At 38.7% G+C, this 57,671-nt stretch carries 56 protein-coding genes (2 of these 56 cut by a window edge); 20 read left to right on the forward strand and 36 right to left on the reverse strand.

The genetic code is table 11. The features are described from left to right. The 3 genes from NQT69_RS01490 to acuR form a co-directional block, all read right to left on the reverse strand. Nucleotides 1-24 carry the start of a VF530 family protein gene (locus NQT69_RS01490; RefSeq protein WP_256825942.1) on the reverse strand. Its footprint begins 393 nt before the window's first position, so the window shows 24 of its 417 coding nt (coding positions 1-24); it begins with the start codon at nucleotides 22-24; the stop codon falls past the left edge of the window. Between the two features lie 146 nt (nucleotides 25-170). Then, nucleotides 171-1,166, reverse strand: a complete 996-nt coding sequence (acuI, locus tag NQT69_RS01495; protein WP_256825943.1) for an acrylyl-CoA reductase (NADPH) — start codon at nucleotides 1,164-1,166, stop codon at nucleotides 171-173. Nucleotides 1,167-1,213: 47 nt separating this feature from the next. Then, nucleotides 1,214-1,849 carry an acrylate utilization transcriptional regulator AcuR gene (gene acuR, locus NQT69_RS01500; protein WP_256825944.1) on the reverse strand — a complete coding sequence of 212 codons (636 nt, stop codon included), beginning with the start codon at nucleotides 1,847-1,849 and terminating at the stop codon, nucleotides 1,214-1,216. A gap of 420 nt (nucleotides 1,850-2,269) precedes the next feature. Here acuR and rmf point away from each other — a divergent pair, with 420 nt between their 5' ends. Next, nucleotides 2,270-2,440 carry a ribosome modulation factor gene (gene rmf, locus NQT69_RS01505; protein WP_058558798.1) on the forward strand — a complete coding sequence of 57 codons (171 nt, stop codon included), beginning with the start codon at nucleotides 2,270-2,272 and terminating at the stop codon, nucleotides 2,438-2,440. A 64-nt stretch (nucleotides 2,441-2,504) separates the two neighbouring features. Here rmf and fabA read toward each other — a convergent pair whose 3' ends face one another. Next, nucleotides 2,505-3,020 (reverse strand): bifunctional 3-hydroxydecanoyl-ACP dehydratase/trans-2-decenoyl-ACP isomerase, encoded by a 516-nt coding sequence (fabA, locus tag NQT69_RS01510; protein WP_010389976.1) that lies wholly within the window; start codon nucleotides 3,018-3,020, stop codon nucleotides 2,505-2,507. A gap of 215 nt (nucleotides 3,021-3,235) precedes the next feature. Between fabA and NQT69_RS01515 the strand changes: the two genes are divergently transcribed. The 3 genes from NQT69_RS01515 to NQT69_RS01525 are packed head-to-tail and all read left to right on the forward strand — an operon-like array spanning nucleotide 3,236 to nucleotide 5,338. Then, nucleotides 3,236-4,093, forward strand: a complete 858-nt coding sequence (locus tag NQT69_RS01515; RefSeq protein ID WP_256825945.1) for a 6-carboxytetrahydropterin synthase — start codon at nucleotides 3,236-3,238, stop codon at nucleotides 4,091-4,093. Continuing rightward, entirely contained in the window at nucleotides 4,086-4,901 is an 816-nt protein-coding gene (locus NQT69_RS01520; RefSeq protein WP_256825946.1) for a M23 family metallopeptidase, read from the forward strand. The genes NQT69_RS01515 and NQT69_RS01520 overlap by 8 nt, the downstream gene beginning before the upstream one ends. Before the next feature lie 5 nt (nucleotides 4,902-4,906). After that, a complete protein-coding gene (locus NQT69_RS01525; RefSeq protein WP_256825947.1) occupies nucleotides 4,907-5,338 on the forward strand; it encodes an acyl-CoA thioesterase in 432 nt (143 codons plus the stop codon). Nucleotides 5,339-5,524: 186 nt separating this feature from the next. Here NQT69_RS01525 and NQT69_RS01530 read toward each other — a convergent pair whose 3' ends face one another. The 5 genes from NQT69_RS01530 to NQT69_RS01550 are packed head-to-tail and all read right to left on the reverse strand — an operon-like array spanning nucleotide 5,525 to nucleotide 11,135. Then, nucleotides 5,525-6,844 carry a Na+/H+ antiporter family protein gene (locus tag NQT69_RS01530; RefSeq protein ID WP_256825948.1) on the reverse strand — a complete coding sequence of 440 codons (1,320 nt, stop codon included), beginning with the start codon at nucleotides 6,842-6,844 and terminating at the stop codon, nucleotides 5,525-5,527. Beyond that, nucleotides 6,841-8,832: a transglutaminase TgpA family protein gene (locus NQT69_RS01535; RefSeq protein ID WP_256826714.1), complete on the reverse strand. Its 1,992-nt coding sequence runs from the start codon at nucleotides 8,830-8,832 to the stop codon at nucleotides 6,841-6,843. The genes NQT69_RS01530 and NQT69_RS01535 overlap by 4 nt, the downstream gene beginning before the upstream one ends. Continuing rightward, a complete protein-coding gene (locus NQT69_RS01540; RefSeq protein WP_256825949.1) occupies nucleotides 8,816-9,829 on the reverse strand; it encodes a DUF58 domain-containing protein in 1,014 nt (337 codons plus the stop codon). Before NQT69_RS01540 ends, NQT69_RS01535 begins: the two co-directional genes overlap by 17 nt. A gap of 3 nt (nucleotides 9,830-9,832) precedes the next feature. Further along, a complete protein-coding gene (locus NQT69_RS01545; RefSeq protein WP_256825950.1) occupies nucleotides 9,833-10,738 on the reverse strand; it encodes an AAA family ATPase in 906 nt (301 codons plus the stop codon). 7 nt (nucleotides 10,739-10,745) lie between these two features. Further along, the gene (locus tag NQT69_RS01550) at nucleotides 10,746-11,135 is read right to left on the reverse strand and encodes a response regulator (protein ID WP_256825951.1); all 390 of its coding nucleotides are present in this window, start codon (nucleotides 11,133-11,135) and stop codon (nucleotides 10,746-10,748) included. A 574-nt stretch (nucleotides 11,136-11,709) separates the two neighbouring features. On the opposite strand from NQT69_RS01550, the gene NQT69_RS01555 reads away from it, so the two are divergent. Continuing rightward, nucleotides 11,710-12,084, forward strand: a complete 375-nt coding sequence (locus NQT69_RS01555) for a metallophosphoesterase (RefSeq protein ID WP_256825952.1) — start codon at nucleotides 11,710-11,712, stop codon at nucleotides 12,082-12,084. 396 nt (nucleotides 12,085-12,480) lie between these two features. On the opposite strand, the gene NQT69_RS01560 is transcribed toward NQT69_RS01555, so the two are convergent. The 5 genes from NQT69_RS01560 to NQT69_RS01580 form a co-directional block, all read right to left on the reverse strand. Beyond that, complete coding sequence (locus NQT69_RS01560; protein ID WP_256825953.1) at nucleotides 12,481-12,855, reverse strand: hypothetical protein; 375 nt, start codon at nucleotides 12,853-12,855, stop codon at nucleotides 12,481-12,483. A 247-nt stretch (nucleotides 12,856-13,102) separates the two neighbouring features. Continuing rightward, nucleotides 13,103-13,675, reverse strand: coding sequence for a tRNA-(ms[2]io[6]A)-hydroxylase (locus tag NQT69_RS01565; protein WP_256825954.1), 573 nt, complete (start codon nucleotides 13,673-13,675; stop codon nucleotides 13,103-13,105). Between the two features lie 73 nt (nucleotides 13,676-13,748). Then, nucleotides 13,749-14,378 carry a sulfotransferase gene (locus NQT69_RS01570; RefSeq protein ID WP_256825955.1) on the reverse strand — a complete coding sequence of 210 codons (630 nt, stop codon included), beginning with the start codon at nucleotides 14,376-14,378 and terminating at the stop codon, nucleotides 13,749-13,751. Between the two features lie 20 nt (nucleotides 14,379-14,398). After that, a complete protein-coding gene (locus NQT69_RS01575) occupies nucleotides 14,399-15,262 on the reverse strand; it encodes a transporter substrate-binding domain-containing protein (protein ID WP_256825956.1) in 864 nt (287 codons plus the stop codon). 13 nt (nucleotides 15,263-15,275) lie between these two features. Continuing rightward, nucleotides 15,276-15,650, reverse strand: coding sequence for an MAPEG family protein (locus tag NQT69_RS01580; RefSeq protein ID WP_256825957.1), 375 nt, complete (start codon nucleotides 15,648-15,650; stop codon nucleotides 15,276-15,278). 113 nt (nucleotides 15,651-15,763) lie between these two features. Between NQT69_RS01580 and NQT69_RS01585 the strand changes: the two genes are divergently transcribed. Beyond that, complete coding sequence (locus NQT69_RS01585; protein ID WP_256825958.1) at nucleotides 15,764-17,116, forward strand: DUF2254 domain-containing protein; 1,353 nt, start codon at nucleotides 15,764-15,766, stop codon at nucleotides 17,114-17,116. Between the two features lie 27 nt (nucleotides 17,117-17,143). On the opposite strand, the gene NQT69_RS01590 is transcribed toward NQT69_RS01585, so the two are convergent. The 3 genes from NQT69_RS01590 to ggt form a co-directional block, all read right to left on the reverse strand. Beyond that, the gene (locus tag NQT69_RS01590) at nucleotides 17,144-17,857 is read right to left on the reverse strand and encodes an SIMPL domain-containing protein (protein WP_256825959.1); all 714 of its coding nucleotides are present in this window, start codon (nucleotides 17,855-17,857) and stop codon (nucleotides 17,144-17,146) included. A gap of 108 nt (nucleotides 17,858-17,965) precedes the next feature. Beyond that, the gene (locus tag NQT69_RS01595) at nucleotides 17,966-19,660 is read right to left on the reverse strand and encodes an NAD-dependent malic enzyme (protein WP_256825960.1); all 1,695 of its coding nucleotides are present in this window, start codon (nucleotides 19,658-19,660) and stop codon (nucleotides 17,966-17,968) included. 160 nt (nucleotides 19,661-19,820) lie between these two features. After that, a complete protein-coding gene (ggt, locus tag NQT69_RS01600; protein WP_372822853.1) occupies nucleotides 19,821-21,617 on the reverse strand; it encodes a gamma-glutamyltransferase in 1,797 nt (598 codons plus the stop codon). Between the two features lie 87 nt (nucleotides 21,618-21,704). Between ggt and rrtA the strand changes: the two genes are divergently transcribed. Further along, on the forward strand, nucleotides 21,705-22,292 hold the full coding sequence (gene rrtA / locus NQT69_RS01605) for a rhombosortase (protein ID WP_256825961.1): 588 nt from the start codon (nucleotides 21,705-21,707) through the stop codon (nucleotides 22,290-22,292). Between the two features lie 27 nt (nucleotides 22,293-22,319). On the opposite strand, the gene NQT69_RS01610 is transcribed toward rrtA, so the two are convergent. The 6 genes from NQT69_RS01610 to NQT69_RS01635 all read right to left on the reverse strand — a co-directional run bounded on the left by NQT69_RS01610 (nucleotide 22,320) and on the right by NQT69_RS01635 (nucleotide 30,518). Then, entirely contained in the window at nucleotides 22,320-24,812 is a 2,493-nt protein-coding gene (locus NQT69_RS01610) for a prolyl oligopeptidase family serine peptidase (protein ID WP_256825962.1), read from the reverse strand. Between the two features lie 104 nt (nucleotides 24,813-24,916). After that, nucleotides 24,917-26,089 carry an endonuclease/exonuclease/phosphatase family protein gene (locus NQT69_RS01615; RefSeq protein ID WP_256825963.1) on the reverse strand — a complete coding sequence of 391 codons (1,173 nt, stop codon included), beginning with the start codon at nucleotides 26,087-26,089 and terminating at the stop codon, nucleotides 24,917-24,919. Continuing rightward, nucleotides 26,090-27,022, reverse strand: a complete 933-nt coding sequence (locus tag NQT69_RS01620; RefSeq protein ID WP_256825964.1) for a YeiH family protein — start codon at nucleotides 27,020-27,022, stop codon at nucleotides 26,090-26,092. A gap of 123 nt (nucleotides 27,023-27,145) precedes the next feature. Next, complete coding sequence (locus NQT69_RS01625; protein WP_256825965.1) at nucleotides 27,146-28,294, reverse strand: 5-(carboxyamino)imidazole ribonucleotide synthase; 1,149 nt, start codon at nucleotides 28,292-28,294, stop codon at nucleotides 27,146-27,148. Nucleotide 28,295: 1 nt separating this feature from the next. Further along, nucleotides 28,296-28,778, reverse strand: coding sequence for a 5-(carboxyamino)imidazole ribonucleotide mutase (gene purE, locus NQT69_RS01630; RefSeq protein WP_256825966.1), 483 nt, complete (start codon nucleotides 28,776-28,778; stop codon nucleotides 28,296-28,298). A gap of 153 nt (nucleotides 28,779-28,931) precedes the next feature. Next, on the reverse strand, nucleotides 28,932-30,518 hold the full coding sequence (locus NQT69_RS01635; RefSeq protein ID WP_256826716.1) for an ABC-F family ATPase: 1,587 nt from the start codon (nucleotides 30,516-30,518) through the stop codon (nucleotides 28,932-28,934). A gap of 279 nt (nucleotides 30,519-30,797) precedes the next feature. Between NQT69_RS01635 and NQT69_RS01640 the strand changes: the two genes are divergently transcribed. Continuing rightward, nucleotides 30,798-32,009: a porin gene (locus NQT69_RS01640; protein WP_256825967.1), complete on the forward strand. Its 1,212-nt coding sequence runs from the start codon at nucleotides 30,798-30,800 to the stop codon at nucleotides 32,007-32,009. A 246-nt stretch (nucleotides 32,010-32,255) separates the two neighbouring features. Here NQT69_RS01640 and NQT69_RS01645 read toward each other — a convergent pair whose 3' ends face one another. Then, entirely contained in the window at nucleotides 32,256-32,756 is a 501-nt protein-coding gene (locus NQT69_RS01645; RefSeq protein WP_256825968.1) for a GNAT family N-acetyltransferase, read from the reverse strand. Between the two features lie 77 nt (nucleotides 32,757-32,833). On the opposite strand from NQT69_RS01645, the gene NQT69_RS01650 reads away from it, so the two are divergent. After that, nucleotides 32,834-33,034: a hypothetical protein gene (locus tag NQT69_RS01650; protein ID WP_256825969.1), complete on the forward strand. Its 201-nt coding sequence runs from the start codon at nucleotides 32,834-32,836 to the stop codon at nucleotides 33,032-33,034. A 174-nt stretch (nucleotides 33,035-33,208) separates the two neighbouring features. Further along, nucleotides 33,209-34,483 carry a hypothetical protein gene (locus NQT69_RS01655; RefSeq protein WP_256825970.1) on the forward strand — a complete coding sequence of 425 codons (1,275 nt, stop codon included), beginning with the start codon at nucleotides 33,209-33,211 and terminating at the stop codon, nucleotides 34,481-34,483. A 264-nt stretch (nucleotides 34,484-34,747) separates the two neighbouring features. On the opposite strand, the gene NQT69_RS01660 is transcribed toward NQT69_RS01655, so the two are convergent. After that, the gene (locus NQT69_RS01660) at nucleotides 34,748-35,041 is read right to left on the reverse strand and encodes a hypothetical protein (RefSeq protein ID WP_256825971.1); all 294 of its coding nucleotides are present in this window, start codon (nucleotides 35,039-35,041) and stop codon (nucleotides 34,748-34,750) included. A gap of 269 nt (nucleotides 35,042-35,310) precedes the next feature. Here NQT69_RS01660 and gloA point away from each other — a divergent pair, with 269 nt between their 5' ends. Then, complete coding sequence (gene gloA, locus NQT69_RS01665) at nucleotides 35,311-35,838, forward strand: lactoylglutathione lyase (RefSeq protein WP_256825972.1); 528 nt, start codon at nucleotides 35,311-35,313, stop codon at nucleotides 35,836-35,838. Nucleotides 35,839-35,889: 51 nt separating this feature from the next. Here gloA and htpX read toward each other — a convergent pair whose 3' ends face one another. Further along, nucleotides 35,890-36,753: a protease HtpX gene (gene htpX / locus NQT69_RS01670; RefSeq protein WP_256825973.1), complete on the reverse strand. Its 864-nt coding sequence runs from the start codon at nucleotides 36,751-36,753 to the stop codon at nucleotides 35,890-35,892. Between the two features lie 356 nt (nucleotides 36,754-37,109). Here htpX and NQT69_RS01675 point away from each other — a divergent pair, with 356 nt between their 5' ends. Further along, complete coding sequence (locus NQT69_RS01675) at nucleotides 37,110-38,633, forward strand: Calx-beta domain-containing protein (protein WP_256825974.1); 1,524 nt, start codon at nucleotides 37,110-37,112, stop codon at nucleotides 38,631-38,633. 55 nt (nucleotides 38,634-38,688) lie between these two features. Here NQT69_RS01675 and bioD read toward each other — a convergent pair whose 3' ends face one another. From bioD to bioB, 4 genes are read right to left on the reverse strand one after another with little or no spacing between them, the layout of a single operon-like run. Beyond that, nucleotides 38,689-39,372: a dethiobiotin synthase gene (gene bioD / locus NQT69_RS01680; RefSeq protein WP_256825975.1), complete on the reverse strand. Its 684-nt coding sequence runs from the start codon at nucleotides 39,370-39,372 to the stop codon at nucleotides 38,689-38,691. Beyond that, nucleotides 39,369-40,184 carry a methyltransferase domain-containing protein gene (locus NQT69_RS01685; RefSeq protein ID WP_256825976.1) on the reverse strand — a complete coding sequence of 272 codons (816 nt, stop codon included), beginning with the start codon at nucleotides 40,182-40,184 and terminating at the stop codon, nucleotides 39,369-39,371. Before NQT69_RS01685 ends, bioD begins: the two co-directional genes overlap by 4 nt. Beyond that, nucleotides 40,181-41,323, reverse strand: coding sequence for an 8-amino-7-oxononanoate synthase (locus NQT69_RS01690; protein WP_256825977.1), 1,143 nt, complete (start codon nucleotides 41,321-41,323; stop codon nucleotides 40,181-40,183). The genes NQT69_RS01685 and NQT69_RS01690 overlap by 4 nt, the downstream gene beginning before the upstream one ends. Further along, the gene (gene bioB, locus NQT69_RS01695; RefSeq protein WP_256825978.1) at nucleotides 41,323-42,363 is read right to left on the reverse strand and encodes a biotin synthase BioB; all 1,041 of its coding nucleotides are present in this window, start codon (nucleotides 42,361-42,363) and stop codon (nucleotides 41,323-41,325) included. Before bioB ends, NQT69_RS01690 begins: the two co-directional genes overlap by 1 nt. A 96-nt stretch (nucleotides 42,364-42,459) precedes the next feature. Here bioB and bioA point away from each other — a divergent pair, with 96 nt between their 5' ends. Beyond that, on the forward strand, nucleotides 42,460-43,749 hold the full coding sequence (bioA, locus tag NQT69_RS01700) for an adenosylmethionine--8-amino-7-oxononanoate transaminase (protein ID WP_256825979.1): 1,290 nt from the start codon (nucleotides 42,460-42,462) through the stop codon (nucleotides 43,747-43,749). A 30-nt stretch (nucleotides 43,750-43,779) separates the two neighbouring features. Here bioA and NQT69_RS01705 read toward each other — a convergent pair whose 3' ends face one another. After that, complete coding sequence (locus NQT69_RS01705) at nucleotides 43,780-44,214, reverse strand: AAA family ATPase (protein WP_256825980.1); 435 nt, start codon at nucleotides 44,212-44,214, stop codon at nucleotides 43,780-43,782. 275 nt (nucleotides 44,215-44,489) lie between these two features. Here NQT69_RS01705 and asnS point away from each other — a divergent pair, with 275 nt between their 5' ends. Continuing rightward, nucleotides 44,490-45,887 (forward strand): asparagine--tRNA ligase, encoded by a 1,398-nt coding sequence (asnS, locus tag NQT69_RS01710; RefSeq protein WP_087532262.1) that lies wholly within the window; start codon nucleotides 44,490-44,492, stop codon nucleotides 45,885-45,887. Nucleotides 45,888-45,993: 106 nt separating this feature from the next. Here asnS and NQT69_RS01715 read toward each other — a convergent pair whose 3' ends face one another. The 3 genes from NQT69_RS01715 to NQT69_RS01725 form a co-directional block, all read right to left on the reverse strand. Beyond that, nucleotides 45,994-46,380: a hypothetical protein gene (locus tag NQT69_RS01715; RefSeq protein WP_256825981.1), complete on the reverse strand. Its 387-nt coding sequence runs from the start codon at nucleotides 46,378-46,380 to the stop codon at nucleotides 45,994-45,996. Nucleotides 46,381-46,572: 192 nt separating this feature from the next. Further along, nucleotides 46,573-47,499 carry an electron transfer flavoprotein subunit alpha/FixB family protein gene (locus tag NQT69_RS01720; RefSeq protein WP_256825982.1) on the reverse strand — a complete coding sequence of 309 codons (927 nt, stop codon included), beginning with the start codon at nucleotides 47,497-47,499 and terminating at the stop codon, nucleotides 46,573-46,575. 1 nt (nucleotide 47,500) lies between these two features. Beyond that, nucleotides 47,501-48,250, reverse strand: coding sequence for an electron transfer flavoprotein subunit beta/FixA family protein (locus NQT69_RS01725; protein WP_256825983.1), 750 nt, complete (start codon nucleotides 48,248-48,250; stop codon nucleotides 47,501-47,503). Nucleotides 48,251-48,446: 196 nt separating this feature from the next. Between NQT69_RS01725 and NQT69_RS01730 the strand changes: the two genes are divergently transcribed. From NQT69_RS01730 to NQT69_RS01750, 5 genes are all read left to right on the forward strand, one after another. After that, nucleotides 48,447-50,093 (forward strand): electron transfer flavoprotein-ubiquinone oxidoreductase, encoded by a 1,647-nt coding sequence (locus tag NQT69_RS01730; RefSeq protein ID WP_256825984.1) that lies wholly within the window; start codon nucleotides 48,447-48,449, stop codon nucleotides 50,091-50,093. 98 nt (nucleotides 50,094-50,191) lie between these two features. Then, complete coding sequence (locus NQT69_RS01735) at nucleotides 50,192-50,665, forward strand: acyl-CoA thioesterase (protein WP_256825985.1); 474 nt, start codon at nucleotides 50,192-50,194, stop codon at nucleotides 50,663-50,665. Nucleotides 50,666-50,865: 200 nt separating this feature from the next. Further along, the gene (locus NQT69_RS01740; protein ID WP_256825986.1) at nucleotides 50,866-51,438 is read left to right on the forward strand and encodes an outer membrane beta-barrel protein; all 573 of its coding nucleotides are present in this window, start codon (nucleotides 50,866-50,868) and stop codon (nucleotides 51,436-51,438) included. Between the two features lie 96 nt (nucleotides 51,439-51,534). Continuing rightward, a complete protein-coding gene (tsaA, locus tag NQT69_RS01745; RefSeq protein ID WP_256825987.1) occupies nucleotides 51,535-52,239 on the forward strand; it encodes a tRNA (N6-threonylcarbamoyladenosine(37)-N6)-methyltransferase TrmO in 705 nt (234 codons plus the stop codon). 90 nt (nucleotides 52,240-52,329) lie between these two features. Further along, entirely contained in the window at nucleotides 52,330-54,054 is a 1,725-nt protein-coding gene (locus tag NQT69_RS01750) for a proline--tRNA ligase (protein WP_256825988.1), read from the forward strand. A gap of 58 nt (nucleotides 54,055-54,112) precedes the next feature. On the opposite strand, the gene NQT69_RS01755 is transcribed toward NQT69_RS01750, so the two are convergent. Next, nucleotides 54,113-54,508, reverse strand: a complete 396-nt coding sequence (locus NQT69_RS01755; protein ID WP_256825989.1) for a hypothetical protein — start codon at nucleotides 54,506-54,508, stop codon at nucleotides 54,113-54,115. 98 nt (nucleotides 54,509-54,606) lie between these two features. On the opposite strand from NQT69_RS01755, the gene NQT69_RS01760 reads away from it, so the two are divergent. Continuing rightward, on the forward strand, nucleotides 54,607-55,437 hold the full coding sequence (locus NQT69_RS01760; RefSeq protein WP_256825990.1) for a UDP-2,3-diacylglucosamine diphosphatase: 831 nt from the start codon (nucleotides 54,607-54,609) through the stop codon (nucleotides 55,435-55,437). Nucleotides 55,438-55,450: 13 nt separating this feature from the next. Here the strand turns inward: NQT69_RS01760 and NQT69_RS01765 are convergent, their stop codons facing one another. Continuing rightward, nucleotides 55,451-57,671: the 3' portion of an ATP-binding protein gene (locus NQT69_RS01765; RefSeq protein ID WP_256825991.1), read on the reverse strand. It continues 836 nt past the right edge of the window; the window shows 2,221 of its 3,057 coding nt (coding positions 837-3,057); its start codon lies off the right edge, out of view — the gene reads right to left on this strand; it ends in the stop codon at nucleotides 55,451-55,453.

The following is a 57,671-nucleotide window of genomic DNA, read 5'->3' on the forward strand; positions in this document are numbered from 1 at the left end:
GCTGAATAGTTCTTCGTTACTCATGGATACACTCATTTAAATTTCTAATAAAGCAATTATAATTTTTTAACTAAACTTTTGATAGTAGATTCTGCCATGCGTTTAAAATTAATCTCTGTGGTCATTATGCGTTGAGCCGTGATAGATATATCACGGCGTACAAGTTTGTTTTAGCTTTGACAGTTTACGACAACGCGACCTCGTATGTTTCCTGCCATTAATTCGTCTGCTGAACTAAGTACCTCAGTAAGGTTAATTTCATTGCTAATGGTATCTAAATAATCAACGCTAACTAGCTTGCTGAGTCTGTCCCATGCTTCTATACGATCAGCTTTCGGGCGCATTACGCTATCAATGCCAATTAATGAAACTCCGCGAAGGATAAAAGGGGCAACCGATGCTGGTAAGTCCATGCCTTGTGCAAGTCCACATGCTGTGACGACCCCACCGTATTTTAAAGATGCGCAGATATTTGCAAGCGTATGGCTACCAACAGAATCAATAGCAGCAGCAAAACGTTCTTTTGCTAATGGTTTACCAGGGTTTGAAAATTCATCGCGATGCAGAATTTGCTTCGCACCGAGCTTAGTTAGGTAGTCTGATTGCTCTGGGCGACCAGTAACAGCGACCACATTAAAACCAAGTTTATTGAGGAGATAAATGGCAAAACTTCCTACACCGCCATTTGCCCCTGTTACTAAGATATCGCCCGACTCAGGTGTGATGCCTTGTTTTTCAAGGGCGATTACACTAAGCATTGCTGTATAGCCTGCAGTGCCAATTTGCATTGTTTGCTTAGCAGTTAACTCGTTTGGCATTGGGATCAGCCAATCAGCACTTAAACTGGCTTGTTCAGCAAGTCCACCCCAATGTTTTTCACCAACCCCAAAACCATTTAGTACTACAGTATCACCTGCTTTAAACTCAGCATTAGCACTGCTAGTTACTTCACCAACTAAGTCAATGCCTGGCACCATAGGAAAGCTTCTAACCACCGGGCCTTTACCGGTAATTGCAAGGCCATCCTTATAATTGAGAGTACTATAGAGGACTTTAATTTTGACGTCGTTATCTGGCAGTGAATTTAAACTTACAGTGTCAAGTTTTGCACAGTAGGGGGTGTTGTCGGACTTATTGATTACAATAGCCTTGAATGAATTTTCCATTATGTATCCTATTAGACCGATCGTCTTTTAATTGCTAAAAAAAAGCGTTATCTAAATAACGCGCGTAAAAACATTTCTGTATAGAGCATCAATGGTTGTGAGCTTTTATTAAGCTTGGCACGCATTACTGCACCTTCCCAACCAATCCAAAAAAACTCGCTCATTTGAGCTGCGTCAATCTCTTGGCTTACTAAATTTTGCTGCTGAGCACCTTCAATGCATTGTTGCACATGAAATTCCCATTGTTGATAGCTTTGTACTAACCTTAGTTTAAAATCGTCAGGTAAATGATTCAGCTCTTGATTTAAATTTCCTACCAAGCAACCACGATTAAAATCATATTTTTGCATGCCCTGTGCTGCACTTTGGGTAAAGTTGATTAATCGTTCTAAATGAGGCACATCTGGCTGACTTAAATAGCGAGTTAACTTAGCGATAAAGTAGTCGTTATAAGCGTCAACAACAGCTAAGCCAAAGTCATCTTTACTTTTAAAGTAATGATAAAAAGACCCTTTTGGTACACCAACCTTTTTTAAGATCGTATCAATGCCTGTGGCACTAAAACCAAATTCTGTTAATGTTTCTAGACCCGTTGAAATAAGTAATGCGCGCGTATCTGCATTACTGCGAACAACTTTTGGTGGCCGACCACGCCTTGGTGGATTTTGCTGATTTGTTTGCATGACCCATATTAGACCGATCGTATTTTAATATGCAAGTTAAATTGTCTGTTATTTACACTTTTTTTGTTTGTTAGTTGGCCTATTAAATAAAAATCTTAATTTTTAACCGCTTGCAATAAATTTGTCATGATTACATTTTTTGCTGAACTTTATGCAAATTTGGCTAGTCATATTTAAAGCAGGTTACTGCAAGTTAGCGATTAGTTAGTCGTAGTTTTTTATATAAATATTGAATCTAAATTAGTGGTAAGACCACTAAGCTTTTTTAAATGTTAAATCATTTTCGCATCAGCAGCTTAGTTAATGTCAATTTATTTAATTGCTTTTGTGATTTGAATTTAACAGTTTTATTAACTATTCATTAAATGTAGATGTCATAAACACTACAAATTTATAAATATAAAAGGTGAGGATTTACCTATGAAGAGACAGAAAAGAGATCGGTTAGAAAGAGCTCATTCTCAAGGTTTTAAAGCAGGCTTAGCAGGACGTTCTAAAGACATTTGCCCTTATCAACAAGTAGACCCTAAATCAGAGTGGTTAGGTGGTTGGCGTGAGGCGATTGAAAATCGTAACATGTATAAAACGTAATTTTTAAACGAATTTTAAGCAAAAACGCCCTCATTTGAGGGCGTTTTTGTTAAGGCTTAATCCGTTAGAATGCGCTTGTATCTTGGAATAAGCCTACTTTTAAATCTTTAGCTTCATAGATAACGCGGCCATCAACTTCAACAGTACCATCAGCCATACCCATAAATAATTTACGCTTGATCACACGTTTCATATCTAAACGATACGTGACTTTTTTCGCCGTTGGTAGTATTTGGCCAGTAAATTTAACTTCACCAACACCCAGTGCACGGCCAAGACCTGGTCCACCAGACCAACCAAGGAAGAAGCCAACAAGCTGCCACATTGCATCAAGGCCAAGACAGCCTGGCATAACCGGATCACCTTTAAAGTGACAGTCAAAAAACCAAAGGCTAGGGTCGATATCTAGCTCAGCAACAATTTGACCTTTACCATGCTCACCACCGTCGTCAGTAATTGAGATGATACGGTCCATCATTAACATGTTATCACTAGGTAAACGGCAATTGCCTTCACCGAACATTTCACCTTGACCACAAAGGATCAAATCTTCTTTTGTATAGCTATTTTTAGGTTCCATAACACTTTTTCGTCGCTTAGAAATTCAGAGTACTTTAGCGTACACTTGTACGCTAAACAACTCTGAGCAGTTAAAAAATAAATATATTTGCATGAAATATCACCGTCTAAGTGAAGAACATGCTAATTGTGCGATAAGGACGCGCAATTTAAAGCAAAAATCATTATAATTAACGGCACTATGATTTTGTCTTTAAACCAGTATAAAGGAAGTTTATGATCCTTTTTGTTAACGCACTTACAGTTATTGATTTTTCTTACCTGTGTAATAAACGAGGCGCAGTTGGCGAGAGCTGGATTGTTGATTTAACCTTGCATGGCAAGTTAAATGAAGAGTCTATGGTGCTTGATTTTGGCCTAGTTAAAAAGCAAATTAAAGGCATTATAGATGAATGTATAGACCACAAGTTGGCTATTCCTTCACAAATAAATGGCGATATTGAATCTCACGATGAGTATAAAACGCTCGATTGTACCTTTGGGGATAATTATCACTTAGCTATGAGCGCCCCTCATCAAGCATACTGTTTAATTGATGCACCCGTTATTAATGAGCAATCGGTTATAGACTTTTTGATTACTACTATTATGCCGCAATTACCGAGCAACATTGATAAAATAGAGATTGAATTAAAGCCTGAGCACAGTAAAAGTTTTTACTATCATTATAGTCATGGCCTTAAAAAGCATGACGGTAACTGCCAGCGTATTATTCATGGCCATCGTTCTCAATTAGGTGTTGCACTCGATGGTATGGCAATGCCACGTATTCAAAAGCAGTGGGCTGATAAATGGCAAGATATTTATTTAGCGACAGCTGAAGATCAAATTAACCCTGAGCAATTACAACATATCACAGCCAAAACTGGTGATTTATGTTTTGCTTATAGTGCGGCACAAGGTTATTTTGAGATGGCTATAAGCCAAGAGCGATGTGATATTTTACCAGTAGATACCACGGTAGAATGTATTGCAGGATATTTAGCTGAACAAATCAAAGCTCAAAATCCTAATTCAGATATTAAAGTAACAGCCTATGAAGGTGTGGCAAAAGGATCGATTTGTTATGCGTAAATTAATAGTCGCGTCGTTACTTACGTCGTTAAGTGTTTTTGCTCAGGCTGTTGAACTCAAGGGAAACTTAACCCAAGGTGGCTTAGTGACAGGGCAACTTAAAGGTGCTCAAGCTGTCAATTTTAATGGTACTAAGTTAAAAACCACAGCCGATGGTACATTTGTTTTTGGTTTTGGCCGTGATGCCAAATTAAGCCACGAATTAACTTGGGTAGATAGTTCAGGAAAAAGCCATAAGCAGCCTTTGCTGATCACTAAACGTGATTACGATATAGATAAAATTACCGGCGTTGCTAAAAAATACGTGTCTCCACCAAAGGAAGTGAGTGAGCGAATTAGCCGTGAAGCTGTTGCTGTTAAAAATGCCCGCAAAGTTGATTCAGATCTAACTTACTTTTTAGACCCAGTGTATAAACCTGCACAGGGGCGCATTTCTGGTGTTTATGGTAGCCAACGTTACTTTAATGGCGAACCTCGACGCCCGCACTTTGGTTTAGACATTGCGAATAAAACCGGTAGTCCTGTTTACGCACCTGTTTCTGGCACTGTGGTATTTGCTGATAAAGATTTATATTACTCTGGTGGTACACTCATTTTAGATCACGGTCATAGTGTTACATCGACATATATTCATTTAAGCAAATTAGATGTCAAAGTTGGCGATGAGATAAAACGGGGCGATAAAATTGCTGAAATCGGTGCTACAGGGCGCGTAACAGGTCCTCACTTAGATTGGCGCTTTAATTGGAAAGGTGAGCGTTTAGATCCCGCTCTTATGATGTTAGACACATTAGCGAATAAAAAGTAGAGAACATGACAACTGAAGTTAACCGCGATGAAATCATTGCACAGCGTATAAAAGATTCAACCACATCAGTGACTAAAACGGTTTTTCCTGGTAGAACTAACCATCATAATACTTTGTTCGGTGGTGATGCACTCGCGTGGATGGACGAGGTGGCTTTTATTGCTGCAACTCGTTTTTGCCGTAAGCCATTAGTGACGATATCTTCTGATAGAGTTGATTTTAAAGAAGCGATACCTGCAGGTACCTTCGCTGAACTGATTTCAAAAGTTGTTCATGTTGGCAATACGAGTTTACGTGTTGACGTAGAAATCTTTTTAGAGACCATGCACAAGGATGATAAACATTCTGCAATTACAGGGAGTTTTACCTTTGTAGCTGTTGATGATAACCACAGGCCAACACCTGTGGTGTGCGATAAAATGATTTATGGATTTTAAGTTAAAATAAAGCATCTTAATTAGGTGCTTTATTTACATATACAAAAGAACACATCATACTATTCATTGATGTAATAAATCTTAGCGATGCTTGTTAATATACATACTAAAATTTTTGGTCAGGTAAGTGGGGCGTTCAGCTCTCCTCGTTGTTTTACTAGGGGAGAGCTAAGAGTCGCAAATAAATTAAAGTACCATGGCTGAAATCCAGCCAAATACTAATAATGGTAGGTTAAAGTGAATAAAAGTAGGCACAACTGAGTCCCATATATGATCATGCTGCCCATCAGCATTTAATCCTGAAGTGGGCCCTAAAGTTGAATCTGAAGCAGGGGAGCCAGCATCACCCAGAGCACCCGCAGTGCCAACAAGTGCAGCAGTAGCCATAACTGAAAAGTTTAATTCCAAACACAAAGGCACAAACAAAGTGGCGATTATTGGCACTGTTGAGAATGAGCTTCCGATCCCCATGGTAATCATTAATCCTACAAGCAATATTAACACTGCCGCCAAAGGCTTATTGCCTGCAATAATTCCCGCGGCACTTTGCACTAAGCTGGCAACATCACCGGTTGCTTTCATAACAGATGCGAAACCTTGGGCTGAGATCATAATAAAGCCAATCATGGCCATCATCGCGACGCCTTTACTAAATACATCGCTGTTTTGCTCCCATTTTACAACACCAAACAAACTAAAAATCATTACACCGACCAAACCACCTAGAATCATCGAGCCGCTGACATTTTGTGCAATTAATGAGGTCAGTACGGCGGTGATGCCAACCATTAATACTTTTTTTGGCTGCTCTACGGCTACATTAACAGTCTGCTCTTCATGTGCGTCACCTTGGTAGTCACGTCGCTTTCTGTATGAGATAAAAACCGCAATCAACAAGCCGAAAAACATGCCAATTGCCGGAATTATCATGGCCAAAGGTACTTGAGTATTCACAATTTCAAGTCCGTTATCGACTAAGTTTTTGTGTAAAATTGAATATAAATAAATGCCGCCAAAACCATAGGGGAGGACCATATAAGACGTTGCGAGACCAAAAGTTAAAATGCAGGCAATGGCACGACGGTCTAAACGAAGTTTATTAAATACCACTAATAATGGTGGGATCAAAATAGGTATAAAAGCAATGTGCACTGGCACTAAATTTTGTGATGAAATTGCACAAACTAAAATGATTGCTAATATAAAATAACTCAGTGCGGTTTCACCTTTATTGGACGTATTTACCTGCGAAAGTAACTTAGCCGCCAGTATTCGGGTTAAGCCCGACTTTGAGATTGCTACGGCAAATGCCCCTAACATAGCGTAACTAAGTGCTATTTCAGCGCCGCCAGAGAGTCCTTGATTAAATGCGTTTAACGTATCAGTTAACCCTAAACCTGCAGACAATCCTGCAACCAATGCACTAAGTGTCATTGCAACAATTACATTTACTCGTGCCAATGTAAGCCCAAGCATTAATAAAACACCAATTACCACTGCATTCATAAAATTCTCTTCGTTTTTGCTTTAATTAATTTTACCAGATCATGGCTGTGTTTTTTACGCTGCTCGGTAAATTCATCACCTTTATAACGCACATCGCTGTACAATTGAGCAAATTGAAGTAAATACGATTTTTTTTCTGGAAAGTGCTCACTTGCTTGCCTTAAATATTGCTGCGGCGTTAAGTTATCAGCGTGGTTTAAGCCATTTTTATCACACCAGTTAGCAATGTTCATAAAATCCTGCGCAAGTCGGTGTTCAGACTCAGCTGATTTTTTCGGCCAGTTAAGGTAAATGAAATAAACGATAAAAATGCCAATTACGGTTAAAATGACAAAAAGTGATATTTTCCATAATTGGTTATTACCAAACAAAGCTTTCAACAAAGAGCTTTGTTTTTGCTGGTCAAAGCCAAGAACCCAGTTGGTCCATTTATAGTCTAAGTTTTCTAGGTTGAGCCTTAGCCAATTAAACCCTGGAATTTGGTTGAATCTTAATAAACTAAACTCAAGGTTATTGGTAAATTCATTATTAAGTGACTGCATTTGAGAGAGGGAGCCGTTCAACCGCTCAGGTGAGACAACTGCAGTTGCATCAAAAATTTGCCAACCTTCATCTGCTATATGTACTTCAACCCAGGCATGGGCATCATATTGATACACACTTAAATAGTCATCTTTTTCATTTAGCTCACCGCCCAAATACCCTGACACAACTCGAGCAGGTATGCCTACAGCTCTAAACATAAATGCTGCAGCGCTGGCATAATGTCCGCAAAACCCACGTTTATTGCTAAACATAAACTCATCAATGGTGTCTTGGCTTGTCATAGGTTCTGGAGTTAAAGTGTAGCTAAATCCTTGATTAGCAAAATACTCAGTTAGTGCTGAAAAGAAGGCTCGATCAGTATCATTTTTTTTAAATAAATCAAAGGCGAGTTGTTGTGAACGTAAATTATTCTGCTGTGCATCAGTTAGCTTGGTATTTTGGTAGCGCTGTAGTTTTGTCAGTTGGCTATTATCCAATGCAGTACTTTTAACCTGATAGTTTATATTGTTACTTAAATAACGTTTGCGAATGAGCAATCCTTGCTCAGTGGTTTTAACATTGCGGTTTGTAGAATACGCTTTGTTTAAACCAAATAACCACGGCTTAGCAGAAGGCTCAGCAATAATACTGTATTGCGTGTCAGATGCTGTGTTGGTAGTGCTTGTACTTTGTTTTCGTTGTTGGCTTTTCAATAAGTCCGATACTAACCATGTGCTACCATCAAATTCATCATGAATAATTGCACGCCAATAATAGGGTGCTGAAGGAGGATTCGCTGTAGCTAACTTTGCTCGAAACACTAATTCATCTGAGTTAGAAAGCTTTGCGATGTCAAAAGGGTTCACACTTTCAGATAACCCGGTTTTTGCAAGTTTAGGACCGGGTAGCTGCCAAAATGCAGGTAATTTTGGTAGAAAAAGCAATAAAAAAACAGCCACTGGTAAAGCAATAAACAGCATCTTTAAGCTTTGTTTAGAGGCTATTTTTAAATTATGCTTTGCTTCAATGAGTGCAAGTGCGGCAAAGTTTAATACATAGAGTGCGCTTACAGATAAGGTAGCTATGATCGACTGGGAAAAAAGGTAAACTGTTGATAGGCTAAAAAAGCTTAATAAAACAATTGTTTGATAATGCTTTTTAGATTTAGCTTGCAGTAGTTTAAATAAGCTAGACAATATAAGCATTGCTACAAATAAGGTGACGGAATCACTAAAACCAATATCGTATAGAAGCAATACCAAACAAAGCCCAGCAAGAATATTTGCCAATAATGCACCAGGTTTACTTTTATTCATCAAAGTGAGAATAAAATTCCATAAACATAAAGCTGCTAATACCAATGTAAATGCGGGTGTTAATTCAGCCATTATAAACAGAATTACGATGCCATAGATGAGTGACAAAGTGAGGTTTATGGATTTTTCATTATGAATGCGTTGCATCATCGCTCTCTGAATGAGTTGTAAAACGGCTTAAAGCAATTAAGCAGCTAACTAAATGATCGCGTCCTTTCGCCATTGGGTAAAATTCATTATTTAGTTTTAACGCGTAGGGATGATCATTGATGTGAGCTTGAGTGATGAAAAAGCTTAATTGGCTTAATCTTGACTCAGTATTACCTTGTAATAATGCATAATCATAAGTCATAGGGGTTGATGCAAAATTGATAAATTCTTTAACCATTAATTGCTGTGTTTTAGCGTAATGCTTCCACGATACTCTTTGTAAGCCCATGCCATGTTGATGATCTGCCAAAGAGTCAAACTCTTCATTACCATTTTTTCGTTTTAAATCCCCTTGTGAGTTATCAGCTTCACTGACAAGGTTATCGTTTTTAGTTGCATCAATTTGCTCAGGGTAAACATAAACCGTCTCATTAATTTGCATATAACTCCAAACTGATACTAAGCCAAATGGATAGTGACTAAGTAACTTAATCCGCTCAAGAGCAAAACAACCACGATGGGTATACGGTAAAGCAACGGTGACATTACTACTTTTATCAATACTATCTAAACAAGCAACTTGGCTGTTTTTATATATCATCATAAATGATTGACATAGTTTAGTAGTTGAAATATCAAAGTGTAGTCGAGGTGAAATAGGGGAGTAGTCATCATGTTTTGTTTTAAAACTGATTTTTACACCTTTAACATTGCTATAGCCAATCAATATAGCTAATACCAACATGACCAACATTAAATAGGCCATGGCCAAAATTAAATTATTCTGATAATTAATACCTAAAATAAAATTAAGAATGGCAACAAACAAAAAGCCAGCACCCATTTTTGATGGTAAAACGTAAATAGTATTATGTTTTAATAGTAACGTGTCGCCGGTATGTTTATTTTTTAGAAATTTACTAAATAGCGAGTTTTTGATTGTGACAAAAGCAGAAACGCCGTTGGTTTTTCTTAGCCTTTTGATAAATGACATAACTTATAAAGGCACAGCAACAGCGTTTAACAATTGCTTTATTTGTAACTCGCTTGTTTGCTCATCAATAGCCAAACGATGAGCCGTGACACTTTTAAAAACCGCTTGAACATCATCAGGGGTAACAAAGTCTCTGCCATCGATAAACGCCCATGCTTGTGCCGCTTTAGCCAAAGCTATACTTGCTCTTGGTGATAAAGGATTGGCAAAAATACTACTATCGCGAGTATAAGTTACAAGCTCAATAATATAATCTACAACTGGCGCAGAAAGTGTTAATTTAGCGATTTCATCTTGAATATTAATTAGTTGCGTTGGATTTATTCGCTTTGGCAGTGCATCGTAATCACGATTATTATCGCCAAGTATCAACTTTCTTTCTGCTTCTTTTGGGGGAAAGCCTAAACTAATTCGCATCATAAATCGGTCTAACTGAGACTCAGGTAGTGGGTATGTGCCCGATTGAAAAAGCGGGTTTTGTGTCGCAATCACAAAAAATGGACTGGGTAGGGGGTATATATCACCATCCATAGATACTTGTTTTTCTTCCATTGCTTCTAGCAATGCACTTTGGGTTTTAGGCCCCGCACGATTTATTTCATCAGCGAGAACAACTTGACTAAAAACAGGCCCTTTATGAAAAGTAAATGTATGCTCATTAGAATTGAAAATACTTGCCCCCAGAATATCCGATGGCAGTAAATCACTGGTAAATTGAACTCGTTGATAGGATAACCCCAAGACAGATGCAAGCGCATGAGATAATGTGGTTTTGCCCATGCCTGGTAAGTCTTCAATGAGTAAATGACCTTGACTAAATAAGCAGGTTAAGGCGAGTTTTATTTGTGTTTGTTTACCAAAAATTACGAGTGAAAGATCATCAATAATTTCTGTAACTGTAGCATGCATAGTAACCTTAAAAATGTTCGACAATCTCTAAACGTTTCATTACTGTATCAACTTTTTTAGCATTAAATGGTTTAGCGATGAAACCTTTAGCGCCAAGCTCCCAGGTGTTTTGTACATTCTCTAAGCTATTGTGACCAGAGCACATTACCACATGGGTATGTGGGTAATTGTCATTAAGGTATTCGAGTATTTCTGTGCCGTCAGTATCAGGCAACTCAATATCGAGAAAAATAACATTAGGGGCTTTTTCTTCAATTAATGATTTAGCAGATTCAAAGTCACGACTTTCTAAAATGTCTTCAAAGCCTAATTCAGTTAAAATTTGATTTAAGTAGCTTCGAATATCTTGAACATCATCAATAATCAAAATAGGTTCTAACGGGCGCACAAATTCCATATTGTTTACTTCTTGTGATACAGCTTAAATTGTAGTTTTAATACTATGCTAAGCGATAATGAAGCTCAAGAAAGATACCTGAATAAAACCAACTAATTGAAATAAAAGTCAGCAATGTCCGATACCGTCTAGTATTGGACATTTCCTGTGTGTATTTCAGCAATAGGTGGCTTGTATTGATGTAAATACATAACAACCTATAATTTATATTATGTTAAATAGCGTTAATTTCTATATAATGCATCTAACTAATCGCTATGAGAAAACCATATCACCTCTTTTTGGTTGGCATTTTGTAATCTTACCTATCTTGCTAAGATTATTAAACATCGCATTTTTCTTATTTTATATAAGTGTTTTGAACCTGCTAACTTTAGAGCGCTTTAATTTTACTCAAACTATCTCAACGCCTTAACAAATTCATTTTTAAGTTAGCTCATTTTTAAGTTAGCAAGCTTTATAAATTCACCGACTTTAAAAACTATTGGTTTATATAGAAATTACCTATTTTGTTTTTTGCAGTTTATGGCCTTGAGTTGTTATAGTGATCACAAAGTCTTAAACAAGAAGCTATATGCCTTATTCTACGAGGTGTCTTGCAAAAACACCTATCCATCAACAACTACACATTAATGACGGTACGCGTGTGTTTATAATTTCAGATTTAGACGCCGACTATAAAAAGCTCGCCGGTGCTCTAGAGTCTGTAAATTTTGATTATGATAACGATACTTTAATAATGCTGGGCGATGTCATTGACCGCGGTAATGACAGTGTTAAATTGATTAAGCATATTATTAAACATAATTTTATTATGCTGCTTGGTAATCATGAGCATATGATGTTGGCTTCTCTTATCGATAAAGATAAAGATGCATTTCAGCTGTGGGTGAAAAATGGTGGCGCTTGGCACTTTAATGAAACCCAAGAGGATTTATTGCTTGTGTGATTATCTGCAAACTTGTCCGATCACAGTCAAATTAAATTATAAAGATAAGGTCATTGGTTTATCTCATACTGCACCACGTATATGTGATTGGCATATGCAAACTACGGCTAAAACGGTAAAAACATTGAACAAACAGTTCAGCACTTTTTATGGGACCGCAGCCGAGTGCAAACACAGAGCACGCAACTAAATCTAGGTGTGTTATTTTCAATCCATGGTCATAATACAATCCAAGCCCCCTATTGGCTTGGTAATACGTACCATATTGATACCAATTATTTAGCCGGTAAACCCAGCATTATAAATTTAGCTGAGTTAATAAAGCTGTACTGCAAGTAAAAATATAGCTCACATTTACTAATATGCTGTTTAATTGAAACGACTACCCGCGCAAAATTAATTAGTTGCAGCAATTACATTACTATTTGCTTGTGCTTCTAAGTATTTTTTAAAACTTAACCGTGCATGCCATAACTGCTCATCAGAAAGGTTTTGATATATTAATGGCCCGGACTTTTCTTTAGCTAAAATCTGTAGCTTTGTATATTCGCGAGTATCTATTTTTCCATCTGCAAAATAATCATTAGCGACGTCATAGAACTCTGCATTATCGTAAATATCCATATGCCACATTATTGAGCGGTACATACTATTGCTAATTTCATGACTATCTTGGGTTTCTTGGAAATATACAAATTCACTATAAATTGTATTGCCAGCAAAGCCTATGCCCAATAACGAAGCTGTGGTCAATGTCATCATCCATTTCATGTTCATCTCCCTTTGCGTTTACTAAAGAGTAACCGACTATCAAATTGAAAATTGATCTTATAGTGCATTTTTGACACTTTGATTAATTTTTAATCTTTTGATTAACTAATTATAGGAGTTATTTGCAGTGGGTGATGTTTATTTGATCAATACAGGCGCATTGCTCTATTGATAAAAAAAATATTATTGAGTAATTAGGCTGTTAAAACTATTTAGCAGCCTATTTAACATAACGTTATATGGGTGATTAATGCAGTGCAGCTGTGAATGGAATCGATTCACAAATCTTAGCTTCAGCAATTAAAATTTCTTCTAAACGAGCATCAACTTCGAGTTTATCAAAATATTCATACGCTAATTCAACAAATAGGTTTTTATGTTTTTCTTCAGACTTTGCAATCGCAACATAAAAATCTTTTTCCTTCCCTGCAGACAATGCTTGTGCGACTAGAGAAAAGCGCTCATGTCCCCTCGCCTCTATAACAGCACCGACCAATAATCGGTCCATTAAAAATTCATCACGGCCATTTCTAAATACTGCACGAATTTGTTTAACATATGGATCTTTCTGGTCATTACCTAAATTAACGTCACGGTCAATTAATAACTTTAAAACTTGCTTAAAGTGAATCATTTCTTCTAGTGCTAAGTCAGTCATCGCTTTTACAAGCTTTCGACGATCCGGGTAATGGGATAGCATAGACATCGCCATGCCAGATGCTTTTTTCTCTGCTGCAGCATGATCTTGTAAAAAAGTATCAAAGTCAGCAAGTACGGCTTCAGTCCAAGAAAATGGAGTATGGTATTTTAATTCAAACATGGTTTAGCTTACTGTTAATTCAATGGCGCAATTTTATCGCAAATTACGGGCAAAATCTTTCATAGAAGCCAAATTAATAAATAACCTTGTCTATTTTTCCACTTGCCGTAGAGGCTATTTTTAGCGGGTGCTTAATAGCGTTCCACGCTGTGACTTTGCCACCTATATTCATTTTTTCAAATTGAGCATGGGATGGTGTTGCACAGTGGAGAAAGTCACATAATTTAATAAAGCTGTCAGTATCGCTAATATCAATTTTGAGAAAATCCGCCTGTCGCTGCTCAAAATAATGCTCTGCAGCTTTTAAATGCGTGCTGTAACTTTGTTCTAAGTACGCATCGTTAGCAATGTTTTCTGCGCTAAAGTTTTTAAATATATTTAAATAACATCGTTTTATATGCGGGTTAAAGCCTCCATCTGCTCTCGTTAAATTTACAAACATACGTGAGAGCAGTTGGCGTATTGACGGCAGCCATAAGTCCATACTACGCTGAAGATAAATAAATTTAGAACCTGGATACAAGGTATCCAAATATTGATAGTCGTTAAAAATAGGTGTATCGGCTATCACCTGAGCATCAGTAAAACACTGTTTTGTGTAAGCTGTGTGCGCACATGTATAACCAAGCTGTAAAAAACTGTGACATACACTGGTTGTGCCTGTTCTTGGTAGGCCGATGATAAAAATTTTATTTACTGTCATTGTCGTATATTGCGAAGGTTCTAATTTGGCTTAAACCAAAGCTGGTTATTTTCAAGTGGCGTTAACTTCGACATGTGGGTATTTTTTAACCTAACAATTGTTTTTTCGTCTAAATTGGCATTTTTAATAGTGTCAGCAAAATACTGTGTAAATAGTCGATCGAACTCGCCATTTTCATGCATTTTCTCAAGCCCTGATTGAATAGCATGGTGAATATCAGGTCGTTTTGAATTGACAAAATAATAAATGGCCGCGGGATATGAAAGCGCAATATTAGGCACTACTTGAACATTTGTTTGTTGACCAAGTTGCTCTAATTCCCAATCCACTTCTAAAATAGAGCGCGGAAATGCATCACCTCGCCCTTTTAAAAGCATATTATAAAGTGCTTCATAAGTGGTTGATGTAGAGACAGATAATCCATTATCTCGAATAATAACGGTATCAGGCCAATCATGACCTTGGATAAAATCAATGTTCCGCAGAGAATATAGGTTTGTTACATTTGCAAATTTAGCGAGTTTATCTTGGGTGGTTAATAACAACCGCAAACCGTATAAACCTTTATAAATAGGTATCCGAACTGGGTTAAAAACTCGCTCTCGTTCAATACTGGTCATAGACCAGGCAACATTAACTAAATCGCCTTGCTCTAGCTCTTTTAAAGAACGACTTTGCACCATTTTAACTGATGACTCTAAAGTATGATCGCGCCCGCTGTGCTCTAAAGCAAATTTAAGTAAAACCAGTGGATACCAATTTTCACTTTCCTGTGCTCGCTCTGGTTTAGGGTAAATTACTTTTAGCGGTTGCTGATTTACACTCACAGTTTGACTGTTTGCACATAAACTACACAGTAAAACACTTAATGAGGAAACTAACAAACCGCGTCTCATATTAGAAAAACCGGCTAAAAATTAAGAAGAAACCAGCTAATGCTAAGGTTAAAAATGTAGCAATCATACCAGTCACTCTTAGTTTAAATGTGCCATCAGTTATAGCAATGCTATGGCAAACACGGCCAAATACTAATAAGACCCCTAAAATATGACAATAATGGCTACTGAGCCCCTGAAACTCGGCTAAAAATATTAAAATAAGTGCAAATGGTACATACTCAATAAAGTTACCATGTGCACGGGTGGCTTTTATGAGTGCATCGTTATTATTTGTGCCAAGTGAGATTTGGTTTGCTTTGCGAACTTTAACAACACGCATACTCAGATGAATATACATAAAAGCTAATACTGCAGCATAAAATGAAATTATCACTCGTTGTTCCCCTTTAGTTTTTTCAATAATAACACAAGTATTAACATGAAATAGCCACTTATAACTAAGTTTTTTATGATAACGTATTAAAATAACGGCTAAAAAGGATATATATGTTTGTGCCACGAAAGATTGCTGATAATTATCGAGAAATGATCAATAGCATTGGTTTTTACCCTTCAATGCTGTCTGTGGGATTTCTTCTTTTTGCCATTATTACTATGTCTGTAGAGTACAGTGCTCCTATCGTTAAGTTAAAAGCACTTATTGCTTTTTTATTAGTCGATAGCGAAGAAAATGCGCGAACTATTTTAAGTACTTTAGCCGGGAGTATTATCTCGTTAACCGTGTTTAGTTTTTCCATGGTAATGATTGTTTTAAATACGGCCAGTGCCAGCCTCTCACCTCGAGTGATCCCGGGTCTAATTACCCGCAAGTCACACCAATTGGTGTTAGGCTTTTATTTAGGCAGTATTATTTACTCAATTATTATGCTTATCAACATAAAGCAAACAGCTGGCGGCGATGTATCAATCCCTGCATTAGGTGTATTTTTTTCTTTAGTGTTTGGGCTTATTTCATTAGCGCTATTTGTGTATTTTATCCATTCAATTTCAAAAGCTATCCAAGTAGATAACGTTTTAAACGATTTGTTTAAAGATACCAAAGGCGTTATTAACGACATTATTACCCGCCAACAACAGCATAAATTACCCCAATTCCCTGACTTTACTGATTGGTATTCAATTAAAAGTACCACAGAGGGATATTTTAAAGGTGTTCACACCGATAAGCTCTGTGAAATATTGGCTCAAGAAGACATCAAACTTTTTATCATTGTAAATCAAGGTTATTTTACCGTAAAAGGCTACCCGTTTTTAAAATCAGACCGCGATTTGTCTGATAACCCCCAGTTGGTAGAAAAAATACTGGGCTGTTTTATTTTCTATATCGAAGAATATATCAGTGACCACTATCGCTATGGACTAACACAAATTTCAGAAATCGCTGTTAAAGCGATGAGCCCGGGTATTAACGATCCTGGTACTGCTGTTAAAGCAATTGATATGCTGAGTATCTTATTAATTGAGCGATTAAAAATTAGTGACACTAATTATTCGCTAAAACACGCACAAAGTACGCCTTATTTGTATATACATGAAACGTCATTTGAGGAGCTATTACACGATAACTTTACGCCGTTGCGAAATTACGCGAAAGCGGATGCTTATGTTATGACGAATGTATTAGAAGCATTTAAGAATATCTTGTTTGTAGCAAGTGACAATGCCCAAGCAACTGAAAAGCTGTTCAACTACTTAGCTGCCATTGTTGATGATATTAATGAACAAACCACAAATTTATATGACCGCACTGAAGTGATTAATATGCTTAACGCCATAGCAAGGATTGCACCTGAGCGAGGCGAAAAGCTGGTATCTCGATTTGAACAAATCAAAGAGTAAACCCGTATTTACGCTCTGTTAATTGAATTATTGGTTTTCAATTAGATAAATTGCGTAACTAGAGGCCGTAATTGTTATATCACCCACATGATACGAATCTGGCACCACTGAAACTGACTCAGCATCAGCTGACATTGCCATTTTTGCTCTAGTATAAGGTTGGACACTTGTATCCATCGGGCTCATTGAAGCACTGTACAGACCTTTTATATTCACATCGTAATTCTGTGCAAATTCTGCAGCTGCTGATTTTGCATCTTTAATTGCTAACTTTTGTGCTTGCTGTTGTAGCTCGTTGTATTTGCTTGATACAAATTGGCTCTGATTTACTTGGTTTATGCCGCCATTAACAAGGTTTTGTAACAAGCTTGGGTATTTTTCTACATCATTTAAAGTCAGCGATAAACTACGTGAAACACGAAATCCAACAAACTCTTGTTTATTGGTTTCTCGATTGTATTGCGTTTCGCGATGAATACTAAGCTGCCCTGCATTAATGTCTTTGGCCAACACACCGGTTTGTTTAGCAAGTTTTATTGCTTTAGCCATGGTTTGATCGGCTTTTTGTTTTGCTGCCATTAAGTCTTTATCAACTTCAAGGATCCCCACATTGATTAAAACACGATCTGCCGATGTGGTGATTTGTGCTTGGCCTTGAATATAAATATGAGGGGCATTTGGCGTACTATCGGCAAAAGTATTAAAGCTTATTGCAGCTGCAAGTATAGGTAAGTAACGCATAGTGTTCCTTAATAAGTGAATTAGCACTATTAAATACCCTAGCTGGTTAATTTAAAATGAACAAGCATAAAAAAACAGGCCGAAGCCTGTTTTTATTAATGTTCTTAATTAGATGCTTACACGTTTATAATTACGGTATTTAGGTAACCAGTAATTGGCATCTATGGCGGCCCAAAGTCTGTCATCACTTATTTCAAGTGCTGCGCCTTCTTCAATTGCTTTTTTAGCCACAGCAAATGCAATACGCTTACTTAGAGTTTCAATTTCAGTTAGTGCTGGTAATAAACTACCATTGCCAGTATTAGCACGAGGCGAAGATTCAGCTAAAACTTCACTTGATACCATCAGCATTGCATCCGTTATACGGGTTGCTTTCGCTGCAATGACACCTAAGCCAATACCAGGGAAGATATAACTATTATTACACTGTGGAATAGTAAATGTTTCGCCTTCATAAACAACGGGGGCAAATGGGCTACCAGTCGCTACAATGGCTTTACCTTGAGTCCAAGTAATTACATCTTCTGGCAACGCTTCAACCTGTTTTGAAGGGTTACTTAATGGGAATATAATTGGCTGCTCACAGTTACTATGCATCGCACGAATAACTTGCTCCGTAAATAACCCCGGTTGCCCTGATACACCTATTAAGATATCTGGCTCTGCGCAATGCATAACATCAAGTAGTGATGCGTACTCACCGCTGTAAGTCCATTGTGCTAAATCATCTGTTTGTTGCGCTAGTGCCTGTTGAAAGTCCCGTAAACCTTGCATACCTTGTGTTAATAAACCAAAGCGATCGACCATAAAGATTTGGCTACGCGCTTGAGCATCAGAAATACCTTCAGACACCATTTGGCTAATAATTTGCTCAGCAATACCACATCCTGCAGAGCCTGCTCCCACGAAAACCACTTTTTGCTCAGATAGTTTAGCGTTTTTAACGCGACACGCAGCCAGTAAAGAACCCACTGTGACGGCAGCAGTCCCTTGTATATCATCGTTGAAGCTACAAATTTCATCGCGATAACGTTTTAAAAGAGGCATTGCATTAGGTTGGGCAAAATCTTCAAATTGAAGTAACACATTCGGCCAGCGGCGTTTTACTGCTTTAATAAATAAATCTAGAAACTCATCGTATTCATCTTGGGCTATACGCTTATGACGCGCGCCCATGTACATTGGATCGTTAAGTAACTTTTCATTATTAGTGCCAACATCTAACATTACAGGCAAGGTATAAGCTGGGCTGATACCACCACAGGCGGTATATAGTGATAGCTTGCCAATAGGGATCCCCATACCACCAATTCCTTGGTCACCAAGACCAAGAATTCGCTCACCATCGGTAACTACGATCACTTTCACTTTGCCTTTGGTAGCATTACGTAAAATATCATCAATTTGATAACGATCTTCATAGGAAATAAATAAACCACGGGCACTGCGGTAAATATCGGAGAACTTTTCACACGCATCACCTACCGTTGGAGTATAGATAATTGGCAACATTTCTTCAAGATGATCACGCACTAAACGGTAGTAAAGTGTTTCGTTATTATCTTGTATAGCACGTAAATAAATGTGCTTATTAAGATTATCGTTAAAGCTAGAATATTGTTGATAACAACGTTCAACCTGCTCTTCTATTGTTTCGTAACGTGGGGGTAATAAACCTGCTAGGTTGAAACTTTCGCGTTCTTTTTGGGTGAATGCACTACCTTTATTTAAAAGAGGAGTTTCGATCAAGCCAGGGCCTGAGTGATGAATATAAAGATAATTTGGATCGGTATTTGTAGTCATAATTCCAAGCTTAGCGATGTCTTTAATTGTGATCTGCCATTATTAGGATTGAATATTAAAAAGCAATGACATTCAATCTTGTCAGACCATACACTGTAAGAGAAAAAGCACAGCCAAAACTGTGCTTAATACTCTATTGTACATTAACTTAGCGAGTCGATTAAGGGTTATTCGTAGCGTTTTTATGCTCATTAAGCACAATATTACTCTCGCCTAGCGCAATCCCTTCCCGACGCGGATCGGCAGCACCATAAAGCATACCGTTTTTAATTTCTACCGCATGTAACCCTGAGTTTAGATCACGCAGTTGAACGTTATGACCCCGCTTAACTAGATCGGCTTTTAATGCTGCAGTGTCTGTCCCTTTTTCTAAACTGGTATACTGGTTACGGTTTGTAACACGGCCTAGGTTAATGGCCTGCTGCGCTGTTAAGTCCCAGTCTAATACACAAATAAGTACTTGCGCTACGTAGTTAATAATACGGCTGCCACCTGGTGAGCCAACCACCAAACGTAAACTACCGTCTTTGTTGAAAACCATAACCGGAGACATAGAGCTTCGTGGACGTTTCCCAGCTTCAACTCTATTGGCTAACAATTTACCATTTTTTTTCGGTGAAAGTGCAAAATCGGTTAGTTGGTTATTTAAGATATAACCATTAACCATCACCGTTGATCCAAATGCCATTTCAATAGAGCTGGTCATAGACACAGCATTACCAAAGCTATCAATAATAGATACATGAGTCGTTGATGGTAGCTCATAGGCGTCATCTTTAGCATAGGTTAAAGATTTTCTCGGCTCTCCAGCAAGCGCCGATGTGTCGCGTTCACTAATGAGTGCAGCACGGTGTTTTATATAATCGGGCGCAAGTAATTCTTGTGTTGGAATATAAGCAAAATCAGGGTCGCCCATGTAAACATTACGATCAGCAAAAGCGAGTCTTGAAGCTTGAGTAAAATAATGAATAGCCTGTTCTGAATTGGGCTCAAACTGCGCCATATTTTTACTTTCAAGTAGTGCGAGGATTTGAATAACAGCCACACCACCACTACTAGGCGGCGCCATAGAGCAAACTCTATAATCGTGATAAGGAGCACACACAGCATCTCGCTGGACACTTTTATAATTAGCTAAATCAGTAAGCGTTAAAGTGCCTGGAGCCACCTTACTATGCTGCACAGCATTGACCATTTGTTCGGCGTTTTTACCTTTATAAAAGGCATCAATCCCTTTGTTGGCAATGTCTTTATAGAGATTTGCTAAAGGCTGATTTTTCTTTACTGTACCGGCCGCTAATGGCTTGCCATCGACAAAGAAGTAATCACGAATAACATCAAGGTTGGTGATCCCAGGGTTTATTTGTTTCGCTAATAATGCGTGTAAACGTGGAGAAACCACAAACCCTTCTTCGGCAAGCGCGATTGCTGGCTCAAAAAGCGTTTTCCAAGGTAATTTACCATATTGTTTATGGGCATTTGCAAAAGCATGTAAAATACCCGGTACGCCAACAGAGCGGCCTCCTACAACGGCATCAATCCAACGCGCTGCTTTGCCGTGTTGATCTAAAAAGAGATTCTCATCGGCATTTTCGGGAGCGGTTTCACGGCCATCAAAACTGGTTAATTGTTGCTTTTGCTTATCGTAATACAGCATAAATGTACCACCACCAATGCCAGATGATTGCGGCTCAACAAGGGTTAAAACCAATTGCGTAGCAATTGCAGCATCAACAGCGCTTCCCCCTTTTGCTAAAATTTGCTGACCTGCCTCAACGGCATAAGGGTTTGCAGCAGCTACCATAAAGTCACGCCCAACTACTTGCTGCTTTTGTTGCAACCCGGTAGCCGCTTCTGGCTCGCGAGTTTCACGGGGGCTTGTTGCACTCATGGCTAATGAAGGAATACATAATAATGAGGCAGTAAATGCCAGTGCTTTTGGAAACGTTAAAAACATAAAATAACTTAATTGCGCCTAGGTGTTTGGCATCTTAAAGTTAAACGTGCACAATATGCAAAAGTTTGCTGTAAAAATAAGAAAAAAATGGTTAATTTACCGCTCCAACCTCGTTACGTTTTACCGCCATTGTGTTTAATCGCAATCAGCGCTTTATTAGCAATTCTTAATTTGAACGATTTGTTAGAATTCAACCGTCAGCTAATTGAGCAAGGTGAAATCTGGCGCTTACTTAGCAGTCAATTTGTTCATGCTAATTGGGCGCATTTAGGCTTAAATTGTGCTGGCATTGTGCTTATTTGGTTATTACATGCTGAACACACAACACCCAGCCGATACGCACTAAACTCATTAATCTTAGGTATATGGTGTGGCTCAGGTATTTATTTCTTTTGTCCTGATATAAAGATTTACACCGGGTTAAGTGCCCTATTACATGGCGTGATTGTCTGGGGAGCAATAAAAGATATAAGTGTAGGGATGAAAACCGGTAGCTTACTATTTATAGGAATTTGGTTAAAAATAGCCCATGAGCAATACGCAGGTCCAAGTGCTGAAGTCGGCAAACTAATTGCCTCTCGTGTGGCGATTGATGCTCATTTGATTGGCGCCATTGGTGGAATAGTATTAGCGATCCCTATACTTGTTCAAATGATAAAAAAAACGCCAAACTAAATTTGGCGTTTTCATTCTTAATTAGAATTAAAGTGTTTCTTTAAATAACTTATAAATTCGGCGATATTCATCTAACCAACTTGATGGTTGTACAAAACCATGTGGTTCAACTGGAAATATAGCCGTTTCAAAGTTTTCTTTCTCAAGCTCTATTAAACGCTGTACTAAACGTACTGAATCTTGGAAAAATACATTGTTATCAACCATAGGTGCGTTGATCAACAGATGATTTTTTAGACCTTCTGCAAAATAGATAGGTGAGCTTCTTTCATACGCAATGGGATCTACATCTGGGTGATTTAAGATGTTTGAAGTATACGGCGCATTATAATGTGCCCAATCAGTTACCGGACGCAGTGCTGCTCCTGATTGGAACAGGTCAGGTTGAGTAAACAACGCCATAAACGTCATAAAGCCACCATACGAACCACCATATGTGCCAACGGCACCGGTATCAACATTCGCATTTTCAGCCATCCAGCTTACACCATCCATTAAATCTTGTGTTTCTGGTGTGCCCATTTGACGATAAATGGCAGTACGCCAATCACGACCATAACCTTTTGATGCACGGTAATCCATATCCATTACAACATAACCTTCAGAGGCTAATAGTGAATGAAACATAAATTCACGGAAATACCCTGACCAACCCATATGTGAATTCTGTAAATAACCGGCGCCGTGATTAAAGATTACGGCTTTACGGTTTTTACCGCTTTCACCCTCTACATAATCAGCTGGGTAGTACACTTTCGCATAAATTGGTTGATCAGTGTGGCTTGATGGCACAGCTACAATTTTAGGCGCAATCAGTTGTTTTGCTAAAAACTGACTTGATACTGTGTTAGTCAATTGCTTAGCAGAAGCATTAGCTTTAGCATCGGCCACATATAACTCAGGTGGTGACATAATCTTAGAGTGAGTAAGTAACAATTTAGCTTGATCAGGGCTTAACTGATAATCAGTCATACCATCGAGGTTTGTAACTTGCTCAGATTGCCCTGTCTGTGGATCAACACGGTATATTTCATACAAACCTGGGTGTTCAACATTCGCTTTATAATAAATAGCGCTGTTGTCATCAGCCACGGTTAAATTCGAAACAACAAACTGACCTTTGGTTAGTTGTGTTGCTTTGCCATTTAATGGCTTTTTATAAATATGGCTATAGCCTGATTCTTCAGATAAATAGTAAAGTGTATCTGAGTTATTTAGCCAACCAAAATCATTGTAGGTGTAGTTTACCCATGCATCATCATGCAAGCGATGTTGAGACACTAATTGATTCGCGTCAAAATCAACTGAGGCAATCCAGCGGTCTTTGTTATCCCATGCTTCTAACATCAGTGCTACTTGCGAACCATCATGATTCCAAACAATAGCACTTTGTGACCAACCCCAGTCCATCATTAAATTAATAGCTCGAGGCTCTTTTTTCGACTCATATGCTTTACCGTCACGAGCATAGTTTTCTTTTTTAACCGCTGCAAGCACGTCTTCATCAAAGCCTGGTAAAGTGTCAAACGCAAGGGTATTTTGCGCTTGATTAACAAGGTCGATATAAATTACTTCAGATGTTTGTGGCTTGGCAGCGGCAACACGACGACGTACTTTTTCAGCGTTTACACCAGCATCATCAGTAATATAATTTGGCATAATATCGCTGTCTTCACGCCAAGAACGGTTATCTGTGACAACAGCAATTAACGCTTTACCATTAGGAGACAGTTGCACATCAGCAAGTTTATTGCCTTTACCTAAGTAAAATTGTGCATTAGCAATCGTTGCATTTTGCTTTTTTAACTGCTCTTTACGAGATTGCTTATCAAGTTTGTTTTTATGGGTTAAAGCAATATAGTCAATTAACTTGTGTTGCTCTTTTGCAATATAACTAGTTGGCTCTTTAACACCTTCTGGCTTATCTGTGAGGTGTAGATTAACCAGCTCTACGCGCTGACCTGTTTTCAAATCAACTTTATAAAAAGCATTTGCTTGGCGAAATGCAAGTGAACCATCAGTTAGAAACTGTGGTTTTGATTGTTGTGCGCTGTCATGGGTAATTTGTGTGATCTGACCGCTGTTAATATTTTTTACGAAAATATTGCCTTCAAATGCGTAGGCTTGTAGTGATTTATCAGCTGAGTAAACAGCATTTTTTGCGCCGAGTGAGTGTAATTTTGCTAAAGCAACCTGACTGGCTTGTTGGCTATCTATAGTTTGCGTATATAAATCGCGTAGTGTATTACCCTGTTGCTTTTGTGCATACACAATAGTCTTTGAATCTGCAGCCCAAAATGCGCGTTCAGGTTGGCGACCTAACCAATCTGGATGTGCCATAGCTTGTTCGAGTGTTATTTCACTTGTCCCTGAGTCTACTGGGGTTGCAACAACACTGGCAACAGGAGAATCTGACACTTCAGTTGAAGTGGTTGAGGCGGTAGTTTGACAACCTGCAAGCATAAAGCTTGATGCGACTGCCAAAGCCACTAAGGTTTTATTTGCTGTTTTTAAAATCATAGTGCTTCTTGGGGATTATTATAATTCCCTCAATTTAAGCAGAAGCACTATAGGTATTGCAATTATTTAGGATAAACAGCCAAAGTTTACCGTTAAACAACCAGCTATTTAACTAGTATATCTAACCACACCATTCGGTGATCGGATGATGCATTTCTATCCTTTATCAATCTATAAAGCTCGCTGTTTTTCGGTGGCCAAAAAACACCGCCATCTTGAATGCTTATTCCGTATGTTGATGGTAATACATAATCAACTCTTGCTTGCCAATACGCCGTATAAGCAGCAGCGTACTGCTCTGAATAACTGCTAGCGGCTCCTTTACTCTTAGGTACAAACTCACTGTTAATAAGTGGATTTTTTAATATTTGATTTGTTGTTACTGGGCGTTTTTTATCACCTTGTGGAGCTGCGTTTAAATCTCCAACAATGACAAAGCGAGAATCGGCTTTCAAGCCACCTTTTACACCTTTATCATCATAAAGATACTCTGCGTTTTCGACGTAATCTTTAATTAATCTAACTTCATCGTGATTACGCTTACCGTTTCTATCTTCATCGCCGTCAAAAACGGGAGGTGTTGGGTGTGAGGCTAGTAAATGAACAGTCTCACCCTTAATATCAATAGGTAAATCCCAAAATGACTTAGAGCTCAAACGCATTGCTTGCCACTGAGGTTCATTGTACCAGTTCTTACCAGTTAACGGGTCGACTGGCATTTGTGCACCAGGCATGTCTTTATACTTAAAAGTTTGCAGCGTCCGGACCTTGACAAAATCTATGGGATACTTTGAAAGTACTGCCATCCCGTAGTGTCCTGGGAAGAAGCCAAAACCATATGCATCGCCAAGTTTACCGGTTTTTTTGCCGTCGTTATCAAAATCAAACTCAGACGCCACACCTGTATTAACTGGGCCAATATAAGTATATGGATAATTAATTGCGGGCTGCTTATTTTGACTGACTTTTAAGTAATGCTGTATAAAATAATCAATACCTTGTGATTTACTGACGTAGTCAAATTCATTCAATAATAAGATATCTGGGCGAACTCGCTGAATGATTTCTGCAATATTCTTTATTTGTTGATGATTACTTTTTAAAGCGTTGACCAACGCGTTAGCCTCAACACTTTCCCCTTTTGCCGTGTAATTTGTGGCATCCATACTTACGTTAAAGGTTGCTACTCGTACATTTGTTGCTGCTTGGACATCAGCTACCAAGTCACTGCTGATAAAAATACTCGTAATAGCTGCGACAATCAGTTTTAACTTCATTTAAATAAACCCGTCTAAAATTAATATTAAAATTACACTACTAACAACAATCCATAAAAGGATCGCCATTAAAAATGGTTTTATACCTGCCTTTTTAAGTACGCTTATAGATAACCCACTGCCAATTAAAAATAAGGTCATGACCAACAGCTGCCTAGCAGCATTGTTTAACAATGACCAAATAGATGAATAATCAGGCAAATATGTATTTATCAGTGCCGCGGCTAGAAAGCCTATAATAAAAAGCGGAATACTGGCTTTTTCTTCAGAGCGCCAAAATACACCAGCTAACGTTGTATACGGGATAATCCACATTGCACGTGTAAGTTTAACCGTGGTCGCAATACTTAATGCAACAGCACCATAAGTTGCTGATGCACCGACTACACTACTGGTATCATGAATCGCTAATGCGGCCCACATGCCAAACTGTTCTTGACTTAAATTAAAATAATGACCTATTGTAGGAAATAATAGTAATCCCGCCCCATTAAGCAAAAAAACCACACCTAACGCCACGGCAACTTCATGGTCTTTAGCTTTAATCACTGGCGCCATGGCAGCAATTGCGCTACCTCCACAAATTGCAGTACCAAACGAAATTAACACGCCTGTGTTACGGTTCAATTTAAATACTTGGGTAAGAATTTCACCTAAACCAATGATGGCGGTAATACTCACAATGGTGAGCACCAAAGAGCTGCGCCCTACCTCGATCACTTGATTAAAATCAACGGCAAAACCAAGACCAACGACGGCCGCTTTGAGCATCCATTTACTCGCAGTTTGTGATAATTCAGCAAAAGGGTTGCCTAAAACAATAGCAAAACCAGCGCCTAAGATAAGCGCAGAACCCGCACCAACAAAGGGAGTTAGGCATAAGCCTAATAACAAAATATAAAAAAACTTATGTAAATGTGTTTTCGCAGGCATTCATTTTCCAGAATACTTTATCACTATAGTTTACATAGGCTGACATAAATGATTGGCGAAAAAAAGAAAAAACGATGGATACAGCAAGTATAAGCCGAGCAGCATGCTCGGCTTATGGGTAGATTAATTCAAAATTAGCGATGTACTCGTGGCTAAAACGCCCGGGTATTGCTCTTCAGGCAGGGATTCTGCAAGTTCAGCTAAACGCTCTCCAAGTTCGTGTAAGCTTGAAGCTGAGACATTAATATGCCCCATTTTACGCCCTGGTTTAGCAGCTTTTCCATACCAATGGCTCGTAACATCAGGCACTTTTAATACATCATGCGGAATTGCTGACTGACCAAGTACATTGATCATCGCACTAACGTGTTTGAGCTCAGTATTACCGAGCGGTAAGCCCGCTACTGCGCGCATATGGTTTTCAAACTGTGAGCAATGTGTACCTTGTTGAGTCCAGTGTCCTGAGTTATGTACTCTGGGCGCTAACTCATTAACTAACAACTGACCACTTACATCAAAAAATTCAATGGCTAAAACGCCAACATAGTTAAGCTCATTGGCTATTTTATTAAATGCTTCTTCGGCTTGGTGTTGAATCGCTGATTTTTCTTTACCTGCAACAGAGAGTGTAAGCACGCCATTGGTGTGCTGGTTTTCTGTTAATGGGTAAATAACAGTATTCCCTGATTTATCTCGTGCGCCAATAATGGACACTTCACGATCAAATGGGATCATTTGCTCTGCAATAATACTGTGTGGCATTTGCTCTGTGCCTGAGGCAATAAAGTCAGCCATTTCAGACCAGATTTGCTCTATTTGATCATCAGATTTTAATCGCCACTGCCCTTTACCATCATAACCTGCTTGGCAGGTTTTAATGACTAAAGGTTTGCCAAGTAAAGCGACCGCTTGTTCAAGGTGGGCTTTTTCTGTAATAAGTTGATACGGCGCACATGAGACATCCGTTTTACTCAATAAGGCTTTTTCGATAGCCCGATCACCACCGGTTTTGATTGCATCTTTACCGGGGTAAAACTTATTACTTGCACAACACAGCGTAAGCACATCATCAGGAATATGCTCAAATTCAGCGGTTATGGCATCAACATCCGCAATTGCTTGCTCTAAAGTTGTATCATAAACGTGGTTAGTAAGCGGGTGAATAATCTTTTGACTACCCACATCGTAAGCAACTACATTTAAATTTAATGGGGCGCCAGCTAAGCTCATCATCCGAGCTAGTTGACCAGCACCTAAAATTAAAATTTTCATATTACTCTGCTGGATTAGGGTTAGCTAAAATAGTGTCGGTTTGCTCTTTACGGAACGCTTCTACTTTTGCAAAAATCTCAGGCTGCTGGCAACCTAAAATTTGTGCCGCTAATAAACCTGCGTTGGCAGCACCTGCATCACCGATGGCTAAAGTACCTACAGCTACGCCTTTAGGCATTTGGCAAATAGACAACAACGAATCAACGCCATTTAAGGTTTTAGATTTAACTGGTACACCGAGTACAGGCAAAGATGTAAAAGCAGCAGCCATTCCAGGTAAATGCGCAGCACCACCGGCACCGGCAATAATAACCTTAATGCCACGATCTGCTGCTGAACTTGCATAGTCAGCAAGTAATTGAGGAGTTCTGTGCGCTGAAACTACTTTAGTTTCATATGCGATGCCAAATTTATCAAGCATAGTCGCTGCGTGTTCCATAGTTGGCCAATCTGATTTGGAACCCATAATAATGCCAACAGTCATAAATACTCCTCAGTAAACTAATTTTCGAACTAATAGCGGACTTTTGTCCTTATTTTAAGGCGGTTATTATACACGTATTAAATATAAAATCGCGCTAAACGCGCAATAAAAAAGCCATGATTGACATGGCTTTTAAATAATCAAAATGCAGTGTTATGCCTCTTTACTGGCAAGGTATTCTGAGTAGGTGCCTCTAAAATCAATAATCTTAGAATCTTTTACTTCCCAAATACGAGTTGCAAGTGATGAAACAAACTGGCGGTCATGTGACACAAACAACAAGGTTCCTTCGTATGCTTCTAACGCTAAGTTTAATGCTTCGATAGACTCCATATCCATATGGTTGGTTGGTTCATCCATTAACAGTATATTTGGCTTATGCATCATAATCTTACCAAATAACATACGACCTTGTTCACCACCTGAGATAACTTTAACTGATTTTTTGATATCATTTTGTGAGAACAACATACGCCCTAAAAAGCTACGGACTACTTGTTCATCATCACCTTCTTGTTGCCACTGCTCCATCCATTGGAATAAGTTCATGTCTTGCTCAAACTCATCAGCGTGATCTTGTGCATAATAGCCAATATTTGCATTTTCAGACCATTTGAACTCACCTTGTTTTGGTGTAAGGCGACCAGCTAGAGTGTTTAATAATGTAGTTTTACCGACGCCGTTTTCACCGATAATGGCAATACGCTCCCCTACTTCCACAAGCCCTTCAAGCCCAGTGAAGAGCATCTCATCAAAACCCTGGCCAAGGTTATTAAGTTCTAGCGCGTTACGGAACAATTGTTTTTCTTGCTCGAAACGAATAAAAGGTGATTGACGAGAAGACGCTTTAACTTCGTCTAGTTGAATTTTATCAATTTGTTTAGCACGCGATGTTGCCTGTTTAGCTTTTGATGCATTGGCAGAGAAGCGAGATACGAACTGTTGTAATTCAGCTATTTGGCTTTTCTTCTTTGCATTTTCACTCAGTAAACGTTCACGGGCTTGTTCAGCAGCGTACATGTATTCATCGTAATTACCTGGGTAAATACGTAGCTCACCGTAATCAATATCTGCCATATGAGTACATACAGAGTTTAAGAAATGACGGTCATGGGAAATGATGATCATAGTACAGTCACGCTGATTCAACACATCTTCAAGCCATTTAATGGTATAAATATCCAAGTTATTGGTAGGCTCATCTAACAGCATAATATCAGGGTCTGAAAATAGTACTTGGGCTAACAAAACACGTAGTTTAAAACCCGGTGCAATTTCTGACATTGGGCCGTAGTGTTGAGCCGTATCAATACCCACACCCATTAATAATTCACCGGCTTTAGATTCAGCAGAATAACCATCCATTTCAGCAAATTCAGTCTCAAGATCGGCCACTTTCATGCCATCTTCTTCACTCATTTCAGGTAAGCTATAAATACGGTCGCGCTCTTGTTTTACTTGCCAAAGTTCTTTGTGACCCATGATCACGGTGTCAATGACTGAGTATTCTTCATAAGCAAACTGGTCTTGATTTAGTTTCGCTACTCGCTCATTTGGATCAGTACTAACGTTACCAGAGGAAGGTTCCAGTTCACCACTAAGAATCTTCATAAAAGTTGATTTACCACAGCCATTTGCACCAATTAAACCATAACGGTTTCCTTCGCCAAATTTTGCAGAAATGTTTTCAAATAATGGTTTAGCACCAAATTGCATGGTGATGTTAGCTGTACTAATAATAGCGCTACCCTCCAAGGGGAAATCATAGAAATTTAATTGGCTGGAGTTTAAACCAAAATGGGTGTTTTTTCTATGAAATATTGGTGAATAGAGTGCGCAACTAAATACCCTTAGCCTACAATTTATCTAGTATAAGCTTTAGCAAACTGAGGATTAATTTACTCTTAATATTATAAATTTCCTCTATACTAATTTAATGATATTTTTTCACTTTACCCATGACGTACCTTTGTTAGGATTGCGCGCTTATGGCAACACACGATATCTAAGGTCTAGTTAATGAACAAAAGACTATGCTCTACAATTATAACCGCAATTCTATGCACCCCTAGCGTACAAGCGCTTGAGGTTTACAACGACTCAAAAAACTCACTCTCTGTAGGTGGCTTCATTGATGCAAGAGTGATCCACACTCAGGGGCAAACCGAGATAGTCAATGGCGCATCGCGAATTAACTTTGATTTTAAAAGACAATTAAAAGAACATTGGTCGGCAATTGCTTTATTAGAATGGGGCGTAAACCCCGTTGGTAGTAGCGATATAATTTACAATAACCGATTTGAGTCAATACAAGATGAATTTTTATACAATCGTTTAGGTTATGTGGGTATCGCCCACGACCAATACGGCCAACTGACTATAGGTAAACAATGGGGTGCATGGTATGACGTTGTTTATAGCACAAACTATAGTTTAGTCTGGGACGGCAATGCAGCAGGTGTTTATACCTATAATAAAGATGACGGTGCTATCAATGGTACTGGTCGCGGCGATAAATTATTGCAATACCGCAATAGTTTTGGTGACTTGAGCATTGCAGCTCAAGTACAGTTTAAAAATAATGACTTTTACACCTGTGATATCGAGGCTATCTCGGAATCTGCGTGCGAAGCCCTATTCAATAATAATAGTAACTTAGCACAAAAAGTTGAGTTTAATTCTACCTATGCAACAGCTTTAACCTATCGCTTAACAGATAACTTTACGCTTACAGCTGGAGCAAACCGCGGTGAATTTAATATTGTTTACGCTGATGATGGTGCTATGCAAACAGCGGTAGACTTAATTTATGGTGCAGGTATTACGTATGGCAGCTTTAACAGAAAAGGCTTATATGTTGCTGCCAATATTAATAAAAATAAAAACCACGACACCGATAACATTGGTCGCCTTATTAAAGAAGCGGTAGGACTTGAATCCATGATTTCATACCGCTTTGATAATGATATACGCACTTTTTTAACCTACAACATATTCGACGCTGGTGATGATTACGTTATACAACCTAACTTCAATGCTGATCCAAATGATGTATTTAAACGTCAGTTTACTGTATTTGGTTTCCACTACCTATTTGATAAAGATACCGTTTTTTACATTGAAGCGAGAAAAGATTTTAGTGATTTTTCAAGTGCAGACAAAGAGCAAGAACAACAGATGGCCCAATCCGAGGACGATGGTATAGCCATTGGTTTTAACTACACCCTGTAGTTAAAAAATAAAAGCCTCACTCACTTTGATAGCTTATATTTAAAAGTGATCGAGGCTTTTATATAATGTTTAGTTTAAAACTATTCACAACAGTCTACTCCCCTTCTGGGTATTTCATATAAGCTTTGCTAAATTCACTTATTAAAAATTAATGTTATCGTGTTAGTCTTCCCTTAACAATTTAGCTATTGCTTAGGTAATGCGAAAACAAAAATAGTATGATGTGTTCTTTATTGCTTTTGTTCATCAAATTAGATTGTTAATTGAGTATAGCCAGATACTATCTTGGTATTGTTTAAAGCCTAAATTACTCAATAACTTTACTGAACGTGTATTTTCATTTTCAACACGAGCCATTATAGAAGTAACCGTTTGAGGAAACAAAACCTGAACTGTTTTAATCGTTAATAAATGCTGCAGAACTTCATTCATATAGCCTTGTTGCCAGAAGCTTTTTGCCAGCTCAAAACCTAACCAAGCCTGATTGTTTGACACATCATATAAGCCAACACTACCCATAAAACTATTATCTTGGTTATGCAAAATAGCAAAACGAACTCCTGTGCCTTCATAGTACGCGGCTAAATCATTTTGTATTAAAAGTTTAATATCGTCTCTACTTTGCGGTAAATTGTAATCATTATATTGTGCAACATCAGGCTCATTAAGCACCGCCCAAAGTGCTGGTGCATGTTTATGAGTAATTAAACTCAGGGTTACTCGCTCTAAGACTATATTGTTTTTCATAGTGATATGACTAAAAACTTTATCAAAAGTTATTATTACCTTAAGATACTCAACTAACAAGTGCTAAGGAGCCTGTAATGAGCGAAAATTTTAAAGTTATTCAACCAACTACAACTGTATATTGCCCAAAAAGAGGCGAAGGTTGGACTTTAACAGGTATTACAAGCATTGAAGAGTATACTTCAGTCATGTTTGATGGCGTTAGATACACTCTACCAGCAAGAGAAATAATTGAGCATTTATTGCCAAATCAAAAGATTCGAGAAACAGAAGTTTAAAGTAAATTTAACAAAAACCAATTACTTAGAATCATAATTTATTTATGTATTTACAAACACTCAGAGTTTTCATGTCAAAACTAACTCTTTTTCCTTAAGTTTAGAATGCTTTTTCCCATAGCTGATAAAAATATTAACATATAAGCTTTTCATAATTTCTTCAGGAGAGTAATTATGAAAAAAAATCAAATAAAACTAGCAGTAATTGCGGCAACTGTTACAGCTAGTTTCCAATTCGTACAAGCAGCCCAATGTCCTGGTCAACTGTATGGTATAAACGCAGGTCGAGGAGATACAGGAGTCGTTTTTAAACTTAATGAATCAAAAGAGTTAGTTGAAGCTCACTCTCTTGCTAAATTTAGCTCTTCTGCTTTAGCTTATGTTGAACCAATGAAGCGTTTATATTATGTTGCAGTACCTAGACCACTGGAATATAAGGTTGATGTTAGTCATTTAGAGTTAGATGACTCAAAACTTTCTTCACTAGCTATTTCTGGTTCAAAATTTCGTTATATCAAACTCGCCTATGTCGATTTAGATACCAATGAACATGTTGAAGTGGGCCGTACAGCTAATGTCTACGGGCTTACTTATGATAGTACTAATAACCAGCTAATTGGATTTTATAATAAAAAACTTTATGCGATTGACCCTGACAGCGCAGAAACAACTGAGCTCGGGGCTATATCAGGAATTAATGATTCAGGTTATTGGCGTGGTGATCTTGTATATCAAGGCTCACAACTAGTATTAATTACAAGTAAATCAATTTACAACATTAATAAAAATACTCTAAAAGCGACTAAACGGGCAGATCATAGTGTAGGTTCTGTTACTGGCGCTACATTTGGTCAACAAGGAAATTTACTTGTTACTAAGACTATCCTCACTGATTTAGGCCACGCAAATAAAACATATGTATATAATTTAGATATTGATTCAGGTAATAGCATAAAAGTAGCGACCCTACCTGCACGAATTAATGATCTTGCAACTAGTTCACAGATGACTGATTGTTATACAGAATCATTACCAACACCAACCACTGGTGGTTCAAATGGTACTGACCCCGGTAACACTGGAGAATGTGTTATCACACAAAAGTGGACTGTTGATTATGAATTTATTCGCGCTGAATCAAATCTAGAGAATATATGGGGCTGGGAAGACGACTTTGGTAATTTCCACCCGTTATTAGATGAAACACAGAACGGCAAAGGCACTGCTGCTGTAACTCGCAAAGGTGGAGGGCCTATATTTAGGTTAGCTGTAAATGGCGACATAAATAACTCTTCTAATGCAGCTGTGAACGATTACGCACGAAATGGTTACAGAATACAATTCTGGGAAGATAAATGGGTTTCTGGAAGTATAAATAATGATTTCGATGACTATGTGGTCAAATACAGCTACTCTTCTGCTGGTGATGTAGAGTCTTGTAATAATTAATAGTGAATACATATTGATATGTTTAATTAGGCACAATTAATTTCCCTCCTAGCCCTAGCTAATACTAGGGCTTTTTTATTCGCTCCCCGATTGGTACACCATACGAATAGTTGATAGTAGTAATAATCTTGGATATTTTAAAAAATGTAGTCGCTCAATAACTACAATAAGTTAGCCATATTTTTCTGAACAACATAGTAATCGTCAGTGTAGTCCTCGCTTCCATAGATGCTTTTGCAACTATCATTATCTTATCTTACATAACTAGCCATCTAGCATAATTGCCTTTGTAGCTAAAATTAATTTAGCTACTTTTAAGTCATGTTCTGGCTTAGCAGCCATGCTTATATTTTGTGTAACTATTGATGTTAGATGATTCGCTATTTTTATGGAGTCGTTATTGTTCATCACTAACGCAAAAGTGTGAGGGACATAGCTATCGTATTCGTCGTTCCAATCATCAGTACCATCATTAACTTTAATTGGGTCCCATTGTTCCCATAAAATTTTTGCTACTTCTTTGTAAAAGCGCGTTTGTTTGCTGTTTAGTTTGTTCATTGACTTTTTCATTGATTAGTATTTAAATCACCTGTACCCACTACGGTACAACCTATCTAATATAACTAAATAATGCATCATTATTATTAAGCAAAATAATAGCTTAAAAACAAGACATAACTCTTTCACTTACTACAGACATTTAACCTCTTTATTAAAACGAAACTCTGAGTAATTGTGTTCTATGGTTTTAATTAAGCTCGCTGTTGATTATGATCAGGCTACATTGGTTGTACTATTAAGTAAGCAATTTATATAAAAGGATTACTATGCCAGATTTTAATGAATCTCCAGATCAAATTGTACAAGCCACCGAAGGCTATGTGATGCAACAAACCATGTTGCGTATTAAAGATCCCAAGCCATCGGTCGCGTTTTATCAAAATGTATTAGGTATGAAACTACTAGGTAAATATGACTTCCCAGACATGAAATTCACCTTGTATTTTTTAGGCTATGAGCAAACCATGCCAGAAGGTGACGATAAAACTACAATACAGTGGGTATTTCAACGCCCGGCTCTCATTGAGTTGACACATAACTGGGGCACTGAAAGCGATGATAGTTTTACCGGCTATGTCAGTGGCAATGAACAGCCAAAGGGCTTTGGCCATATTGGTATAAGCGTGCCTGATGTGTATGAAGCCTGTGAGCGCTTTACTAAATATGATGTAGAATTTGTAAAAAAACCAGATGACGGCTTAATGAAAGGCTTGGCTTTTATTAAAGATCCAGATGGATATTGGATTGAAATACTCTCACCGCAGTGCATTACAGAAATCATCCAATCACAATAGTTAATTTAGAATTTAAAAGCCTGCAGATGCAGGCTTTTATACTAACCAAACTTAACGGCGCAGTGCGTCTATTCGCTCATCTAGCGGTGGGTGTGATGAAAACAACTCAGCCATTCCTTTGCCACTGGCGATACCAAAAGCCATCATTGAGCCTTGTAATTGTGAAGGATGGTTTTGTTTTAAACGCTCAAGCGCTGAGCGCATTTTATCTGCGCCAACTAAACGCGCAGCGCCACTATCAGCTGCAAATTCACGCTTACGACTATAATGCGCCACAACAACACTGGCTAAAACACCAAATAACACTTGGAATAACATATCGAATAGGAAGTATGTCCAACTGCCCCCCCCCTCTTCTTCGTCGCTATTAATAAAGTTATCAACAATACCTGCAAGTACTTTTGCTGCGAATATAACAAAGGTGTTGACTACGCCTTGTATCAAGGTCAGTGTTACCATATCACCATTAGCAACATGTGATACTTCATGTGCTAGCACCGCCTCTGCTTGGTCTTTATTCATGCTATGCATTAAACCTGTGCTGACAGCAACCAATGAATTATTCTTACTCGGTCCGGTTGCAAACGCGTTCATTTCTGGGCTATCGTAAATAGCCACTTCAGGCATGGCAATCCCGGCCTTTTTAGCCTGCTCTGCAACAGTAGTCACAAGCCAGTGTTCCATTTCATTTTTAGGGTTTATAATCACATGTGCCCCAGTTGATTTTTTTGCCATCCACTTAGACATATACAATGAGATAAAAGAGCCCCCGAAACCAAATACAGCAGCAATCAGTAATATACCACCTAAACTACGATGACTTAGGCCCAATGCACTCATTATAATTGACAGCACCACACCTAATACCAACATAACCGCTAGATTAGTTAATAAAAACAAAAATACACGTTTCATACAGTTCTCCAAAAACCACATTTATCGCTGAGCGACTTTATCGATATGTGATTGCTATGAGCAAACCACACAATGACACACTATGTCATAACTTAGGCTATTCTGTGACAAACTATGTCATAAAGCAAGTAATCTATATCGCAAAATAAAACATAAATGATTTTGTCTGCTTTTACTGCTATTGCAAAACTAGGCTTAAGTAAGGGCGGAACTTAATTTTAAAAAAATGATTAAGTACCTAACTGTGAAAATTCTTACAACATTTAAGTAACGTCTGATACACCGAAAGGATTACCGCTATTAAATTGTACTCAATGGTTCAATGTGTGTTCAAACTTAACAAGGTTACGACAATTATGAAAAAATTTCCTTTATCACTTATCGCATTATCAACAACAGCGATGATCTCATCATTTCAAAGTGCTCACGCTAATCAATGTGACGGGCAACTATATGGAATAAACGCAGGTCGTGGTGATACAGCTATCGTATTTAAATTAGATGAGTTTAACCAAGATGCACAAGCTCACTCACGTGCCAAATTCAGTTCATCGGCCCTAGCCCATGTAAAAGCAACAAATCGTTTATATTATGTATCAGCCCCTCGTCCAATTGACTATAAAGTAGATGTTGATCACTTGGACTTCAATTCAACAGAGCTTAATTCACTGCCTATTAGTGGCAGTAAATTTAAGTACATTAAATTAGCTTATGTAGATTTAACGACAAATGAGCATGTTGAAGTTGGACGTACTAAAAATATGTACCGTTTAACTTATGATGAGCAAAACAACCGTTTATTAGGTTCGTATAAAAATAAGCTTTATCAAATCTCACCGGAGACTGCAGAAACAACTTTACTCGGTGAAATTAAGGGCCTTGAAGGCGATAAAGGTATTTGGCGCGGCGATTTGGTTTACAAAGGTTCTGAGCTGGTATTAGTGACAAGTTCTTCTATTTACACAGTTGATATTGATACCCTCACAGCAACTAAATTATCTGATCATAACTTATCTGCAGTAACAGGGGCGGCGATTAATCAACAAGGTGAGATATTACTTAGTAAAACAACAATGACGGATTTAGGCCACTCTAATAAATCAGCGCTCTACAAAGTTAACAAAAATACCGGAAATACCTGCCACGTTGCTGACTTTCCAGTGCGTATAAATGACTTAGCAACTAATTTCAATGAGTCTAGCTCTTGCTATGCTGCACCTTTGTGTGGCGTGTCTGATATTCCTGCTATTACATTATCGCCTGTTACAGACTCAGTTACTGAAGGAAATACACTCAGTTATGAACTCAAATTAAGTAATACGTTTGAACAAGATGTTGAAGTTTTTATTTCAACAACTCCCATGACAGCTAGCGCAAGCGATTACAGTTATACCAACCAAACGGTTGTTATACCAGCAGGACAAACTACACACACTATCACTATTACAACAATAGATAACGACGATTACAGTGACGATAAAACATTTACCCTTACTGCAACAGCGCAAAATAATGCCACAGGATCTATCAGCGCACCTGCGTATATTTTAAATGATGATGAGCAGTGCATTGTAGAAAACTACACCCGGATTAATTATTCGTTTGTGTCAGAGCAGTCGCGAAACAATAATGATTGGGGGATTAAGGTAAATGGTCAATATATCAAGCTTCTTGATGAACAAGGCCCTGATGGCTATTACGATGTAAAAGCTAGTGATTCAATTACTTATGTTCTTGCCGTTAATGGTGATGCTACTAAGCTTAAAACTGTATTCAAAAAGTCTGGTAACAAACAGTATTGGGAAGATCAAAGTGATAATGACTTTAACGACTTTGTTGTAAGTGTTAGTACCCAACCAATACAATCAGGTTGCAATTAATACACTAACTAAAAAGCCAGCATTGCTGGCTTTTTAGTATCCGAGATTTCAATCGTTATGAATTAATCGATAACGCTGCCAGTAGAGATTTATAAATTTGTAACTTAGGTGTTTGCTCAGTATAAGGGCTTATTGCTAGTAATGGAAAAGGGAGCCGCTGTTTAAGCGACTCAAGATTTGCTTGGTATTCATCCATTTCATCATCTATTTGATTTGCAATCCAGCCAATACAATTTACACCCATACTTTGCATATGCGCAGCAGTTAATAAAGCATGGTTAATACAGCCAAGTTTCATACCTACAACCAAAATGACAGGCAGTTGCTCTGCCTTTACCCAGTCATATAGATATTCAGAGTCATTTAGCGGTAATGCCCAGCCACCAGCCCCTTCAGTGAGAATATAATCAGAGCCTTGCAGCTTAGTTTGCTGATACGCCGCGCTAATGTTAGCGACACTTAATGTGGTACCCACTTTCTGTGCCGCAATATGTGGCGCTATGGCCGGTGCAAATGAAAAAGGGTTAATAATATCGTATTTTGCGCTTACCGTAGCACTTTCCATCAAGATTAATGCATCAGCATTAACGAGCTGATCAAACGCCATTTCACACCCCGACGCAATGGGTTTAAACCCCATTGCGCGCTTTTTATGTTGCGCCAAAAGTTTAAGTAATAAGCTTGTTACATGGGTTTTTCCGGCATCGGTATCAGTACCGGTTATAAAAAATTCTTTCATACAGTGATTGCTCTTTTTTGCAAGCTAAACAGCCCAACATGGTAACTAACTATGGCTTGCCCTGCTATTAGCGGATATCCATCACATACTTTTTTTAACGCTGACTTTGTTAATAAGCCTTGGCGCTTGTTTTGACTGTGTATATTTGTCGCCCCAATAGCTTTAATTGAACGCATGGCATGTAAGGGCTCAGGATACGTATCTTGGTAGCATTTTAATTCAGCATTTTCGATGATAAAACCACAATGTTGAATAAATTGTTTGGTTTGTTCAAAGCTATGAAATTCATTAACGTGGTTTTGACTATCAATAGTCTTAAATGCGGTGATAATTTCATTAAGTGAACCCGCACATACACAGCTTAGGTAAACTCTACCACCCGGCTTTAAGATGCGCATTAACTCAGTAAACAATCGATTTAAATTAGCTGACCACTGAACAGCAAAATTACTATAAACGGCATCAAACGACTCAGACTGAAAAGGTAATGCATCCATATCACCACACACCGCGGTTTTGTCAGCATTATTTTGCTTTAACATTCCTAAACTAAGATCAAAGGGTAAAACATAATCATAATGCCGCTTTAGCTTATCTAAATTAACTCCTGGGCCTGCTCCCAAATCTAAACAAACCTTGGCACCCTGTACATTAAGCTGTCTAAATAAAGCATTGGCAGAGCGCTTTTGAACATTTGCATGTAGTTCATAACTCGTCACAGCCCCAGAAAACTTTGCCGCAGTACGGCTTTTTACTTGGCTATGCTTTGCTATTGCGCGAGGTAAGCGCTGTTTGACTAATAAAGCGGTCATAAAGCATTTACCAGTTCATTGACGAGCCGTTCAATATCATTTTTGTCATGCGCCGCAGTTAAAGTGATCCTTAATCTAGCCGTATTAAAAGGAACCGTCGGGGGGCGAATCGCACTAAGCCAAATGCCCTGTTGCTTAAGTTTATTAGCAACCATGAGCGTCTGCTCGGCGCAGCCCAGTACAATAGGTTGGATAGCACTGTTTGATGGCATAACCGCAATTTTATACTCAGCAGCAAGCTGTTGAAAAAGCGTAATGTTATTAGCTAACTTTTGACGCCGTTGATCGCCTTGTTGAGAATAAATTTGTTGCAACCTCACTAAAGTATGCTGAGCAATTAAAGGTGACATACCTGTAGAATATATATAATCACGATTATACTGCAGCATATAATCAATCACTTCTTTACTGGCTAACACGCACGCCCCGCTGCTTGCAACGGCTTTACCAAAGGTAATAACCAATAACTGTGGTTTAATTTGCTCACAGCTTCCCAGCCCCTGCTCACCCTGTACACCAAAACCATGAGCGTCATCAATCATTAACCATGCATTGTGCTCGTTAGCAATGGCATAAAGTTCAGCTATGGGTGCGCTGTCACCATCCATCGAAAACACCCCTTCACTAATAATCAACTTATTAGTGGCCTTTGATTTTTGCAAACGAGCAGTCAGATGCTTCATATCATTATGGTTAAAACGAACCATAGCCGCTTGTGAGTTCAAACCACCATCAATTAAACTAGCGTGATTCAATTTGTCATGAAACATCATGCTTTGCTGAGCCACTTGTTGGTCTTGAAACAAAGCCTTTAATACACTGCTATTTGCACTGAACCCACTATTAAATAGTAATGCAGACTCATACCCAAGTTTGTTACATAAATAACTTTCTAAATCATGTGCCGCTTGAGTATAACCTGTAACTAAGGGTGAACTATGACTACCCAGTTGAGTTAACTCGTTATTTTTAAGTGCATCAGCAGCAAAACCTAAATAGTCATTGCTTGCAAAATTTAGATACGTTTTACCAGCAACGGATATGTGACATGATGAATGTTGGCTAACTAATTGTCGTTCACGTAATAATGCATCTTCACGGCGTTTTTGAAGATGCGTTTTGAGGTATGAAAATGCCATTATGCTTCGTAAAATAGCTCTGAGGCGGCTTTATCTGCCACTTTTGAAATCAATGAAGCTTCATGGGCTTCATCAGAATAATCGTGGCGTTTTTCCGGATTCATACCCAATTTCTTAATTAACTTCATATCAGCATCAGCTTCAGGATTTTCTGTGGTCAGCAGTTTATCACCATAAAAAATAGAATTCGCGCCTGCAAAGAAACACATCGATTGCATTTGCTCATTCATCGCGTTACGCCCTGCTGATAGACGTACATAACTGTAAGGCATCATAATACGTGCTGTGGCAATAGTACGGATAAAATCAAAATGGTCTAAGTCGTCAACATTCTCAAGTGGCGTGCCTTTAACTTTTACCAACATATTAATTGGCACGCTCTCTGGTTGTTGCGGTAAGTTTGCAAGGCCCATTAATAAACCAAACCTATCAGACGCTTGCTCGCCCATCCCGACAATACCGCCAGAGCACACTTTCATACCGGCATCTCGCACATTACCAATAGTGTCTAAGCGGTCTTGATAAGTACGAGTGGTAATAATTTGTTCATAATATTCAGGTGAGGTGTCAAGGTTATGGTTATAATAATCAAGTCCTGCATCTCTTAAAGCATGGGCTTTGTCGTTATCAAGCATACCAAGGGTCATACAGGTTTCTAACCCTAGCTGTTTTACTTCTTTAACCATCTTAGAGATATAAGGCATGTCTCTGTCTTTTGGATCAGACCAGGCCGCGCCCATACAAAAACGGGTCGCGCCTTTTTCTTTTGCAACACGTGCTTGCTCAACAACCTTTTCAACTTCTAGTAGGCGCTCCCGCTCTAAATCCGTTTTATAGTGACCCGATTGCGGGCAGTATTTACAATCTTCAGGGCATGCGCCTGTTTTTATAGACAGTAAAGTCGATATCTGCACTTCATTGGGATTAAAATTAGCACGATGAACCGATGCGGCTTTAAATAACAAGTCATTGAATGGCATTTCAAATAATGCTTTAACTTCTTTGTGAGTCCAATCGTGGCGAACAGCTGCAAGCTCCATAAATCTCTCTTTTTATTTTTCATGACGGTGGATATTGGCTTAGTCTACGACTTGGCGTAACATTGTCAACGAACCAAAGCCTAATTAAGTTTACTAATGAATAAAAAACAAACAATAGACCTTGATTTTGACCGTCAGCACATTTGGCATCCCTATACATCTATGACGCAGCCTCTGCCGGTCTACCCAGTAACCCATACTCAAGATAATAAAATTTTCTTACAAAGTAGTGAATGTTTAATCGATGGTATGGCATCATGGTGGAGTGCTATTCACGGCTACGGTCACCCGGTATTAAAAGCCGCCATGCACCAACAAGTAGATACCATGAGCCACGTTATGTTTGGTGGGATCACCCATCAACCAGCCATTGATTTATGTAAAAAATTGGTCGCAATAACTCCTAACAACTTAGAGAAAGTGTTTTTAGCTGATAGCGGCTCTGTCGCCGTCGAAGTTGCCATTAAAATGGCACTGCAATACTGGTTAAGCCAAGGGGTGACTGGCAAACAAAAGCTCATGACTCCATTAAAAGGCTATCACGGCGATACCTTTGCAGCTACGAGTGTGTGCGATCCCATAAATTCAATGCATTCATTATACAGCGGCTTTTTACCTGAACATGTATTTGTTCCGGCCCCCGAAAGCCAGTTTGGCCAACAATTTAACCAACAAGAAGCAGCCCAGCTCAGCGACTATTTTGTTAAGCACCACAAAGAGGTTGCAGCCTTTATCATTGAGCCAATTGTACAAAATGCAGGAGGGATGAACTTTTATCACCCTGAATATTTGCAAGCTGTTCGTCAATTATGTAACGACTATGATGTTTTACTGATATGCGATGAAATTGCCACCGGATTTGGCCGAACAGGCAAAATGTTTGCCGTTGAGCATAGTCAGGTTGAGCCCGATATCATGTGTATCGGTAAAGCTCTTACCGGTGGCACTATGACTCTTTCAGCCACACTCACCACAGCTAAAATAGCTATTGGTATAAGTGAAGGTGAAGCGGGTGTATTAATGCATGGCCCCACTTTTATGGGCAACCCATTAGCCTGTGCGGTCGCATCTGCAAGTATTGATTTATTAGTTGAACAAGATTGGGCAAAACAAATTGCTGAATTGAATCACGCATTAGAATCGCTCACACAATGCAGCGGTTTACCGCAAGTTAAAAATGTAAGAATACTCGGTGGTATTGGTGTCGTTGAATTAACACGCGTGATAGATGTAGAAAAAATTCAACGCTTCTTTATTAGCCAAGGAGTCTGGATACGGCCATTTGGTAAACTTATTTACTTAATGCCCCCCTACATAAGCAGCGAACAAGACATAAATACGCTTTGTAACGCAATTTATGACGCCATCACAGGTGATCACTACTAGGCTAAACTCTCATGTTTGAATGGTAAGTCATTACCATTCAAACATGTAAGCCATTTTGCTGATCATTTTCAGTGGAATGTTATGTTCATTACGTTTTGCATATAAGTGCTGCATCGATTTATCTTTCACTTCACCCACTATCACTTCTTTCACTTGATAGCCTAGTGCAACGGCTGCTTGGCTATAGGCAATAAATTCCCATTTTTTAATATTGGTGTTATCTACAATAACTAAGGGAATTGACTGCGAAAGCGCATTGATAAAGCGTGCTAAATTTAAGTTATGAAACTGTGAGAGTTTAAACTTATCAAACTGATACTCACCCTGCTCGTTGTAAAAATAATCATCAGTTGAGCATATCAAGTATTGGCTTTGATCGCCCAGCACGAGCTCATCAGCAAGGTTTTGCGCATAATAAGACTTACCTGAGCCAGGTAGTCCGCGTAAAATAAAGACTTGTTTCATGGAACCTATAATTGTTAGTTAATTAAATAATGAAAAAGCTATAATGCCATAAAAGCAGCATTATTCGCACATTTACAAGACATTAATTTAAATTAGTGTTTAATTATCCGCCGTTTCATCACAAAAAATTGAAATTTAGCAAAAAAAATTGAAAGAAACAGCAAAGAGTTGCCTCCACATGTTTTTTTATTTTCCGTTCAAAGGTAAGATATGATGTTCAAGTGCAACTAAGCACACATATATTAATGTAGGCAACTTATATCATTGGAGTGAAGATGAGCCACTTAGCGATTTCAGAGCTATTAAAAGGCAAGGTTGCGGTAGACAGCCAAGTAACAGTAAAAGGCTGGATCCGTACACGCCGCGATTCAAAAGCAGGAATTTCATTTTTAGCCGTTCATGACGGTTCATGTTTTGACGCAATTCAAGCGGTAGTGCCTAATTCACTGAATAATTACGAAGAAGTAACGCGTTTAACAGCAAGCTGCTCTGTATCAGTCACTGGTGTACTGGTTAAATCTGAAGGCAAAGGTCAGTCATTCGAAATCCAAGCGAATAAGGTTGAAGTATTAGGTTGGGTAGAAAACCCAGACTCATACCCTATGGCTGCTAAACGTCATAGCATCGAATATTTACGTGAACACGCACACTTACGCCCGCGCACTAACATTATTGGTGCCGTTACTCGTGTTCGTAACTGTTTAGCACAAGCTATTCATCGTTTTTATCACGAGCAAGGCTTTTACTGGATCAGCACGCCTATCATCACAGCGAGTGACTGTGAAGGCGCAGGTGAAATGTTCCGCGTGTCTACACTTGATATGCAAAACTTACCGCGCACAGATAAAGGCGATGTTGATTACAGCGAAGACTTCTTCGGTAAAGAAGCGTTCCTAACGGTTTCGGGTCAGTTAAACGGCGAGACTTACGCGTCTGCAATGTCTAAAATTTATACCTTTGGTCCAACTTTCCGTGCTGAGAACTCCAACACATCTCGCCACCTTGCTGAGTTCTGGATGGTTGAACCAGAAGTCGCTTTTGCTGATCTTGAAGATATCGCCAAGCTTGCAGAGAACATGCTTAAGTATGTGTTTAAAGCTGTACTTGAAGAGCGTCGTGATGACATGGAATTCTTTGCACAACGTGTAGAGAAAACCGCTATCTCACGCTTAGAAGAATTTGTTGAAAAAGACTTTGCACAAGTTGATTACACAGATGCTGTTGAAATACTGAAAGCCTGTGGTAAGAAATTTGAATACGCCGTTGAATGGGGTGTAGATTTACAGTCTGAGCATGAGCGTTACCTTGCTGAAGAGCACTTTAAAGCACCTGTGGTTATTAAAAACTACCCACGTGATATTAAAGCCTTCTACATGCGTCAAAACGAAGACGGTAAAACTGTTGCAGCCATGGACGTTGTTGCACCAGGCATTGGTGAAATCATTGGTGGCTCACAACGTGAAGAACGCCTAGATGTACTTGATGCACGATTAGACGAAATGGGTCTTAATAAAGAAGACTACAGCTGGTACCGCGACTTACGTAAATATGGCTCAGTACCGCACTCTGGTTTTGGTCTAGGCTTTGAGCGTTTAGTTGCTTATGTAACTGGTATGGGCAATGTGCGTGACGTTATTGCCTTCCCGCGTACTAAAGGTAGCGCCACTTACTAAGGTCTAAGCCAATTAGATAACAATAAAAACCAGCTATCTGCTGGTTTTTTATTACTTTTTAGTGAGTTATTGTGCAGTTAAAAAGCGCATAACAGGGTGTTTTTCTTTACTCTCTTACGCAATGCCTAAAACATCCTAACTTGCGTAACTGATAGAATAAATACAAAATAACAAACGAAGACATACACCACAACAAGCCACCAATCTCGATGTTTGCATCAATTAAGCTTATCGTTTCGCCCATCAGCACCTTGGGATTAAGTAAAAAGCTAACTGTGCAGATAACACCGCCATGTGCAGCCCAACTACACAATTGTTCATTATTACACAAGCGTAATTGCAGAAAACTGGTTAACATAAAGATATTCGAACACCATGGTAGTGCTAAAAATAAGTACATGACTTCAAATGTATTGAAAAAAAGAGTGATAGCCAGTACAGCCTGAGACCAGCCTGCCAATAAAATACTGATACCCAACACTGATTGATCCATGGTTGAAAACCCATGGGTGAACAAAGAGGCACAATAAAGAAGCACAGCTATAAAATAAAGTTTAGCGCTCGCATAAGAGTCCATTCGTTTTTCGTCACCATACTCAACTATATAACGTTAACCATAGCACATAAAAAAAGCTGCACACCCAAATTAGGTGCAACAGCTTTTAACAACCAGAATAATTTAAATTTAGAGTGCGTTTTCGAGCTGTGGTAATACCTCGAATAAATCGGCCACTAGACCATAATCTGCCACTTGAAATATAGGCGCATCAGGATCTTTATTAATTGCCACAATCACTTTAGAGTCTTTCATTCCTGCAAGATGCTGAATTGCGCCACTAATACCGACTGCGATATACAAATTAGGTGCAACAATTTTACCGGTTTGCCCCACTTGCATATCGTTTGCTACAAATCCCGCATCAACCGCAGCACGTGATGCACCAATGGCGGCACCTAGCTTATCTGCAATGCCATTTAATAGCGCAAAATTTTCTCCATTTTGCATACCACGACCACCTGAAATAACCACTTCAGCCGCGGTCAGTTCAGGGCGTTCTGATTCAGTTTGTTCAACACTTACAAATTGACTTAAATGATTATCAAAAGTGCTATCTAATGCTGAAACTGTCGCAGCGGCTTGCTCTGTTTGTAAGTCAAAACTGCTTGCTCGTACTGTAATTACTTTTTTACTATCCAGTGACTTCACAGTTGCTATTGCATTACCAGCGTAAATAGGCCGTTTAAACGTCTCAGCATCAACAACATCGATAATTTCTGAAATCTGAGCAACATCTAATAAAGCAGCAACTCGTGGCATAAAGTTTTTACCCGTGGTGGTTGCACTTGCAACTATATGGGAATAATCACCGGCAAGTGATAGCACAAGATCAGCTGTATTTTCTGCTAATTGATGGCCATAGATTGCGTTATCAGCAACCAGAACAGTCGCGACACCATTAATTGACGCAACTTGATTGGCCATTTCACTAATATTTTCACCCAGTACTAACACATCAATTGCATTACCAAGTTTAACGGCCGCATTAATCGTTTTCGAAGTTTCTGGTTTTAAAATACCATTATCATGATCGGCTATTACTAATGTTTTCATTTTAAATCACCTTCGCTTCTGTTTTTAGTTTTTCAACTAGCTGAGCAACATCATCAACAATAATACCGCCACTGCGTTTTACTGGTTCAGAGACAGAAACCAGTTGCGTGCGAGGCGCTAAATCAACACCTAAACTATCCGCCGCGATCACTTCAAGGGGCTTACGTTTGGCTTTCATAATATTTGGTAGCGATGCATACCTAGGCTCATTTAAGCGTAAATCAGTCGTGACTACGGCCGGGAGTTTTAACTCTACTGTTTGTAAACCACCATCAACTTCACGTGTAACCTTAACCATTGCGTTGTCAATATCAAGCTTAGAGGCAAACGTCCCCTGCCCGCGATTCGTAAGAGCAGCAAGCATTTGACCGGTTTGGTTATTATCAGAATCAATTGACTGTTTACCTAAAATAACCAGTTCAGGCGCCTCTTTTTCAACCACTTTAGCGAGGAGCTTAGCAATATGCAGTGACTCTAATTTTTCATCTGTTTCAATATGTATTGCTTTGTCAGCCCCTAATGCTAAGGCTGTACGAAGTTGCTCTTGAGCAGCTTTGGCACCAATAGTTACAGCTATGACTTCGGTGACAGTACCCGCTTCTTTTAAACGTATGGCCTCTTCAATGGCGATTTCACAAAACGGATTCATCGCCATTTTCACATTAGTGAGATCAACGTCACTGTTATCTGATTTAACACGAGCCTTAACGTTATAGTCGATGACTCTTTTTATTGGTACGAGCACTTTCATAGGAACTCCCTGATAATTTAAACCTACAAGCTGACGCACACGTCAACCTATTTATTTTATGAATTCAGACTACTTCCTGTTGACGTAAACGTCAACCTAAAATAACCTTAAACTATTCACAGCCTGTAACGTTTCATTTGCAAGTATGAAATTACCGTGCTTTTAGGTGCAGGCCCGTCACACACAAGAGGTTATTATGGTCGAACGCGAAACCATGGAGTTTGATGTCGTTATTGTTGGAGCAGGCCCTGCAGGCCTTGCTACGGCGATTAAATTAGCTCAACTAGCAAAACAAAAAGAACAAGATTGTATGATTTGCGTGGTTGAAAAAGGGTCAGAGGTTGGTGCACACATTTTATCTGGCGCTATTTTTGAAACCACAGCGTTAGATGAATTGTTACCAAATTGGCAGGAATTAGGGGCTCCTGTCAGCACTAAAGTAACATCGGATGAAATTTACTGGTTTAACAATGAAACTAAAGCAACCTCAATCCCACACTTTGCTACGCCTAAAACGTTTCATAACAACGGTAATTACATCGTCTCTATGGGAAATGTATGCCGTTGGCTTGCAGAGCAAGCTGAAAACTTAGGAGTCGAAATTTTCCCTGGGTTTAGTGCTCACTCGCTAATTATCGAAGATGAAGCAGTTAAAGGTATTATCACCGGTGATATGGGGGTTGATAAAGACGGTAATGAAAAAGATGGTTATATGCCAGGTATGGAGTTGCGAGCAAAGTATACCGTATTTGCTGAAGGTTGCCGTGGGCACTTAGGTAAACAGCTTATAAATCATTTTGCCCTAGATAAAAACGCCTCACCACAACATTATGGTTTAGGTTTTAAAGAAATTTGGCAAATAGACCCATCTAAACATAAAGAAGGAACCGTAGTTCACGGTACTGGCTGGCCATTAGCCAATGATACTAATGGTGGTGCTTTTATGTATCACAGTGAGAATAATCAAGTAGTGGTAGGTTTAATTGTGGATTTAAACTATTCAAATCCACACTTGAGCCCATTTGATGAGTTTCAACGAATGAAGCATCACCCTACTTTTAAAAGTATACTAGAGGGCGGTAAACGACTAGCTTATGGTGCACGTGCTATTGCCAAAGGAGGTTTACACTCATTGCCTAAAATGCATTTTCCTGGCGGCTTATTAGTAGGTTGCGATGCCGGCACTTTGAATTTTGCCAAAATTAAAGGTAACCATACGGCAATGAAGTCAGGCATGATTGCAGCTGAGGTTATTTTTACAGCTATTGAAAACGACAATCAACATACTGACTTAGAACAGTATTCAGAAGCTTTCCAACAAAGTTGGGCTTATAAGGAGCTTTATCAATCGCGTAACTTTGGCCCTGTGATGCATAAGCTAGGGAAGTTTTTCGGTGGAGCATACAATACACTTGATCAAAACCTTTTTTCAGGTGGCCTGCCTTTTAACTTTAAAGATAACACACCGGATCATGCAACCTTAGTAGATCAACATATGGCCACTAAGATTAGCTACCCAAAGCCTGATGGACAATTAAGTTTTGATAAGCTTTCGTCAGTATTTTTATCCAATACTAACCATGAAGAGTCACAACCTTGCCACTTGCAGTTAAAAAATAAAGCGCTGCCTATTGAAGTCAATTTGGTTAAGTTTGACGAGCCTGCACAACGTTACTGCCCAGCCGGAGTATACGAAGTACAACAGGTAGAAGGAAAAGATGAGTTTATCATTAATTCACAAAACTGCGTGCACTGTAAAACCTGTGATATTAAAGATCCGAGCCAAAATATAACCTGGGTCACCCCAGAAGGGGCTGGTGGCCCCAACTACCCAAATATGTAAATCCCTCTAAATTATAAACTAATCCTAAATTGCAGGGGCTTCGGCCCCTTTTTTGCGCTATGCTCAATAATGTCGAGAAATAAAAAGAGAGTAAGTGTATGCCGTCGTCTAGTGTTGTATTTCGTTTTTTAGCAGAACCTACAGATGTAAATTTTGGGGGTAAAGTCCACGGTGGTGTGGTCATGAAATGGATTGACCAAGCAGGCTATGCCTGCGCTGCTGGTTGGAGTGGTCACTACTGTGTGACTGTATCGGTTGCTGGTGTTAAATTTAGACGCCCTATATTAGTCGGTCAAATTGTTGAAGTTGAAGCCAAAATTGCACACACAGGTAAAACCAGTATGCAAATATTCATTCAAGTGCGCTGTGGCGACCCTAAGACTCAAAACTTGGTAGAGACAAACCACTGTATTATCAGCTTTATTGCAATGGATGAAACCGGTTACCCGGTTGCAGTGCCACCTTTTACTGCAGTTACAAAAGAGGATAAACAATTAGAAAACTATGCCATTAAAATGAAAGAAATTGCCATTGAAACAGAAACTTTATTGCATAAGTCTGCACCTGGCTAAGTAAACCTTACAAAGCACCTTGAAAAAGCTGCAACGGTGAAACTGAACAGCTGATTTAAAATAATGCAAAACCGTTGAAATTGACCTAAAAACAATCAAATAACCCGTATTTTATGCAGTTTTTTATTGGCACAAAGACTGCAAATGTATAAACGACGAATAACCAAACGTTATTTTTTATTTTATAAAGGAGCTATTAAATGATTAAATCACTTTCAATTTCTGCCGTTGCTCTTGCATTATTTGGTTTTAACAACGCAGCTCATGCAGAAGTAATTGATATGGATATGCCGAGCATTTATACTGGTATCGGCTATGGGCAGTACTCTTTTGAATTTGAAGATTCTGAAAACGACACAGAATTTGATGATGACTCACAAATGCTAAAAGGTTATGTGGGCGCCCAATTTAATAAATACATCAGCGTTGAGCTTGCTTATCAAAACTTTGATGAAGTTAGCGATATAGATAGCTACGCTGAAATCGACGGCGTTTCATTGGCCGCTCGCCTAGCAGCACCGCTGACAGAAAGCTTTTCAATTTACGCAAAAGGTGGTTGGCTTGAATGGGATGCAGAAGTAACCCAAGATATTCCAGCTGTTGGTAGTGTTTCAGCAGATCAAGATGGTGGCGATGTATTTTATGGTGCCGGTATTGAATATGCCTTTACTCAAAACGTGCAAATGCGTTTAGAGTATGAACGTTATAAATTAGAAGACGATATTGACCCTGATATGGACGTAGCTTCTGTCTCAGTGCAGTATATGTTTTAATTAGACCACCTGGTTTAATATTAAAAGGCAGCATCGGCTGCCTTTTTTTATGTTTACATGTAAAATGCAGTCACACTTAATCCCCTATGACAAATTATGAGCGACTATCAGTTAACGGCCGTAGGCCATATTCACTCTCCATATAAGCAAAAGTTTGCAATCCCACGCCAGCCTAGATTAGTACCGCAAGCTAAAGCCAAACTTGTATTTTGTGCAGATTTCAATCGGGAAGAGTTTGTTAGAGGCTTAGATGAGTTTTCTCATATTTGGCTACTATTTCGTTTTCATGAAACGGCTGATAAAGGCTACTCTGCCATGGTACGGCCGCCACGTTTAGGAGGAAATGACCGTAAAGGTGTATTTGCTACCCGTGCGACCTTTAGACCAAATGCTATCGGTATGAGTGCAGTTAAACTTGAGGGAATTGAGTATCACAACGGCCAACTCAGCTTGCTGTTGTCAGGTATTGATTTATTAGATGGCACACCCATTTTAGACATAAAACCTTATTTACCCTATTCAGACGCGATGACTGACGCCACAGCTGGCTTTGCTGATGTTCGCCCAAAAACGCAAATGAGCGTAGAGTTTAGTGAGTCAGCCACAGCCTTCATTGCTTTGCAAAAGCAATACCCTGAATTAAAAGAATTTATAATAAATGTACTGAAACAAGACCCGCGTCCTGCCTATAAAAAACAAAAACAGGGCGAACAAAGTTATGGCATGACCTTATATGAATTTAACATTCGCTGGCAGGTCAATGGTGAGCATAACTATGTTAGCCACATAGAAAAAGTATAGAAAATATCACTTAGCGCTTTAGTGTAAAAGCAAGCGCTGTTAAACTTAGCGTCTTATTGTAATAATAATTTTATAACTATCGGAAAAAACATGCGTACCAGTCAATATATACTCGCAACACTTAAAGAAACGCCGTCTGATGCTGAGATTATCTCACACCAATTAATGCTTAGAGCTGGCATGATCCGTCGCGTTGCGTCGGGTTTATATACTTGGCTACCCTCTGGTTTACGCGTGTTACGCAAAGTCGAAAATATTGTTCGTGAAGAAATGGATAAAGCAGGCGCAATTGAAATGCTTATGCCTGTTATTCAGCCTGCAGATTTATGGCAAGAATCAGGTCGTTGGGACCAGTTTGGTGATGAATTAGTAAGATTTAACGATCGTCACAACCGCCCATTTGCACTTGGCCCAACTCACGAAGAAGTGATCACTGATTTTGTTCGCAAAGAAATCAGCTCATATAAGCAATTACCACTGACATTATACCAAGTACAAACCAAAGTCCGTGATGAACGCCGCCCTCGTTTTGGTGTAATGCGTGCACGGGAATTTACCATGAAGGACGCTTACTCTTTTCACTTAAGTGATGAGTGTTTAGATGCAACCTATCAAGTAATGCATAAAGCATACTGCAATATCTTTGAGCGCTTAAATTTAGATTACCGTCCGGTTATTGCAGATACAGGTTCAATTGGTGGTAGTGTTTCTCATGAATTCCATGTATTAGCAGAATCAGGTGAAGATGCAATTGCCTTTAGTGACGCCAGTGAGTACGCCGCAAATATTGAAAAGGCAGAAGCACTTGCGCCAACTGAAGCTCGCCCTGCCCCAACAAAAGACTTAAAAGCATTCCCAACACCTGATGCTAAAACTATCAGTGAACTGAAAAAACATTATGGTGTAAAACCACATCGTGGTGTGAAAACACTTATTGTGTATGGCACAGCTGACGAAGAAGGTAAACGTGGTTTGGTTGCACTTGTGCTTAGAGGCGATCATGAGCTGAATGAATTAAAAGCTGAAAAACACCCACTTGTTGCTGCGCCACTTGAAATGGCTACTGAAGCAGATATCGTTGCAGCTATTGGTGCAAAACCAGGTTCACTAGGTCCTGTTGGTTTAGCAATTCCAATTATTGTCGACCGCACAGCCAATGTCATGGCTGATTTTGTCGCGGGTGCAAATAAAGATGATGAGCATTATAGCGGTATAAACTGGGATCGCGATGTTGCCAGTTATGAAGTTGCCGACATTCGTAATATTGTAGAAGGTGATCCTAGTCCTTGCGGCCAAGGCCAATTACAAATTAAACGCGGTATTGAAGTTGGTCATATTTTCCAACTGGGAACAAAATACTCTGAAGCAATGAAAGCCGGTGTTTTAAGTGAGACAGGTAAAAACCAAATTATGACCATGGGTTGTTATGGTATTGGTGTGTCTCGTATCGTTGCCGCAGCAATCGAGCAAAACAATGACCAGTATGGTATTAAGTGGCCACAACCTATTGCGCCTTTTGATTTAGCAATCGTACCTATGAACATGCATAAATCGCATCGTATTCCGGATATTGCTAATAACTTATATCAAGGCTTAAAAGACGCTGGTCTTGACGTGTTATTTGATGACCGTAAAGAACGCCCTGGTGTGATGTTTAATGATATGGAGTTACTAGGTGTACCATTCACCTTAGTTATCGGTGAACGTAACCTAGATGAAAACAAGGTTGAGCTTAAAAATCGCCAAACAGGTGAAAAACTAATGCTTGATTTAGCGACTGCAGTAGAAACAATTAAAGCAGCTATAAGCGCTTAAATTAGATTACTTAGCTAACTCGTTTATAAAAAAACCGCGTAAAGCGGTTTTTTTATATTTAATAATCGACACTATTTAGTGTCGACTCTACTTGCCCTGATTCAGTCAGTAACAGTGTTAATTTATATAGACTTGTGCTTTCGAAGTCTGTAGGTTTCGGCACTATAAGCTGCTGAGTAAATGCCCTGTTAAGTTGGTTTGTCCAGCTAATTGTCAGCTCCTCGCCACTATAGCCTTTGCTCGGAAAGCCTGTACCACAACTGTTATAGGCATCCACCACGCTACATGAGACACGACCATGTGTTTTAGCAACTGATAAAGTAACCTGGTGTAAATCATTTGCGCTTTGGTTTTTAAATTCTACTGCACTCACCTGTAATCTTGGCGTGTTCATTAACTGACAACCAGTAACCGAAGTTAGTAAAATTACAGGTATCATTATTTTCATCATCATTATATCTTTATAATTGTCATAGAGGTTTAGCAAAAGTGTCGTGTAAGCGTAACTAACAATACCTAAATTGGTTATTATTACACCGCGAGTAACACCTCATGAACGATACAGAAAAAAGCGATAAAAAGCACTATCCAGCCGTTTGGATCTCCGATGTACATTTAGGCTATAAAGATTGTCAGGCAGCTTACCTACTTGATTTTTTAAATAGTATTGAATGCGATACTCTATTTTTAGTCGGGGATATAGTAGATCTATGGTCGATGAAAAGGCAGTTTTTTTGGCACCCCAGTCACTATCAAGTGCTAGCGTGTATACAACAGAAGGCACAATCTGGTACTCGTGTTATCTATATACCGGGTAACCATGATGAAACCTTTCGCCATTATGTAGATAACACACTATTTGGTGTTGAAGTCCACCAGCAATATATTCATACCACAAAAGCTAATAAACGCTTTTTACTGGTTCATGGTGATGATTTTGATTCAGCAACACGCTATAACAAATTTATTAGTATTGTTGGCGATGCAGGTTATGACCTATTGCTGTTTTTAAATCGCTGGACAAACCGAACCAGACGATTATTTGGTGGTAATTATTGGTCACTTGCTTCTTGGTTAAAAGCCCGTGTGCATAAAGCACGAGAAGCAATTGAAGCATTTGAAAATGCAGCAATCCATGAAGCCAAAAAACAGGGAGTGGATGGAATTATTTGTGGCCACATTCATCACCCACAGCTCAAAGTAGTTGATGGCATAGTTTACTGTAATGATGGTGATTGGATTGAAAACTGCACCGCTTTAGTCGAACAGGAAAACGGTCTTATTGAACTATTGCATTGGTCAGAGACGCAACGAGTTATTAATTCAGCAGATATTACTGTTATTAATAACCCGCAAGCTAAGCCTGAAAAATCTGCTGCTTAAACTAACAAACTGGTTATGCGTTATGACTTAACCACATAGCCAGTTTGTTTTTCAATGTGTCAGGTTTGATGGGCTTAGTAATATAATCATTCATGCCAGCAGCAATACAACGTTCACGATCACCGGCCATTGCGCTGGCTGTCATAGCAATAATAGGCACATGTAAATATGCATTGCCTGCTGCTCCACAGCGAATTTCAGATGTCGCCTCATACCCATTCATATTCGGCATTTGGCAATCCATTAAAATCACATCAAACGGGGTTTGTTGCTGCTCATTTAACACTTCAATTGCATTAAGACCATCACTTGCACAGGTAATATTTATATGGGTGCGTTTTAATACAGCCTTGGCTACCTCAAGGTTAATCATATTATCATCAACCAAAAGAACATTGTAATCCGATAATTCATATTCCACAGTTGTATCGGTGGGGTTATCCGATGGTAATAAAAAGCTATTATTGGCACCAAAAATACTGGCAAGCTTATAACTAAATTGATCCTGTGTTATTGGTTTGTTCAACACATGACAACTCAGCGGATAAGTCGCTTTAATCTCTTTACTCAGTAATATATCACGCAAAATTAACATGTATTTTTTCTGGTGTTTTTCACACAAGGCGATTAAAGAGTCTAATTGAGGGTGTTCATTATCGATCACCAGTAGATCGACTTTAAGTTCATCACATTTAAACTGATAATCATATCGCTGGATATTGTTGCTCGTTACTTGGCAATTTTTAACAAGAAGGTTTTTGATATTGTGATAGACGCTGTCTTTTTTGATCAACACACCAACTTGAATATCTTCAGCAAGTTCAATCGGGGTATTCAGTTTTTTCTCTGGGGCAACATGTAGCTCTACATATGCAGTAAAGCAGCTGCCAACACCCTTCTCACTCTGCACTTTAATGTCGCCCCCCATTAGTTGGGCAAGCTTACGACAAATTGATAAGCCTAAACCAGTGCCACCAAAATGACGTGTTGTACTACTGTCTTCTTGCGTAAATACTTCAAATAACTTATCAATGTTCTCTGGGGCGATACCAATTCCCGAATCTTTAATAGCAAAACTCATCACTAATTTATCTGCGGTTAAATATTCACAGTCAAGGCTTAAACTTACTTCTCCTTGATGGGTAAATTTAAACGCATTGTTTAGCAAATTAATAAGAATTTGTTTCAGCCTATGACTGTCACCAACCAACATGCGATCAAGAACTTTGTCTGTATTTAATATGATCTCTAATCCTTTACGTTGGCCTTGTAATGCCATTGAAGTGATTAAATCGCTGCAAACGCTTATCACATCAAAACTGTGGTTATCAATATCGAGTTTACCTGCTTCAATTTTTGAAAAATCAAGAATGTCATTTATTAATGTCATTAAAGAGGTTGCACTCGAATTGGCAAGCTTAAGGTAGTTTGATTGCTGATCAGATAATGGCTCTTCTGCTAACATGCCTAGCATGCCAAGAACTCCATTCATAGGCGTACGGATTTCATGAGAAATGTTTGCAACAAAATCACTTTTCGCTTTACTTGCGGCAAGTGCCTCTTCAATCGCCGTTTCAAGCTCTGTGGTACGCTGCGCTACTTTTTGTTCGAGAGATCCATTGAGTGTTTGTAACTCAGTTTGAATTTGTTTTAACGAATTAATATTTCTTAAAATTGCAGCAACTTGATGTTTTTGCGAAAACACATCATAGATTGATGTTAACGTGACTGAATAAAATTGCTGATGTCCATCTCTATCGGTATAAATAGCCTCAAACGGGGGTTTGGTGCCGAATTTTATGGTCGCTGCTATGCAATCTGAATCTTCATCATTAAGTTCAAATAAATCGCTAAACTTAGTAACTCCCTCTGTAAGTTTAAAGTTAGCCTGTGCTGTTTGATTAGACTGGCAAATAACACCGGCTTCTTCTACTGTGAGAATTGCATCAAGGGAGTTTTCAATAATTTTATTGTTTTGCTCTTTTAATGAATGTAATTCTAGCTTGCGGTTTATATAGCGTTGGTACAACAAAAGTAAAAAAAGGATAACCGCAAATAAAGAAGATAAAACTATAATAAAATTATTTCTTCTTTGCGCTATTTCACTGATAAGTATAGTGGTATCAATAGACACTGCCAATTCTAATGGCAACATTGCGATCTCGCCTTCAAACTGAATGCGCTCTTTTAAATAAAATTGCTCCGGTAAGTTGGTCATTGGTAAAGTGCTGAAC

Source organism: Pseudoalteromonas shioyasakiensis, assembly GCF_024518675.1.
Lineage (GTDB): Bacteria > Pseudomonadota > Gammaproteobacteria > Enterobacterales > Alteromonadaceae > Pseudoalteromonas > Pseudoalteromonas shioyasakiensis_B.

What these genes read in the sequence shown, in the direction of transcription:
- acuI (WP_256825943.1), bottom strand. Translation starts at nt 1,166, where the DNA reads ATGGAAAATTCATTCAAGGCTATTGTAATCAATAAGTCCGACAACACC.
- acuR (WP_256825944.1), bottom strand. Translation starts at nt 1,849, where the DNA reads ATGCAAACAAATCAGCAAAATCCACCAAGGCGTGGTCGGCCACCAAAA.
- rmf (WP_058558798.1), top strand. Translation starts at nt 2,270, where the DNA reads ATGAAGAGACAGAAAAGAGATCGGTTAGAAAGAGCTCATTCTCAAGGT.
- fabA (WP_010389976.1), bottom strand. Translation starts at nt 3,020, where the DNA reads ATGGAACCTAAAAATAGCTATACAAAAGAAGATTTGATCCTTTGTGGT.
- NQT69_RS01515 (WP_256825945.1), top strand. Translation starts at nt 3,236, where the DNA reads ATGATCCTTTTTGTTAACGCACTTACAGTTATTGATTTTTCTTACCTG.
- NQT69_RS01520 (WP_256825946.1), top strand. Translation starts at nt 4,086, where the DNA reads ATGCGTAAATTAATAGTCGCGTCGTTACTTACGTCGTTAAGTGTTTTT.
- NQT69_RS01525 (WP_256825947.1), top strand. Translation starts at nt 4,907, where the DNA reads ATGACAACTGAAGTTAACCGCGATGAAATCATTGCACAGCGTATAAAA.
- NQT69_RS01530 (WP_256825948.1), bottom strand. Translation starts at nt 6,844, where the DNA reads ATGAATGCAGTGGTAATTGGTGTTTTATTAATGCTTGGGCTTACATTG.
- NQT69_RS01535 (WP_256826714.1), bottom strand. Translation starts at nt 8,832, where the DNA reads ATGCAACGCATTCATAATGAAAAATCCATAAACCTCACTTTGTCACTC.
- NQT69_RS01540 (WP_256825949.1), bottom strand. Translation starts at nt 9,829, where the DNA reads ATGTCATTTATCAAAAGGCTAAGAAAAACCAACGGCGTTTCTGCTTTT.
- NQT69_RS01545 (WP_256825950.1), bottom strand. Translation starts at nt 10,738, where the DNA reads ATGCATGCTACAGTTACAGAAATTATTGATGATCTTTCACTCGTAATT.
- NQT69_RS01550 (WP_256825951.1), bottom strand. Translation starts at nt 11,135, where the DNA reads ATGGAATTTGTGCGCCCGTTAGAACCTATTTTGATTATTGATGATGTT.
- NQT69_RS01555 (WP_256825952.1), top strand. Translation starts at nt 11,710, where the DNA reads ATGCCTTATTCTACGAGGTGTCTTGCAAAAACACCTATCCATCAACAA.
- NQT69_RS01560 (WP_256825953.1), bottom strand. Translation starts at nt 12,855, where the DNA reads ATGAAATGGATGATGACATTGACCACAGCTTCGTTATTGGGCATAGGC.
- NQT69_RS01565 (WP_256825954.1), bottom strand. Translation starts at nt 13,675, where the DNA reads ATGTTTGAATTAAAATACCATACTCCATTTTCTTGGACTGAAGCCGTA.
- NQT69_RS01570 (WP_256825955.1), bottom strand. Translation starts at nt 14,378, where the DNA reads ATGACAGTAAATAAAATTTTTATCATCGGCCTACCAAGAACAGGCACA.
- NQT69_RS01585 (WP_256825958.1), top strand. Translation starts at nt 15,764, where the DNA reads ATGTTTGTGCCACGAAAGATTGCTGATAATTATCGAGAAATGATCAAT.
- NQT69_RS01590 (WP_256825959.1), bottom strand. Translation starts at nt 17,857, where the DNA reads ATGCGTTACTTACCTATACTTGCAGCTGCAATAAGCTTTAATACTTTT.
- NQT69_RS01595 (WP_256825960.1), bottom strand. Translation starts at nt 19,660, where the DNA reads ATGACTACAAATACCGATCCAAATTATCTTTATATTCATCACTCAGGC.
- ggt (WP_372822853.1), bottom strand. Translation starts at nt 21,617, where the DNA reads ATGTTTTTAACGTTTCCAAAAGCACTGGCATTTACTGCCTCATTATTA.
- rrtA (WP_256825961.1), top strand. Translation starts at nt 21,705, where the DNA reads ATGGTTAATTTACCGCTCCAACCTCGTTACGTTTTACCGCCATTGTGT.
- NQT69_RS01610 (WP_256825962.1), bottom strand. Translation starts at nt 24,812, where the DNA reads ATGATTTTAAAAACAGCAAATAAAACCTTAGTGGCTTTGGCAGTCGCA.
- NQT69_RS01615 (WP_256825963.1), bottom strand. Translation starts at nt 26,089, where the DNA reads ATGAAGTTAAAACTGATTGTCGCAGCTATTACGAGTATTTTTATCAGC.
- NQT69_RS01620 (WP_256825964.1), bottom strand. Translation starts at nt 27,022, where the DNA reads ATGCCTGCGAAAACACATTTACATAAGTTTTTTTATATTTTGTTATTA.
- NQT69_RS01625 (WP_256825965.1), bottom strand. Translation starts at nt 28,294, where the DNA reads ATGAAAATTTTAATTTTAGGTGCTGGTCAACTAGCTCGGATGATGAGC.
- purE (WP_256825966.1), bottom strand. Translation starts at nt 28,778, where the DNA reads ATGACTGTTGGCATTATTATGGGTTCCAAATCAGATTGGCCAACTATG.
- NQT69_RS01640 (WP_256825967.1), top strand. Translation starts at nt 30,798, where the DNA reads ATGAACAAAAGACTATGCTCTACAATTATAACCGCAATTCTATGCACC.
- NQT69_RS01645 (WP_256825968.1), bottom strand. Translation starts at nt 32,756, where the DNA reads ATGAAAAACAATATAGTCTTAGAGCGAGTAACCCTGAGTTTAATTACT.
- NQT69_RS01650 (WP_256825969.1), top strand. Translation starts at nt 32,834, where the DNA reads ATGAGCGAAAATTTTAAAGTTATTCAACCAACTACAACTGTATATTGC.
- NQT69_RS01655 (WP_256825970.1), top strand. Translation starts at nt 33,209, where the DNA reads ATGAAAAAAAATCAAATAAAACTAGCAGTAATTGCGGCAACTGTTACA.
- NQT69_RS01660 (WP_256825971.1), bottom strand. Translation starts at nt 35,041, where the DNA reads ATGAACAAACTAAACAGCAAACAAACGCGCTTTTACAAAGAAGTAGCA.
- gloA (WP_256825972.1), top strand. Translation starts at nt 35,311, where the DNA reads ATGCCAGATTTTAATGAATCTCCAGATCAAATTGTACAAGCCACCGAA.
- htpX (WP_256825973.1), bottom strand. Translation starts at nt 36,753, where the DNA reads ATGAAACGTGTATTTTTGTTTTTATTAACTAATCTAGCGGTTATGTTG.
- NQT69_RS01675 (WP_256825974.1), top strand. Translation starts at nt 37,110, where the DNA reads ATGAAAAAATTTCCTTTATCACTTATCGCATTATCAACAACAGCGATG.
- bioD (WP_256825975.1), bottom strand. Translation starts at nt 39,372, where the DNA reads ATGAAAGAATTTTTTATAACCGGTACTGATACCGATGCCGGAAAAACC.
- NQT69_RS01685 (WP_256825976.1), bottom strand. Translation starts at nt 40,184, where the DNA reads ATGACCGCTTTATTAGTCAAACAGCGCTTACCTCGCGCAATAGCAAAG.
- NQT69_RS01690 (WP_256825977.1), bottom strand. Translation starts at nt 41,323, where the DNA reads ATGGCATTTTCATACCTCAAAACGCATCTTCAAAAACGCCGTGAAGAT.
- bioB (WP_256825978.1), bottom strand. Translation starts at nt 42,363, where the DNA reads ATGGAGCTTGCAGCTGTTCGCCACGATTGGACTCACAAAGAAGTTAAA.
- bioA (WP_256825979.1), top strand. Translation starts at nt 42,460, where the DNA reads ATGAATAAAAAACAAACAATAGACCTTGATTTTGACCGTCAGCACATT.
- NQT69_RS01705 (WP_256825980.1), bottom strand. Translation starts at nt 44,214, where the DNA reads ATGAAACAAGTCTTTATTTTACGCGGACTACCTGGCTCAGGTAAGTCT.
- asnS (WP_087532262.1), top strand. Translation starts at nt 44,490, where the DNA reads ATGAGCCACTTAGCGATTTCAGAGCTATTAAAAGGCAAGGTTGCGGTA.
- NQT69_RS01715 (WP_256825981.1), bottom strand. Translation starts at nt 46,380, where the DNA reads ATGGATCAATCAGTGTTGGGTATCAGTATTTTATTGGCAGGCTGGTCT.
- NQT69_RS01720 (WP_256825982.1), bottom strand. Translation starts at nt 47,499, where the DNA reads ATGAAAACATTAGTAATAGCCGATCATGATAATGGTATTTTAAAACCA.
- NQT69_RS01725 (WP_256825983.1), bottom strand. Translation starts at nt 48,250, where the DNA reads ATGAAAGTGCTCGTACCAATAAAAAGAGTCATCGACTATAACGTTAAG.
- NQT69_RS01730 (WP_256825984.1), top strand. Translation starts at nt 48,447, where the DNA reads ATGGTCGAACGCGAAACCATGGAGTTTGATGTCGTTATTGTTGGAGCA.
- NQT69_RS01735 (WP_256825985.1), top strand. Translation starts at nt 50,192, where the DNA reads ATGCCGTCGTCTAGTGTTGTATTTCGTTTTTTAGCAGAACCTACAGAT.
- NQT69_RS01740 (WP_256825986.1), top strand. Translation starts at nt 50,866, where the DNA reads ATGATTAAATCACTTTCAATTTCTGCCGTTGCTCTTGCATTATTTGGT.
- tsaA (WP_256825987.1), top strand. Translation starts at nt 51,535, where the DNA reads ATGAGCGACTATCAGTTAACGGCCGTAGGCCATATTCACTCTCCATAT.
- NQT69_RS01750 (WP_256825988.1), top strand. Translation starts at nt 52,330, where the DNA reads ATGCGTACCAGTCAATATATACTCGCAACACTTAAAGAAACGCCGTCT.
- NQT69_RS01755 (WP_256825989.1), bottom strand. Translation starts at nt 54,508, where the DNA reads ATGATGATGAAAATAATGATACCTGTAATTTTACTAACTTCGGTTACT.
- NQT69_RS01760 (WP_256825990.1), top strand. Translation starts at nt 54,607, where the DNA reads ATGAACGATACAGAAAAAAGCGATAAAAAGCACTATCCAGCCGTTTGG.